Annotated in this window: 44 protein-coding genes and 4 tRNA genes (1 of these 48 running past the window's edge); 20 read left to right on the top strand and 28 right to left on the bottom strand. The window is 60.3% G+C overall.

The window, feature by feature from the left end; translation table 11 throughout:
* Positions 1-585 carry the 3' portion of a cell division protein ZapE gene (gene zapE / locus BFQ03_RS17745; protein ID WP_065943661.1) on the top strand. It extends 528 nt beyond the left edge of the window, so the window shows 585 of its 1,113 coding nt (coding positions 529-1,113); the start codon falls outside the window, past its left edge; it ends in the stop codon at positions 583-585.
* A gap of 34 nt (positions 586-619) precedes the next feature.
* Positions 620-1,924, top strand: a complete 1,305-nt coding sequence (locus tag BFQ03_RS17740) for a protein kinase (RefSeq protein ID WP_065943727.1) — start codon at positions 620-622, stop codon at positions 1,922-1,924.
* A 132-nt stretch (positions 1,925-2,056) separates the two neighbouring features.
* Here BFQ03_RS17740 and BFQ03_RS17735 read toward each other — a convergent pair whose 3' ends face one another.
* Positions 2,057-2,764: a YebC/PmpR family DNA-binding transcriptional regulator gene (locus BFQ03_RS17735; protein ID WP_032860264.1), complete on the bottom strand. Its 708-nt coding sequence runs from the start codon at positions 2,762-2,764 to the stop codon at positions 2,057-2,059.
* A 118-nt stretch (positions 2,765-2,882) separates the two neighbouring features.
* Positions 2,883-4,208, bottom strand: a complete 1,326-nt coding sequence (locus tag BFQ03_RS17730; RefSeq protein ID WP_032860265.1) for an MFS transporter — start codon at positions 4,206-4,208, stop codon at positions 2,883-2,885.
* A 266-nt stretch (positions 4,209-4,474) separates the two neighbouring features.
* Here BFQ03_RS17730 and BFQ03_RS17725 point away from each other — a divergent pair, with 266 nt between their 5' ends.
* Positions 4,475-5,350: a LysR substrate-binding domain-containing protein gene (locus BFQ03_RS17725; protein WP_032860266.1), complete on the top strand. Its 876-nt coding sequence runs from the start codon at positions 4,475-4,477 to the stop codon at positions 5,348-5,350.
* A gap of 115 nt (positions 5,351-5,465) precedes the next feature.
* Here BFQ03_RS17725 and BFQ03_RS17720 read toward each other — a convergent pair whose 3' ends face one another.
* Positions 5,466-6,326, bottom strand: a complete 861-nt coding sequence (locus tag BFQ03_RS17720; RefSeq protein WP_065943660.1) for a LysR substrate-binding domain-containing protein — start codon at positions 6,324-6,326, stop codon at positions 5,466-5,468.
* A 112-nt stretch (positions 6,327-6,438) separates the two neighbouring features.
* Between BFQ03_RS17720 and BFQ03_RS17715 the strand changes: the two genes are divergently transcribed.
* The 3 genes from BFQ03_RS17715 (at position 6,439) to BFQ03_RS17705 (ending at position 9,150) form a co-directional block, all read left to right on the top strand.
* Positions 6,439-7,563, top strand: a complete 1,125-nt coding sequence (locus BFQ03_RS17715; protein ID WP_065943659.1) for a 2-aminoethylphosphonate--pyruvate transaminase — start codon at positions 6,439-6,441, stop codon at positions 7,561-7,563.
* Positions 7,564-7,662: 99 nt separating this feature from the next.
* Positions 7,663-8,490 (top strand): phosphonoacetaldehyde hydrolase, encoded by an 828-nt coding sequence (gene phnX, locus BFQ03_RS17710; RefSeq protein ID WP_032860269.1) that lies wholly within the window; start codon positions 7,663-7,665, stop codon positions 8,488-8,490.
* A 114-nt stretch (positions 8,491-8,604) separates the two neighbouring features.
* A complete protein-coding gene (locus tag BFQ03_RS17705; protein WP_032860270.1) occupies positions 8,605-9,150 on the top strand; it encodes a cytochrome b in 546 nt (181 codons plus the stop codon).
* Here BFQ03_RS17705 and BFQ03_RS17700 read toward each other — a convergent pair.
* Together BFQ03_RS17700 and BFQ03_RS17695 are read right to left on the bottom strand one after the other, a co-directional pair.
* Positions 9,147-10,037 carry a 1-aminocyclopropane-1-carboxylate deaminase/D-cysteine desulfhydrase gene (locus tag BFQ03_RS17700; protein ID WP_065943658.1) on the bottom strand — a complete coding sequence of 297 codons (891 nt, stop codon included), beginning with the start codon at positions 10,035-10,037 and terminating at the stop codon, positions 9,147-9,149. The genes BFQ03_RS17705 and BFQ03_RS17700 overlap by 4 nt on opposite strands.
* A 57-nt stretch (positions 10,038-10,094) precedes the next feature.
* The gene (locus BFQ03_RS17695) at positions 10,095-12,134 is read right to left on the bottom strand and encodes an NADPH-dependent 2,4-dienoyl-CoA reductase (protein ID WP_065943657.1); all 2,040 of its coding nucleotides are present in this window, start codon (positions 12,132-12,134) and stop codon (positions 10,095-10,097) included.
* A 210-nt stretch (positions 12,135-12,344) separates the two neighbouring features.
* Here BFQ03_RS17695 and BFQ03_RS17690 point away from each other — a divergent pair, with 210 nt between their 5' ends.
* The 3 genes from BFQ03_RS17690 (at position 12,345) to BFQ03_RS17680 (ending at position 15,873) form a co-directional block, all read left to right on the top strand.
* Positions 12,345-13,475, top strand: a complete 1,131-nt coding sequence (locus BFQ03_RS17690) for a carbon-nitrogen hydrolase family protein (protein ID WP_065943656.1) — start codon at positions 12,345-12,347, stop codon at positions 13,473-13,475.
* A 4-nt stretch (positions 13,476-13,479) separates the two neighbouring features.
* Positions 13,480-14,520, top strand: coding sequence for an AraC family transcriptional regulator (locus BFQ03_RS17685; protein ID WP_065943655.1), 1,041 nt, complete (start codon positions 13,480-13,482; stop codon positions 14,518-14,520).
* Positions 14,521-14,820: 300 nt separating this feature from the next.
* Complete coding sequence (locus tag BFQ03_RS17680) at positions 14,821-15,873, top strand: transketolase-like TK C-terminal-containing protein (protein ID WP_065943654.1); 1,053 nt, start codon at positions 14,821-14,823, stop codon at positions 15,871-15,873.
* A gap of 18 nt (positions 15,874-15,891) precedes the next feature.
* Here the strand turns inward: BFQ03_RS17680 and BFQ03_RS17675 are convergent, their stop codons facing one another.
* A complete protein-coding gene (locus tag BFQ03_RS17675) occupies positions 15,892-16,368 on the bottom strand; it encodes a MarR family winged helix-turn-helix transcriptional regulator (protein WP_029298408.1) in 477 nt (158 codons plus the stop codon).
* A 154-nt stretch (positions 16,369-16,522) separates the two neighbouring features.
* Between BFQ03_RS17675 and aceE the strand changes: the two genes are divergently transcribed.
* Positions 16,523-19,183: a pyruvate dehydrogenase (acetyl-transferring), homodimeric type gene (aceE, locus tag BFQ03_RS17670; protein ID WP_065943653.1), complete on the top strand. Its 2,661-nt coding sequence runs from the start codon at positions 16,523-16,525 to the stop codon at positions 19,181-19,183.
* On the opposite strand, the gene BFQ03_RS17665 is transcribed toward aceE, so the two are convergent.
* Both BFQ03_RS17665 and BFQ03_RS17660 read right to left on the bottom strand, forming a co-directional pair.
* A complete protein-coding gene (locus tag BFQ03_RS17665) occupies positions 19,184-19,981 on the bottom strand; it encodes a DUF2242 domain-containing protein (RefSeq protein ID WP_032860277.1) in 798 nt (265 codons plus the stop codon).
* 44 nt (positions 19,982-20,025) lie between these two features.
* A complete protein-coding gene (locus BFQ03_RS17660; RefSeq protein WP_050593350.1) occupies positions 20,026-20,970 on the bottom strand; it encodes a LysR family transcriptional regulator in 945 nt (314 codons plus the stop codon).
* Between the two features lie 126 nt (positions 20,971-21,096).
* Between BFQ03_RS17660 and BFQ03_RS17655 the strand changes: the two genes are divergently transcribed.
* A complete protein-coding gene (locus tag BFQ03_RS17655; RefSeq protein WP_032860278.1) occupies positions 21,097-22,275 on the top strand; it encodes an MFS transporter in 1,179 nt (392 codons plus the stop codon).
* A gap of 172 nt (positions 22,276-22,447) precedes the next feature.
* On the opposite strand, the gene BFQ03_RS17650 is transcribed toward BFQ03_RS17655, so the two are convergent.
* From BFQ03_RS17650 to BFQ03_RS17600, 11 genes are all read right to left on the bottom strand, one after another.
* Entirely contained in the window at positions 22,448-24,319 is a 1,872-nt protein-coding gene (locus BFQ03_RS17650) for a SurA N-terminal domain-containing protein (RefSeq protein WP_065943652.1), read from the bottom strand.
* 229 nt (positions 24,320-24,548) lie between these two features.
* Positions 24,549-24,821 (bottom strand): HU family DNA-binding protein, encoded by a 273-nt coding sequence (locus BFQ03_RS17645; protein WP_003174819.1) that lies wholly within the window; start codon positions 24,819-24,821, stop codon positions 24,549-24,551.
* Positions 24,822-24,967: 146 nt separating this feature from the next.
* Positions 24,968-27,364, bottom strand: coding sequence for an endopeptidase La (gene lon, locus BFQ03_RS17640; RefSeq protein WP_032860280.1), 2,397 nt, complete (start codon positions 27,362-27,364; stop codon positions 24,968-24,970).
* A 160-nt stretch (positions 27,365-27,524) separates the two neighbouring features.
* Positions 27,525-28,808, bottom strand: coding sequence for an ATP-dependent Clp protease ATP-binding subunit ClpX (gene clpX, locus BFQ03_RS17635; protein ID WP_032860281.1), 1,284 nt, complete (start codon positions 28,806-28,808; stop codon positions 27,525-27,527).
* Positions 28,809-28,920: 112 nt separating this feature from the next.
* Entirely contained in the window at positions 28,921-29,556 is a 636-nt protein-coding gene (clpP, locus tag BFQ03_RS17630) for an ATP-dependent Clp endopeptidase proteolytic subunit ClpP (RefSeq protein WP_029298421.1), read from the bottom strand.
* A gap of 92 nt (positions 29,557-29,648) precedes the next feature.
* A complete protein-coding gene (tig, locus tag BFQ03_RS17625) occupies positions 29,649-30,959 on the bottom strand; it encodes a trigger factor (RefSeq protein WP_032860283.1) in 1,311 nt (436 codons plus the stop codon).
* A gap of 129 nt (positions 30,960-31,088) precedes the next feature.
* Positions 31,089-32,792 (bottom strand): group II intron reverse transcriptase/maturase, encoded by a 1,704-nt coding sequence (gene ltrA / locus BFQ03_RS17620; protein ID WP_065943651.1) that lies wholly within the window; start codon positions 32,790-32,792, stop codon positions 31,089-31,091.
* 1,424 nt (positions 32,793-34,216) lie between these two features.
* A tRNA-His gene (locus BFQ03_RS17615) sits at positions 34,217-34,292 on the bottom strand.
* A gap of 76 nt (positions 34,293-34,368) precedes the next feature.
* Positions 34,369-34,453: transfer RNA gene (locus tag BFQ03_RS17610), tRNA-Leu, on the bottom strand.
* A gap of 60 nt (positions 34,454-34,513) precedes the next feature.
* Positions 34,514-34,589 (bottom strand) — tRNA-His (locus tag BFQ03_RS17605).
* Positions 34,590-34,621: 32 nt separating this feature from the next.
* A tRNA-Arg gene (locus BFQ03_RS17600) sits at positions 34,622-34,698 on the bottom strand.
* A gap of 280 nt (positions 34,699-34,978) precedes the next feature.
* Between BFQ03_RS17600 and folD the strand changes: the two genes are divergently transcribed.
* Together folD and pbpG are read left to right on the top strand one after the other, a co-directional pair.
* Positions 34,979-35,833 (top strand): bifunctional methylenetetrahydrofolate dehydrogenase/methenyltetrahydrofolate cyclohydrolase FolD, encoded by an 855-nt coding sequence (gene folD, locus BFQ03_RS17595; RefSeq protein WP_032860284.1) that lies wholly within the window; start codon positions 34,979-34,981, stop codon positions 35,831-35,833.
* Between the two features lie 717 nt (positions 35,834-36,550).
* On the top strand, positions 36,551-37,474 hold the full coding sequence (gene pbpG, locus BFQ03_RS17590) for a D-alanyl-D-alanine endopeptidase (RefSeq protein WP_032860285.1): 924 nt from the start codon (positions 36,551-36,553) through the stop codon (positions 37,472-37,474).
* Positions 37,475-37,515: 41 nt separating this feature from the next.
* Here the strand turns inward: pbpG and BFQ03_RS17585 are convergent, their stop codons facing one another.
* Complete coding sequence (locus tag BFQ03_RS17585) at positions 37,516-38,202, bottom strand: peptidase C39 family protein (protein WP_032860314.1); 687 nt, start codon at positions 38,200-38,202, stop codon at positions 37,516-37,518.
* A gap of 212 nt (positions 38,203-38,414) precedes the next feature.
* Here BFQ03_RS17585 and BFQ03_RS30280 point away from each other — a divergent pair, with 212 nt between their 5' ends.
* Positions 38,415-38,576: a hypothetical protein gene (locus BFQ03_RS30280; RefSeq protein ID WP_167360818.1), complete on the top strand. Its 162-nt coding sequence runs from the start codon at positions 38,415-38,417 to the stop codon at positions 38,574-38,576.
* A 36-nt stretch (positions 38,577-38,612) separates the two neighbouring features.
* Here the strand turns inward: BFQ03_RS30280 and BFQ03_RS17580 are convergent, their stop codons facing one another.
* The gene (locus BFQ03_RS17580; RefSeq protein WP_065943650.1) at positions 38,613-39,893 is read right to left on the bottom strand and encodes a Zn-dependent hydrolase; all 1,281 of its coding nucleotides are present in this window, start codon (positions 39,891-39,893) and stop codon (positions 38,613-38,615) included.
* 67 nt (positions 39,894-39,960) lie between these two features.
* Positions 39,961-41,448, bottom strand: coding sequence for an NCS1 family nucleobase:cation symporter-1 (locus BFQ03_RS17575; protein ID WP_065943649.1), 1,488 nt, complete (start codon positions 41,446-41,448; stop codon positions 39,961-39,963).
* Between the two features lie 598 nt (positions 41,449-42,046).
* Here BFQ03_RS17575 and hydA point away from each other — a divergent pair.
* The 3 genes from hydA to preA all read left to right on the top strand — a co-directional run bounded on the left by hydA (position 42,047) and on the right by preA (position 46,275).
* Complete coding sequence (gene hydA / locus BFQ03_RS17570) at positions 42,047-43,486, top strand: dihydropyrimidinase (RefSeq protein WP_065943648.1); 1,440 nt, start codon at positions 42,047-42,049, stop codon at positions 43,484-43,486.
* Between the two features lie 146 nt (positions 43,487-43,632).
* A complete protein-coding gene (locus BFQ03_RS17565; RefSeq protein WP_032860289.1) occupies positions 43,633-45,000 on the top strand; it encodes an NAD(P)-dependent oxidoreductase in 1,368 nt (455 codons plus the stop codon).
* Positions 45,001-46,275 (top strand): NAD-dependent dihydropyrimidine dehydrogenase subunit PreA, encoded by a 1,275-nt coding sequence (gene preA, locus BFQ03_RS17560; protein WP_032860290.1) that lies wholly within the window; start codon positions 45,001-45,003, stop codon positions 46,273-46,275. It abuts the gene before it with no gap.
* 104 nt (positions 46,276-46,379) lie between these two features.
* Here the strand turns inward: preA and BFQ03_RS17555 are convergent, their stop codons facing one another.
* Positions 46,380-47,000: a TetR/AcrR family transcriptional regulator gene (locus BFQ03_RS17555; protein ID WP_029298440.1), complete on the bottom strand. Its 621-nt coding sequence runs from the start codon at positions 46,998-47,000 to the stop codon at positions 46,380-46,382.
* 115 nt (positions 47,001-47,115) lie between these two features.
* Here BFQ03_RS17555 and copC point away from each other — a divergent pair, with 115 nt between their 5' ends.
* The gene (copC, locus tag BFQ03_RS17550) at positions 47,116-47,481 is read left to right on the top strand and encodes a copper homeostasis periplasmic binding protein CopC (protein WP_032860291.1); all 366 of its coding nucleotides are present in this window, start codon (positions 47,116-47,118) and stop codon (positions 47,479-47,481) included.
* A 3-nt stretch (positions 47,482-47,484) separates the two neighbouring features.
* Entirely contained in the window at positions 47,485-48,333 is an 849-nt protein-coding gene (gene copD / locus BFQ03_RS17545; RefSeq protein WP_032860292.1) for a copper homeostasis membrane protein CopD, read from the top strand.
* A 111-nt stretch (positions 48,334-48,444) separates the two neighbouring features.
* Here copD and BFQ03_RS17540 read toward each other — a convergent pair whose 3' ends face one another.
* The 3 genes from BFQ03_RS17540 to BFQ03_RS17530 form a co-directional block, all read right to left on the bottom strand.
* Positions 48,445-49,596, bottom strand: coding sequence for an HlyD family secretion protein (locus tag BFQ03_RS17540; protein ID WP_032860293.1), 1,152 nt, complete (start codon positions 49,594-49,596; stop codon positions 48,445-48,447).
* Positions 49,593-51,254, bottom strand: coding sequence for an MFS transporter (locus BFQ03_RS17535; protein WP_032860294.1), 1,662 nt, complete (start codon positions 51,252-51,254; stop codon positions 49,593-49,595). Before BFQ03_RS17535 ends, BFQ03_RS17540 begins: the two co-directional genes overlap by 4 nt.
* A 140-nt stretch (positions 51,255-51,394) precedes the next feature.
* Positions 51,395-52,873, bottom strand: a complete 1,479-nt coding sequence (locus BFQ03_RS17530) for a DASS family sodium-coupled anion symporter (RefSeq protein ID WP_065943647.1) — start codon at positions 52,871-52,873, stop codon at positions 51,395-51,397.
* A 266-nt stretch (positions 52,874-53,139) separates the two neighbouring features.
* Here BFQ03_RS17530 and BFQ03_RS17525 point away from each other — a divergent pair, with 266 nt between their 5' ends.
* A complete protein-coding gene (locus tag BFQ03_RS17525; RefSeq protein ID WP_065943646.1) occupies positions 53,140-55,290 on the top strand; it encodes a TonB-dependent siderophore receptor in 2,151 nt (716 codons plus the stop codon).
* Here BFQ03_RS17525 and BFQ03_RS17520 read toward each other — a convergent pair whose 3' ends face one another.
* A complete protein-coding gene (locus tag BFQ03_RS17520; protein WP_032860298.1) occupies positions 55,291-55,728 on the bottom strand; it encodes a carboxymuconolactone decarboxylase family protein in 438 nt (145 codons plus the stop codon).
* A gap of 104 nt (positions 55,729-55,832) precedes the next feature.
* A complete protein-coding gene (locus tag BFQ03_RS17515; RefSeq protein ID WP_065943645.1) occupies positions 55,833-57,275 on the bottom strand; it encodes a mechanosensitive ion channel family protein in 1,443 nt (480 codons plus the stop codon).
* Positions 57,276-57,671 lie beyond the last annotated feature (396 nt).

The raw sequence follows: 57,671 nt of genomic DNA, 5'->3' as shown, positions 1-57,671 counted from the left end.
CAGGGCTTGCTGCCCAACCCGCTGTATCACCAGCGCTTCAAGCCGGTGATCGACTTGATCGGCGCACGCATGGACGTCATGCAAGTCAGCGCGCCCCACGACTATCGAGGCTTGGCACAGAACCATCGGCAACAGCGCTTCACCCATGGCCTGTACGTTTGGCCCGGCACCCCGGCCCAACGCAGTGAGCGGGGGCTGCCCGACACCGATGGCCCACCCCTGGCCCTGGCAGTGGGAGCACGGCAACTGCAGGTCCGCTGGCATCAGGCGCGCACCCTGGGCGCCACCTTCAACGACCTGTGTGAACAACCCACTGCCGTGATGGATTACCTGCTGCTGTGCGAGGACTTCGACCACTGGATCATCGACGGCCTGCCCCGGCTGGACGACTGCCCGATTGCCGTGCAACAACGGTTTATCAACCTGATCGACGTGCTGTACGACCAGGACAAGCACCTGACACTGCTGGGCCAACAGCCACTGGACGATGCCCTGGAGGGCCAGGCGATCGACTTGGCGCGCACCCGCAGCCGCCTGGGCCAGTTGCAACAAACCAGCTCGATCGCGCCCAAGCCGTTATCATGAGCGCCTTTGCCTTTGTCGAGTGACGCTGCTGTTCATGGATACCCTTGCCCAACTCAAGGCTGGCCAACTGGCTGGCATCAAGCGCCTGGACCTGTCCTGTGGCCTGACGCAGTTCCCCCGGGAAATCTTCGACCTGGCCGACTCCCTGGAAATCCTCAACCTCAGTGGCAATGCCCTGAGCAGCCTGCCCGACGATCTGCACCGCCTGCCCCACCTGCGCGTGCTGTTTTGCTCGGACAACGCCTTTACCGAACTGCCGGCGTGCCTGGGCCAATGCCCGCAATTGAGCATGGTTGGCTTCAAAGCCAACCAGATCGAGCATGTGCCCGCTGCCGCGCTGCCGCCGCAGCTGCGCTGGCTGATCCTTACCGACAACCACATCAGCCAGTTGCCGGACGAGCTCGGCGAGCGGCCGCGCTTGCAAAAACTCATGCTGGCCGGCAACCGCCTGGAGCAACTGCCGGCGAGCCTGGCCCAGTGCCATAACCTCGAACTGCTGCGCATCGCCTCCAACCGCCTGGCGCAATTGCCGCACTGGCTGCTGACGCTACCGCGCCTGACCTGGCTGGCCTATGCCGGCAACCCGGTGGAAATGGCGGTGGATGTGGCCAATGACGACGACACGCCGAATATTCCCTGGGCCGAACTGGCGCTGGCCGAAGTGCTGGGCGAAGGCGCCTCAGGTGTGATCCGCAAGGCGCTCTGCAAACCTTCGAACGCGCCTGTCGCCGTCAAACTCTATAAGGGCACCATCACCAGCGACGGTTCGCCGCTGCACGAAATGCAGGCCTGTATTGCCGCCGGGCTGCACCCCAACCTGATCAGGGTGCAAGGCCGCGTGGTTGGCCACCCCGATGACCAGGCCGCACTGGTGATGAACCTGATCGAACCGAGCTACCGCAACCTCGCCGGCCTGCCAAGCCTGGCGTCCTGCACCCGGGACATCTACGACCCCGCCAAACGTTTCAGCGCCGAGGTGGCATTGCGCATAGCGCGGGGCATCGCCTCGGTGGCCGCCCACCTGCACCGGCACGGCATTACCCATGGCGACCTGTATGGCCACAATATCCTGTGCAATGCCGAGGGTGATTGCCTGCTCGGGGACTTTGGCGCGGCATCGTTCCACACCACGGTAGACACCTTGCAAACCAGGGCGCTGCAACGCATTGAAGTGCGCGCGTTCGGGGTGTTGCTGGGGGAGTTGCTGGAGCGGATTGACAGCGGCTTGAGTGATCAACAGCGCCTGGCGCTGGAAGCACTGTGTGACCATTGCTGCCAGCCGCAGGTGCTGGCACGACCGGCGTTCGCAGAGATCGAGGCGCAACTGTCCTCATTCTGAAATGCCATGCAAATGTGGGAGCGGGCTTGCTCGCGATAGCGGTGTGTCAGTCGCAGAAATATTGACTGAACCACCGCTATCGCGAGCAAGCCCGCTCCCACACAAGCCCGCCATCACCGTTCTAGACTGGGTTTAGCCCGCCAGGCCGACGAACATATCCTGCACGTCGTCATGGTTGTCCAGGCCTTCCAGGAAGGCTTCGACTTCAGCCATCTGCTCGTCGCTCAAACCAGTGACCGGGTTTTTCGAGATGTAGCCCAACTTGGCCGACAACACGGTGAAACCCTGCTCCGGCAAGGCTTTCTGTACCGCGTCCAGGTCAGTGGTCTCGGTGATGAACAGGGTCGAACCCTCTTCTTCGCCTTCTTCAAAGTCCTGGGCGCCGGCTTCGATGGCGGCCATTTCCGGATCGGCATCCGGAGTATCCGGCGAGGCCTCGATCAGCCCCACATGGTTGAAGTCCCAGGCCACGGAGCCCGAAGCCCCCAATTGCCCCTTGCGGAACGCCACGCGGATTTCCGCCACGGTGCGGTTGATGTTGTCGGTCACGCATTCAACGATCAACGGCACCTGGTGCGGGGCGAACCCTTCATAGGTCACGCGATGGTACTGCACGGTTTCGCCCAGCAGGCCCGCGCCTTTCTTGATCGCACGTTCCAGGGTTTCCTTGGGCATCGAGGCTTTCTTGGCCTGCTCGACCACCAGACGCAGGTGGGCGTTGGTCGCGGTGTCTGCACCGTTGCGGGCGGCAATGGTGATCTCTTTCACCAGCTTGCCGAAGATCTTGCCCTTGGCATTGGATGCCGCTTCTTTATGTTTAACCTTCCACTGTGCGCCCATGACTCACTCTCTTGATATCCGTGGCGCCGAGACGTCTACTGGCCGGCGCTTTGGCGGCAGAGTTTATAGGGCAAAAACACTCTCTTCCACCAAAAAACCGGCCAGCGACACAGGTGGCTCAGGTGCGCAGGGGTTTGATCGCCATGGCGCGATCCGGCACAAAGTCCCCGACTTGCGCCAATACCGCAGGCCGAGCGTTCCAGTAAGGCATCAGCACCAGCGAAGAGAACAACGCGCAACCGGCAAATACGATAAACACCGTCACCGTGTCGAAGTAACCCGGCAGCAGGCCACCGAGGATCGCCCCCACCGAACCGCAGCCGTTGACGAACCCGGCCGCCGTGGCGCCGGCCTTGGCGGTGCCGAAATCGATCGCGGCGGTGCTGCTGATCATCGAGTCCGGCCCATACAGGGTCAGGCCCATGACAAACAGCAAGGCCATCACCAGCAACACACTGCCGGTGTGCAACGCGCCCATGAACAACGCCAGTGACACCGTCAGCGCCAGCAGGCTGAGGACACAGGCCGGCATGCGCCGCGCACCGAACAGCTTGTCGGACGCCAGGCCAATCATGATCGGCCCCAGCAGCCCCGCCAGCTCGAACGCGGTGGGCACAATGGCTGCGCCGACCTTGCCCACCGACGGCATCTGCTCGTAGACGATTACCGGGCCCCACAACAGGATCGCGTAACGCGCCGGTTTCAACAGGAAATACGCCAGGCCCAGGGTCAGTACCGTGCGGTTGCGCAAGATCTCGCGCAACGGTTCAAGAATGCTGATCTTCCTGGCTGCTGCCGCCTCTTCTGCACTCAAGGCGGGCTCCGGCTCCACGGCGGGCAAACCGACATCCTGCGGGGTGTTGCGCTGGAAGATGAAGAACAGCACCGCAACCACTGCCACCACCGCCGCGCTGGAAATAAACGCTGCGTGCCAGCTACCGATCAGGGTATAGGCCCACCACCCGGCAAACGGTGACGCCACCAGGCCGCCAAAGGCATAGCAGGAACTCCACAGCCCCAGCACCCGCCCACGCTGCTGCGCCGGGAAGAAACTGCCAAGGTTCTTGCACAGGCCCGACCAGCCGGTGGACTGCGCCAGCCCCTGGATCAGCATGCAACTGATAAAGATCGGCAACGTGGCAAAGGTGCCCATCACCAACGCGGCCAGCGCGGAAATCACCAGGCCACCGAGCACTACCACCCGTGGCCCGAAACGGTCGGCCAGCATGCCCCAGGTGAACTGGCCGACGGCGTACGCCGCCAGGTACAGGCCATCGAGGTTGGCCATCATCATCTTGTCCAGCGGGAAGTTCGGGTCGTCGACAATGCCGAGCTTGGCCACGGAAAACGCTTTGCGGGTGAAATAGAAGGCGGCATAGGCCAGCCAGGTGATGGCGAAAATCTGCACGCGCCAACGCTTGATGCTACCCATAGGGATATTCATGGTGGTTCTGACCTCAGGTGTGAGTGTGCCGGCAGAATCGAGAAGCAATTGCCTGTGTTTTTATTGTTTTGCACTGCAGTACCGGGTCGCAGGGCGCCAGGTACTGGTCAGATGAGTCCTGCAAGGTTGCACGCAACGACCCATGATCGCCGAAGTTGTAGGACTCAACCTACGGCGACTGAGGGCTATCAAAGCAATGGCTGACTAATAGGTAAAATCGATTTATCGTATTTCAAATATAAGCTCAGCTTGTAAGAGGTCGTGCCATGTCGGTTTCCCACGCGCAACTCAAAGCCTTCCATGCCGTTGCCGTCCACGGCAGCTTTACCCTGGCAGCCGAGCGGCTGTTCCTCACCCAGCCGGCCATTTCCGACCAGGTGCGCAAGCTCGAAGAGCGCTTCGGTGTGCTGTTGTTCCATCGTAACAAACGCTCCGTGCGCCTGACCGACCTGGGCGAGCGCCTGCTGAGTATCACCCAGCGCCTGTTTGTGATCGCCGCCGAGGCCGAGGAACTGCTGCAAGACTCCAAGGCCTTGCAGACCGGCAGCCTGACCCTGGCCGTGGATGCGCCGGTGCATGTACTGCCGCAGATCGCGCAGTTTTGCGAACGTTATCCGGGAATCACGGTAAAGATCGAGACCGGCAACACCGATGATGCGCTGTATCGCCTGTACAACTATCAGGCTGACCTGGCGCTGGTGGGGCGCGACGTTGACGATGAGCGCCTGCTCTCGATCCCGCTGCGCGATGACCCGATGCTGGCCTTTGTTGCACGCAACCACCCGTGGGCCGGGCGTGAATTCATCGACCTGGCGGACCTCGACGACACACCTCTGGTCCTGCGGGAAACCGGCTCGGTAACCCGTCAGACCCTGGAGCGGGAGATGCACCAGGCCGGGCTGCGGATTCGCCCGGCGATCCAGGTAGAAGGCCGCGAGGCCGCCCGTGAAGCGGTGGTGGTGGGGATTGGCGTGGGCGTGGTCTCGGCGTCGGAATTCGGTGCGGACTCACGGGTGTATGCCATGCCGATTCGCGATTGCACCCAGCGCATGAAGGAAACGCTGGTGTGCCTCAAAGAACAGAGCTCGCGACGGGTGGTGGCGACCTTTCTGGAGATTGTCCGCGAGAGCCTCGATACCTGAGCGAACGCAATACTCAAAGCAGCAAAGATCAAATGTGGGCGAGCAAGCCCGCTCCCACAGGGGATCTGCGCTTAATTGATGGCCCCCCCTCGCCACAGAGTCTGATCAACACCCATCAACTGGAGGCCAGTTCGAAAAACGCCTGAATCAAGCGCAACTCCCGGCGCCGCTCCATGCAGCCGAGCATATGCTGGTTCAGCAAGCCCTCGCCCTGGATTGGAATCGCGTGCACCCGCGGGTCGCGGCTGACTTCTACCGACGACACCACGCCCACCCCCAACTCGGCGGCCACCGCTTCCGTCACCGCCTCACGGCTGTCCAGTTCCAGCAGCACCCGGGGATTGACGCCAGCCTCGCCACAGGCGTCGTCGAAAGTCCGGCGCGTAATGGAACTGGGCTCACGCAGCACCATGATCACCTGGTTCAGTTGCTCCAGGCGGATACCGGCCGGGTCTGCCAGCCATAGGTGGCCGGCGGGCACCAGCGCGCAGATCCGTGACTCGCTCAACGGCTGCAAATGCAAACCCTTGCGCGGTTCAACCTCAGTCAACACCGCCACATCCGCATGCTCGGACAGCAGCGCGGCCAGGGTTTCCTGGGCATTGCCCAAACGCAGGTTGACGGTAATCCCCGGGTAGCGCGCACGCAGGCGCGCCAGCATCGGCATGACCATGTGTGGCCCATCCGCCGCCACTTCCAGGCGCCCAGTCAGCAGTTGCCGGTTGGCTTCAAGCAGCGTCTGCGCTTCATCCACCTGGCCGAAGATACTGCGGGTGATGGCCGCGAGCTTGATCCCCTCTTCCGTCAACTCGACCCGCCGCGCGGTACGCCGCAGCAGAGTGATCTGGTAGTGCTCTTCCAGCGCCTTGATATGCCCGGTCACGGCGGGCTGGCTGATAAACAGGCGCGCGGCGGCCCGGGTAAAACTGCCGTCCCGGGCCACGGCGTCAAACGCACGGAGTTGGAAAAGATTCATAGCTATCGGCCTCACTGATGGCTGGCATAACAACAAACAATTTGATTGATGACAAGCCAAACTGCAATTTATGTCCCGTAGCTTCATCCCACTGCTTTGCGAGGACATGAGAATGAGTACTGCCGCGCCGATCCTGCTCACACCTGGGCCCCTGACCACGTCCGCCCGCACCCGCCAGGCGATGATGGTTGACTGGGGTTCGTGGGATGACCGCTTCAACCAACTGACCGCCAGCCTCTGCGAGCAACTGCTGGCGATCATCAACGGTGGCGACAGCCATCACTGCGTGCCCTTGCAGGGCAGCGGCACCTTTGCCGTCGAAGCCGCGATCGGCACCCTGGTGCCACGGGATGGCAAGGTGCTGGTGCTGATCAACGGTGCCTACGGCAAGCGCCTGGCGAAGATCTGCGAAGTGCTCGGCCGCCCGTTCAGCACCTTCGAAACCGCTGAAGACCAGCCCACCACCGCCGCTGATGTGGATCGGCTGTTGCAGGCTGACAGCAGCATCACCCATGTCGCGCTGATCCACTGCGAAACCAGCACCGGTATTCTCAACCCGCTGCCGGAGATCGCCCAAGTCATCCAGCGCCACGGCAAACGCCTGATCATCGACGCCATGAGTTCCTTTGGCGCGCTGCCCATCGACGCGGCCCAAGTGCCGTTTGACGCCCTGATCGCGGCATCAGGCAAGTGCCTGGAAGGCGTGCCGGGCATGGGCTTTGTCTTTGCCAAAAAACAAGCGTTGGCCGCCGCCCAGGGCAACTGCCATTCCCTGGCCATGGATCTGTTCGACCAACACGCCTACATGGCCAAGACCGGCCAATGGCGCTTTACCCCGCCGACCCACGTGGTGGCGGCGCTGCATGAAGCACTCCTGCAATACAACGAAGAAGGCGGTTTGCCGGCCCGCCACCAGCGCTATGCAGACAACTGCCAGACGCTGTTGGACGGCATGGCCGAACTGGGCCTGCGCAGCTTCCTGCCCGCCGCGATCCAGGCGCCGATCATCGTTACGTTCCACGCGCCGAACGATCCGCGCTACCAGTTCAAGGACTTCTACGAGCGGGTCAAGGCCAAGGGGTTCATTTTGTATCCGGGCAAATTGACCCAGGTCGAAACCTTCCGCGTCGGCTGCATCGGTCACGTCAACCAGGCCGAGATGCAAGCAGCGGTGGCGGCGATTGCCCAGGCGCTGCAAGAGATGTGTGGGAGCGAGCTTGCTCGCGAAGTGGGTTAACGATAACGCGGGCAGCCTGGTTCACAGCGGCGCCCTCAGGTTTTTCGCGAGCAAGCTCGCTCCTACAAAAAACGCCACATTAGCCATAGGATTTGCACCATGAACTATCAGAACCCCAACACCCTGCAAGCCGCCATCCTTGACTGGGCCGGCACCGTGGTCGACTTCGGCTCGTTCGCCCCCACGCAGATTTTTGTCGAGGCCTTCGCCGAATTCGACGTGCAGGTGTCCATCGAAGAAGCCCGTGGCCCGATGGGCATGGGCAAGTGGGACCACATCCGCACCCTGTGTGATCAGCCGCAAGTGGCCGAGCGCTATCGCAAGGCCTTCGGCCGCACGCCGACCGACGCTGACGTGACCGCCATCTACGAGCGCTTCATGCCGCTGCAGATCGAGAAGATCGCCGAACACTCGGCGCTGATTCCCGGTGCCCTGGAGACCATCGCCGCACTGCGTGCGCAAGGGATCAAGATTGGCTCCTGCTCCGGCTACCCCAAGCAAGTGATGGACAAGGTGGTCGAACTGGCCGCCACCAACGGCTATATCGCCGACCACGTGGTGGCCACCGACGAAGTGCCCAATGGCCGCCCTTGGCCGGCCCAGGCCCTGGCCAATGTGATTGCCCTGGGTATCGATGACGTGGCCGCCTGCGTGAAGATCGACGACACCGTGCCGGGCATCCTCGAAGGCCGCCGCGCCGGGATGTGGACCGTGGCGCTGACCTGCTCGGGCAACGCCCTGGGCCTGACCTACGAGCAGTTCCGCGCCCTCGACCCTGCAACGCTGGCCAGCGAACGCAAGCGTATCGAAACGCTGTTTGCCGGCTCGCGCCCGCACTACCTGATCGACACCATCACCGACCTGCCCGGCGTGATCGCCGACATCAATCAGCGCCTGGCCCGCGGTGAAATGCCGCAAGGCATCTGATAGAGGTCAATACATCGCCCCTCACTCGGGCAAACCTTGCATAACAGGGTTAGGCTGAAGGGACTTCGTCGCCAAAGAACGGAGGTTTGCCCCTGATGAGTGAGGAAAGACGCGATGCCGTGGAAAAACAGTGAGTCCCGTTACAGTACGATGTCCATCGCCCTGCACTGGCTGATGCTGGTGCTGCTGGTCGCGGTCTACGCCACCATTGAATTTCGCGGGATTTTCCCCAAAGGCAGTGGCGGACGCACGTTAATCAAGGAACTGCACTTCATGTTCGGCCTGACCGTGTTCGTACTGGTCTGGCTGCGCCTGTTTGCCCGCAGCCTTGGCGTGGCGCCGAAGATTTTGCCGGCACCGCCGCAATGGCAAACCTTGCTGGCGACCCTGATGCACGTGGCGTTGTATGTGTTCATGATCGGCATGCCGATCTTCGGCTGGCTGATCGTCAGTGCCGAAGGGCATTCGGTGTGGTTCTACGGGCTTGAGTTGCCACCGTTGATCGGCGAGAACAAAGACCTGGCCAAGCAGATCGAAGGCTGGCACGTGCTGGGCGGCACCATCGGTTACTGGTTGATCGGCCTGCACGCAGCTGCTGGCCTGTATCACCACTACTTCATGCGCGATAACACCGTGTTGCGCATGTTGCCCAAGCGTTAGTCCGCAAAACCCCGGCGGCCTTGCAGGCCGCCGGTGTGCACAAAGATCAAGCGAATGCCGGGGGCAAAGCGCCCGGCTTCGATCTGCTGCTTGAGCGCCAGCAGTGCCTTGCCGGTGTACAGCGGTTCCAGCAGCATGCCGCTGGCCTGTTCGGTAGTGGCGATAAACTCAAGCAATGGCTGATCGACCTTGGCAAAGCCGCCACGGCTGGCATCCAGCAGTTCATACCCGCCCTGCACGATGGCCTGCACGTTCTGCGCGACGCCATGATCATCCGGCACCGCCAGTGCCCCATACACAGGATGGGCACCCGCCTCCGCCAGCACCAACCCAGCCAGTGTGGTGCCCGTGCCAGCCGCCAACCACCAGGCGTCGTAATCGGCCCAACCCAAGGTGTGCAACTGTCGTCGGGCTTGCTCGACCAACACTCCGCAGCCCAGCGCCCCAGCCAATGCGCCGCCGCCTTCAGGCACGGGATGCAGACGCGGGTAGCGCTCGCACCAAGGCAACCAAAAGTCCGGTGCATGGCGCGCGCGGTAGCCGCCGTAACCCAGCCAGTGCAGTTGCATGCCCAAAGCTTGCAGATCGAGGACCGTCGGAGTGTCTTGGGGATGCCCGCGCAACAGGCCGACAGTGGCAAAACCGAAGCGTTTGCCGGCTGCCGCCAGGGCGTGCAAGTGATTGGAGTAGGCCCCGCCCAGGCTGATGATGCCCGTGGCGCCAGCCTGTTGCGCCTGGGCCAGGTGCTCGGTGAGCTTGAACCACTTGTTGCCGCTGATCAGCGGGTCGATGCGGTCCAGGCGCAGCACGGCCACCTCGACCCCGTTCAGCCAATCCAGCTGCAAGGGTTCAAGGGGAGCCTGGGGAAGCCAATCGAAAGGACCCATCAGGGCATGTCTGCATGAAAAAAGGGGCGGTAGTCTAACACCGCCCCTTCCCGGGTCTTACAGCTCGGCGGCGAGACGCGAGCCCTGGTTGATGGCGCGCTTGGCGTCCAGCTCGGCGGCCACATCGGCACCGCCGATCAGGTGCACGTTCTGGCCTGCGGCGACCAGGCCGTCCTGCAGTTCGCGCAGCGGGTCTTGGCCGGCGCAGATGACGATGTTGTCCACCGCCAGCACCTGGGGTTCGCCCTCGGCGCCGATACGGACATGCAGGCCCTGATCGTCGATCTTCAGGTACTCGACGCTATTGAGCATCTGCACCTGCTTGTTCTTCAGGCCCGTACGGTGGATCCAGCCAGTGGTCTTGCCCAGGCCATCGCCGACCTTGGAAGCCTTGCGCTGCAACAGGAATACTTCACGGGCCGGGGCATGGGGCTGGGGCTTGATGCCGGCCACACCGCCGCGTGCTTCAAGGTGGGTGTCGATGCCCCACTCTTTCCAGAACGCTTCGCGGTCCAGGCTGGTGGACACGCCCTGATGCACGAGGAACTCCGAAACGTCAAAGCCGATACCGCCGGCACCGATCACCGCCACGCGCTGGCCGACCGGTTTGCGCTGCAGGAGCACGTCCAGGTAACTGAGCACCTTGGCGTTTTCCACGCCGGGGATTGCTGGGGTACGGGGCGCGATACCCGTGGCGAGAATGATCTCGTCGTAACCACCGGCCGCCAGTTGCGCCACATCCACACGGGTGTTGAGGCACAGTTCGACATGAGTGGTCTGCAACTTGCGCTTGAAGTAACGCAGGGTTTCGAAAAACTCTTCCTTGCCCGGCACGCGCTTGGCCACGTTGAACTGGCCGCCGATCTCGCTGGCCGAATCAAACAGCGTCACTTGATGGCCACGCTCGGCGGCGACGGTAGCGGCTGCCAGACCGGCAGGGCCGGCACCCACCACGGCGATCTTCTTGACCTGGGTGACCGGCACATAGTTGAGCTCGGTCTCGTAGCAGGCGCGCGGGTTGACCAGGCAGGTGGTCAATTTGCCACCGAAGGTGTGGTCCAGGCAGGCCTGGTTGCAGCCGATGCAGGTGTTGATTTCGTCGGCACGGCCAGCGGCGGCCTTGTTGACGAACTCCGGGTCGGCGAGGAAAGGACGGGCCATGGACACCATGTCGGCATCGCCCTCGGCGAGGATCTGCTCGGCCACTTCCGGGGTGTTGATACGGTTGGTGGTGATCAACGGGATCTGCACCGCGCCACGCAGCTTGGCCGTGACTTTGCTGAATGCTCCGCGCGGTACTTTGGTGGCGATGGTCGGAATACGCGCTTCATGCCAGCCGATGCCGGTGTTGATAATCGTCGCGCCCGCCTGCTCGATGGCCTTGGCCAGTTGCACGATTTCTTCCCAGGTGCTGCCGCCTTCCACCAGGTCGAGCATCGACAGGCGGAAGATAATGATGAAGTTCGGCCCCACGGCTTCGCGCACCCGACGCACGATTTCCACCGGCAGGCGCATGCGGTTTTCGTAGGCACCGCCCCAGCGATCGGTACGATGGTTGGTGTGGGCGGCGAGGAACTGGTTAATGAAATAACCTTCCGAGCCCATGATTTCCACACCGTCGTACTCGGCGACCTGGGCCAGTACCGAGCACGTCACAAAGTCGCTGATCTGCTTTTCGATGCCTTCCTCGTCCAGCTCCTTGGGCTTGAACGGGTTGATCGGCGCCTGGATCGCGCTTGGCGCGACTTGTTTGGGGCTGTAGGCATAACGCCCGGCATGGAGGATCTGCATGCAAATCTTGCCACCCGCCTCGTGCACCGCCTGGGTGACGATCTTGTGCTTGAGCGCCTCGGCTTCGGTGGTCAGCTTGGCGGCCCCGGAATACACCCCGCCCTCATCGTTCGGGCCAATGCCGCCGGTGACCATCAGGCCCACACCGCCACGGGCACGCTCGGCGAAATAAGCAGCCATGCGTTCGAAGCCGCCGGGCTTTTCTTCAAGGCCGGTGTGCATCGAACCCATCAAGGTGCGATTGCGCAAGGTAGTAAAACCCAGGTCCAACGGGGCCAGCAGGTGCGGGTAGGCAGCAGCGGTCATGGTACAGCTCCACAACGGATCATCACGGGACGTGGCAGGCTCGAATGGCAGGCCATCGGTTTATGACCCACAGACTAAGAGCCATACCCTTGGCGCTCAATGACTGAAACTGACAAGTTATTGATCCAAATGTGCAGCGCCCCTTGGCAAGCGTGACAACGCGCCCTACCCTAGGGGCGAACCCTGCACACGGCCTGTTGTCTGTTCTCCATGCGTAAATTACTTGCCTTGACCCTCACCATGGCCCTGGTCGCCGCCGTTTCCGCCTATCTGGTCTGGACCCAGGAGCGCCCCGTGGGGCATTACCTGTCGGACCTGCGGATCAACCTGGCCGTCAACCAGGGTATGCCCGCCGATCACGGCAACCTGCTGGGCATCCAGCCAGAACTGTTCCCCGCTGACTACCAGAGCCTGGAGCGCTTGCACCTCAAGCTCTCGGCGTACCTGCGCAACGCCCGGGACATGGGCCTGCTCAACGACAAAACCATCGTGGTCCTGCCGGAACATGTCGGCACCTGGTTGATGGTCAGTGGCGAAAAAAACGAGCTGTACCAAGCCACCAGTCTTAAAGAGGCGATGAACTGGCTATCAGCAAGCAACCCATTGCTGTTCCTGCGCGCACTGATCAGTGCCCAGGGCGACAACCGCCTGGACGACGCCTACCTGCGCATGAAGGCCCCGGCCATGGCCCGCGATTACCAGGTGCTGTTTGGCGGCCTGGCCAAGGAGTTCGGGGTGACGCTGGTGGCCGGCTCCATCGCCCTGCCCAACCCGAGCGTCAGCCAGGGCCAATTGCAGGTTGGCCATGGTGCGCTATACAACACCAGCCTGGTATTCGACCGCGATGGCCTGCCCCTGGGCCAGCCCCAACGCCAGCTCTACCCGATCTTTGATGAGCGCGGCTTTATCGCGCCGGGTGACGAAGGCGTGGTCAATGTCATCGACACCCCGGCCGGGCGCCTGGGCATCCTGATCGGCAGCGACAGCTGGTACCCGGACAACTACCGCAAGCTCAACGAACAAGGCGCGCAATTGGTCGCGGTGCCGGCGTTGGTGATTGGCCGGGATACCTGGGACAAGCCGTGGCGCGGTTTCAAGAGCGTATCCACGCCACCGGAAGTCAGCCTCAAGCCCGAAGAACTCAGCGAAGGCCAAGCCTGGCATCGCCTGAGCCTGATCAGCCAGGCGCCGATCAGCCTGGCCGGCGCGGGCATCAGCGTGTTCATGCGCGGCCAATTCTGGGACCAGGGCACCAGCGGCCAGAGCTTTCTCAGCGCCCAGGGCCAGGTCTTCGCCGATGGCAACGCGCGTGGTGCGCGCTTGCTGAACGTGTGGCTATAAGCCCATGAAACCGGCACCGATGCGCCTCGGGGATTTATCGGTGGGCATCGTGCATACCGTGGCCGATGCCATCCTCAGCCATGGCCTGGACCCGCAGCCGCTGCTGTTGCAATACGGCCTCGACCCGGCACGCCTGAGCGAACCCGGTGCGCGCCTGTCGATCCCCCGCTACATGCGCCTGGGCCACGCGGCTATCCAGTTGACCAACGATCCCGGCCTGGGCCTGCGCATGGGCCAATTCAGTCGCATGAATCAGCTCGGCCTGGCCGGTGTCACCGCCGCCCAGGCCCCCACCGTGCGCGAAGCCGCGCGCACCCTGACGCGCTTCGAGGCGCTGTACGGTGCCAATTACCGTGGCCAATCCAGCTTTCATGAGGACGCCCAAGGCGCCTGGTTGCGCTTCTATTCCATCAGCCCGTACAACGCTTATAACCGCTTCGTGGTGGATTCGATTCTCGCCGGCTGGCTGCATCAGATGGCGACCTTGTGCCAGCAGCCGGTGCTGGCCGAGCGGATCGAAATCGAATTCGCCGCGCCAGACTACAGCGCCAGCTACAACGTGCTGGGCGATTGCCCGGTGCAGTTCGGCGCAGAACTCAATCAACTGCGCCTGAGCCAGCACAGCCTGGGCTTGCGCAACCCGCAGCACTGCCCGAGCACCTGGCACTTGTTGTTGCAACTGTGTGAAAGGGAATTGGAACAACTGACGCGCACCCGCAGCCTGCGCGAGCGCATCACCCGCTTGCTGGGGCCGATGCTCAATGGCGGCCGGGAACCCGACCTGGAAGAAGTGGCCGCGCGCCTGAAGCTGCCAACCTGGACCTTACGGCGCAAACTGGCCGAGGAAGGCACACAGTTTCGCGCGATTCTCAACGACACCCGCCGCGACCTGGCCATGACCTACATTCGCGACACGGAACTGGCGTTTGGGGAAATTGCCTATTTGCTCGGTTTTGCCTCAGCGGAAGCTTTTCAACGGGCCTTCAAGCGCTGGAACAGCCAGACCCCAGGGGAATTTCGCCGCAGTCAGCGGCATTCCGCCTGACGTCTGTCCTACAGCTCGGTGGCATCGTCGGCCGGATCCAGGGGATCGAGTTCGAATGCCTGATACTCCAACAGCTCTTCTTGATAATCGTCCATCGTCGACTCCTTGTGTAATCAAAGCAGGTGGCTTAAGTGACCCACATCACCAGCCTAAAGTGCCGTCGTGACGAAAAAAAGACAGGGTCATGACGTTCCTGAGCTTGAAGATTAAACGTAGCAGCCAGGCACGGATTTAAACAGGCAAAGTAAATGCAACTGCAATCATTGCAGTTGCAATCATTGCGCAACTTCCATTAGGGTGATGCTCTGCACCGCCAATGGGACGCGACTCTTGACTGCTAGCACTGCGCAATCCGCACAAATCTGCATCGACACCTTGAACAATCAGCAGCCGCCCCGCAGCTCGCCGCTGTATACGGTGATGGCTATGGCCAACACCCTAGAGTTCAACCCCGCGACGTGCAGGCAAGCCTGGGTCATTCGCGGCCAGTCCCACTCCAGGCGCATTGCCGCCTGGCCCACCTGGTTTGCCCGTAACCGTGGGGAAAAACCGCTGTTGTACCTGCATAGCGCCACCTCATCGGCGCAGCTGTGTTCCCTCTCTCGCGGCACCGAGCAACGGGGGATTCTGTGCAACGACATCCAGACCCGTCCCGCCAGGTGGACCAGAGGCGCACACCCCTCACTCCCGCTGTGGCTGGCCAGCAATCCACATTGCACCCCCTATGATCCGGCCTCCGGCGAAGAAACCCGGGCGATAGTCCTGGCAGCCTTGCATGCGCTGTATATCGAGGGCAGGCCGGGTTTCTATTACCTGGCCCTGCATGACCAGCACGACGGGCCGGGATTGGCGCAACAAGACCGCGCGGATGCAATCAAGGGGATGTATCGGATCGGGCGCGAACCACCGGCACCTCTGCACGTGCGCCTGCTGGGTGCAGGCTACGTGTTTGCAGAAGTCGTGCATGCCGCAAGGTTGCTGGAGGAGGACTGGAACGTATCGGCGCAGCTATGGAGCTGCCCCAGCTACACCCGATTGGTGCGCGAAGCAAATGCCGCCGAGCGCTGGAACCGCCTGCATCCACTGGCAGAAAAACGCAGCAGTCACTTACGCGATTGCCTGGCGGGCAACGACAGCCCAGTGATCGCGGTCACCGGCTATCCGCAGTCCGTCGTCGACCCGCTGGCGGCCCATGTGCGTGCACGCTTTGTCGCCCTGGGTGCCGGCTCAGTCCGGCCAGCGGCACCTGACCGCTATTGGATTACCGCACTGGCTTTAAAAGCACTGGCAGAGGATGGGCTGATCGGACCACAACAGGTGGAACGGGCATTGCAGCAGTACCGCCTCAGATGAGCGGGAAGACGCCCTTGCCTATGGCGTTTCAGACCTGCGCCGTCCCCGTGTTTGCGCACTGGCCATCGCCAGCCCCGCCGTGCGCTCCAGCGCATCGGAAAAGCCCTGACGCTGCTCGGCGTTGAGTTGCGAAAGGAACAATTCATCCACGGTACTTTCGTAGATGCCCCACATCTTTTTACGCAACACCCGGCCCTCATCGGTGATCGAGGCAAACGCGGCGCGCCCATCACCCTCGCAGCGCGAGCGCACCACCAGGCCGTCCTTTTCCAAGCGGTCCACCAACCGCGTCAGGTTGTAGCGCTCGATGGCCAGTACATCGGCCAACTCATGCATGCGCCGAGTGCCATCAGGACCGCTTTCCAGGCCCCACAAGGCGTCGTACCAGGCGTATGGCGGCAAGCCGGCCTGGGTCAGGCGCCGTTCAATTTCACGGATGACCGCCCTGTGGGCCCTGACAAACCGAAACCATACATCAGGCTCTTTCGATGCCATGCAACACCATCCGGGGAATTCGAGAAGGTTGCAATGGTAGCTCATCCCGCGCTAAATTCAGTCATGTAGTTGCAATTGCAATCATTTTACAGCGTGCCCAATCACCTTCCACAAGAAGCCCGCACGTTGATAACCGCACACCCTGGAGCCTCACATGAACGCGAACAACGCAGTAAGACTCGACGACGATCCACAGGAAACGCGCGAATGGCTGGAGTCCATCGAATCGGTGCTGTCCACCGAAGGCCGCCCGCGCGCCCATTACCTGATCGATCAGTTGCTGGATTTCGACGTAGCGCGCCATGGCGACTTCCACGGACGGGTCACCACCCCTTACGTCAACACCATCGCGGTGGACCGCCAACTGCCCTACCCCGGCAACCTGGCGGTAGAACGCAGGCTCAATGCGTTTATCCGCTGGAATGCCATGGCCATGGTATTGCGCGCCGGCAAGCACTCGGGCGTGGGTGGACATATCGCCACGTATGCGTCGGCTGCAGTGTTGTACGACGTAGGCTTTGACCATTTCTTTCGTGGCCGTACCGAGACCTTCGCCGGCGACCTGGTGTACATCCAGGGTCACTCCTCGCCAGGCATTTACGGTCGCGCCTACCTTGAAGGGCGTATCAACGAAGCACAACTCGACAACTTCCGCCGCGAGGCCGGTGGTCAGGGCCTGTCCTCCTATCCCCATCCCCGGTTGATGCCGGACTTCTGGCAGTTTCCTACGGTGTCGATGGGCCTGGGGCCCATCACTGCGGCCTACCAGGCGCGGTTCATGCGCTACCTGGACCTGCGCGCCCTCAAGCCGCAGGAGGGGCGCAAGGTCTGGGCCTTCCTGGGGGATGGCGAAATGGACCAGCCGGAATCCCTCGCGGCGATCTCTCTGGCCGGGCGCGAGAAGCTGGACAACCTGATTTTCGTGGTCAATTGCAACCTTCAGCGCCTCGATGGCCCGGTACGCGGCAACGCCAAGGTGATCCAGGAGTTCGAGAGCCTGTACCGCGCTGCCGGCTGGAACGTGATCAAAGTCATCTGGGGCGGTGGCTGGGACGCCCTGCTGGACAAGGACACCAGCGGCCTGCTGCGTCAGCGCATGATGGAGTGCGTAGACGGCGACTATCAGAACTACAAGTCGCAAAACGGCGCCTATGTGCGCGAACATTTCTTCGGCAAATACCCGGAGTTGCTGGCGCTGGTGGCGGATCTTTCCGACGATGAAATCTGGAAGCTCTCACGGGGCGGCCATGACCCCGACAAGGTCTATAACGCCTATGCCGCCGCCGTTCGCCATACCGGCCAACCTACAGTGATCCTGGCGAAAACCGTCAAGGGTTTTGGCATGGGTGAAGCGGGCGAAGGCCAGAACATCAACCACCAACTGAAGAAAATGGGCGCCGAGGCGGTCAAGGCCTTCCGTGACCGGTTCGGCCTCGAAGTGGCCGACGACCAACTGGCACAAATCCCCTATCTCAAGCCGGCGCCAGACAGCGAAGAAGCGCGCTACTTTGCCGCTCGACGCCAAGCGCTCGGCGGCTACGTTCCAGCCCGGCACAGTTCGGTGCCAGCGCTGCAAGCCCCCCCGCTCGAGGCCTTTGCCACGCAACTCAAAGACACCGGCGAGCGCGCCATTTCCACCACCATGGCCTTCGTCCGCATCCTCGGCACCCTGCTCAAAGACCCTAACCTGGGCAAGCTGATCGTACCTATCGTGCCGGACGAGTCCCGCACGTTCGGCATGGAGAGCCTGTTCCGCCAGATCGGTATTCATTCTGCCGTGGGCCAACTCTATACCCCCCAGGACGCGGGCCAACTGAGCTACTACAAAGAGAGCAAGGACGGCCAGATCCTGCAGGAAGGCCTGAATGAGTCCGGTGCATTTTCTTCTTGGATCGCCGCCAGTACGTCCTACGCCAACCACGGCGTGATGATGGTGCCCTTCTACATCTTCTATTCGATGTTCGGCTTCCAGCGCATTGGCGACCTGGCCTGGGCCGCAGGCGATGCGCGGGCCCGCGGGTTCCTGCTGGGCGCCACTGCCGGGCGCACCACCCTGATGGGCGAAGGGTTGCAACACGATGACGGGCATAGCCACGTAATGGCCTCGGTGATCCCTTGCTGTGTGTCCTACGACCCGACCTTTGCCTACGAGCTTGCCGTAATCATCCGTGAGGGCATACGGCGCATGTTTGTCGAGCAGCAGGACATTTACTACTACATCACCCTGCTCAACGAAAACTACCCGCACCCGGCCATGCCCGACGACGTCGAAGACGGAATTCTCAAGGGGATGTATTGCCTGAAAGCCGGCCAGCAGCCCCAGGTGCAGCTGATGGGCAGTGGCTCGATCCTGCGCGAGGTGATCGCCGCCGCGGACTTGTTACGCAAGGACTTTGACGTGGACTCTGACGTCTGGAGTGTCACCAGCCTCACCGAACTGCGCCGCGATGGTCACGCCGTGGAGCGCTGGAACCTCCTGCATCCGCAGGAAACGCCACGTACTAGCTACGTGGAGCAATGCCTGACGGACCGCGCAGGGCCAGTGGTGATTGCCACCGACTACATGAAAATCTTCGCCGATCAGATTCGCCCATTCATGGCGGGCCGGCGCCTGGTCGCCCTGGGTACCGATGGCTTTGGCCAGTCCGATACTCGTGAAGCGCTGCGCGAATTCTTCGAGGTAGATCGCCACTTCATCGTCCTGGCCGCATTGAAGGGCCTGGCGGACGATTGCCTGATCAACCGCGCCAAGGTCAGCGAGGCAATCAGCCGCTACGGGATCGACGTCGACAAGACCGACCCCGTCAACGTGTAGTCACTGGGCCGGCAGCGGCGGGATCGCTTCCGTCGGTGCCGGCAGCAAAGGCGTGGCTGGCGCCGGTTCCGTCGGTTGCGCTGGCGTTTGCTGGGGCATGATCGGCGCTGTCTCCGGTGGCGGCGACAGCGGTTCCGAGACTGCTGGAGCAACAGGCGCAGCCGGCGCTTCATCGGGTGTCTCAACCTTCTCGATCAGCGGCGCGGGCTTGGGCTCCGGCACGCCAAGGTCAGCCTTGGGCGCCTCTTGAATGTGTTCGGCAGCCTTCACTTCCTGAGGCAGGAATACGTCCACCAAGGCAAAGTAGCGGTCATAGAACTTGGGCGAAGTGACCGTCTCGCTGGCCACCTTGACCATAGAGTCGTCGGTGGAGCCGATCGGCATCGATACCGAACCGAGTACACCCACCCCCAGGCTGGCGGAGTTATTGACCTTCTTCAGCGCATAGCGATCCTGCAGGGCGTTGGCAAACATGGTCGCATGATGCTCGCTGCTGCCATCTTCGGCACAGACCACGTTGAAACTGATCTGCAGATGGGTCTCACCGGTCTGCTGGAAACTCTTGTTGCCGCTCACCAGCTTGGGGTCGCTGCTGGTGATGATATAGCCCTGGCTGAGCAACGCCCGGCGTGCCGCTTCACAGGCCGCGACATCGCTGACCGGGTAATTGCGTGAAAACGTACCGGAGTCGTCGAAATTCTCATGTTCGTAGATAGCGGTCTTGGGCGACGAGCAGCCCGTGGCGCCTGCCAGCACCAGCGCAAGCGCAAGGCCACGCAAGTGAAATGAAGTCGACATTGATGATCCTGAGGAAAACGGTCAGGGCGGTATTGTGCAACAGATCATGTGGTCTGCGCGCGGATTCCTGTGGGTAAGACGCCAGCGGCTGACGCGACGCCAGGCGTAGGAAAAAGCCTGGCACTCATATGATCGATAAACACCCGCAGTTTGGCCGAGGCATGCCGACTTGACGGCCATAGCATCCAGAAGCTGCCGTGGTGCTCAAGGTAATCGTCCAGTACCCGTTGCAGGCGGCCCTGCTCCACGGATTCACGAACCATGAAGTCCGGCAGGCAGGCGATCCCCAGGCCCTCATGCACCACATGGTTCAACGACTCGATAGTGGTGCTGATCAACGGCGCGCGCAACACGGGCTCGGGCTCACCCGGTAGATGGCGCAATGGCCAGGCTTCCAGCTTGCCCGTGGCGCAGAATTTGTGGCGCAGGCAGGCGTGGCGATTCAGATCCGTAGGACAAACCGGTGTGCCATGTAGGGCGAAGTACTGTGCCGATCCCACCAACACCAACCGATAGTGCCCCAGCAGTCGGGCCGTCAGCCGCGAATCCTCAGGTTTACCGGTGCGCACCACGGCGTCGAATCCTTCTTCGATCACATCCACCATACGGTCGGAAAAATCCACGTCCAACTCGATATCCGGATAAGCCCGCATGAACTCGGTCAGCACCGGCATCAACAAGCCCCGGACCTGGGGCAAGCTGATACGCAATTTGCCACGGGGGATGGCCGTCGCTTCGATCAACTCCTGCTCCGCCGCGTCCACTTCAGCCAGGATCCGCCGCGATCGTTCGAGGAACAGCGCGCCCTCGGCAGTCAGGGTGATACTGCGGGTGCTGCGATGAAACAGGCGCACACCCAGGCGTTGCTCCATACGCGCAATGCTTTTGCCGACGGCCGAGGAAGACACCCCCAGCACGCGACCGGCCTGGGTAAAGCTGCGGGTTTCCGCGACCTGCACAAACACCGAAATACTGCCCAGGCTGTCCATTGTCCCTTCCTGCTGATTACGGATATAAACATCCGATAAGTTCGGAACCTTAGCCTATTTTTCCCAACGCTTCAGCCCCCTACTCTGCCCCAATGTCCTGATGCCTTGAATACGGAGCCGAGCCACATGAACGACAGCAGTACAACCCAATGCCTGTCCAGCCCCCGCGAACGCCTGCCCATGATGGGTTTGCTGGCGCTGGCCACCGCCGGTTTCATCACCATCCTCACCGAAGCGATGCCCGCCGGCCTGCTGCCCCAGATGAGCGCCGGCCTGGGGGTTAGCGAGGCGCTGGTCGGCCAACTCGTGACGCTGTATGCCCTTGGTTCGTTGCTGGCCGCCATTCCCTTGACCATCGCCACCCGTGGCTGGCGGCGCCGGCCCTTGCTGCTGATCGCCATTGGCGGCTTTGCGCTGGTCAACAGTGTCACGGCGCTTTCCAGTGTCTATTGGCTGACGCTGGTTGCGCGCTTGCTGGCCGGGGTCTTTGCGGGCTTGCTCTGGGCGCTGCTGGCGGGATATGCCAGCCGCATGGTGGCGCCACACCTGCAAGGCCGGGCGATTGCCGTGGCGATGCTTGGTGCCCCCCTGGCGCTGTCCCTCGGGGTGCCGGCCGGGACCTTTCTCGGCACGGCGGTAGGCTGGCGCTTGAGCTTTGCGATCATGACCGGGCTGACCGTGGTGCTGTTGGCGTGGGTACGCTGGCAGGTGCCCGATTTTGCCGGGCAAGGGGCGCAACAGCGTCTGGGCTTACGCCAGGTCCTGTGCTTGCCGGGGGTACGTCCGGTGCTGTGGGTGACCTTTACCTACGTGCTGGCGCATAACATTCTGTACACCTACATCGCGCCGTTCCTGGTGCCCGCCGGGATCGCCGCTGACATTGACCAGGTGCTGCTGGTGTTTGGCCTGGCTGCACTGATGGGGATCTGGATCGTCGGCCTGTTGATTGATCGGCGCCTCCACACCCTGCTGCTGGTCAGTTGTGTGATGTTTGGCGCGGCGGCGTTGGGGTTGGGGTTGTGGATGACGGATGCCGATATCGTCTATGCATCCATCGCCCTCTGGGGATTGGCCTTTGGTGGTTTGCCTGCCCTGCTGCAAACGGCATTGGCCAAGTCTGCCGGCAACTCTGCGGATGCTGCCCAATCAATGCTGGTGACGGTGTGGAACCTGGGAATTGCCGGCGGCGGGCTGGTAGGTGGTGTGCTGCTGCAAGGATGGGGCGTGATGTCCTTTCCCTGGGCGGTCGCTGGCTTGGCCATGCTGGCATTGATCGCAACCTTAAAGACCCGGAGCCCCCAGTAAGGTAGGAGCGAGCTTGCTCGCGAAAGACGTTAACGATAAAGGGGGCTTGCTGGGTATACGCGGCGCTCTCAGGTTCTTCGCGAGCACGCTCGCGCCTACAAAACCTCGGTGCGCAGGCAAAAAAAGACCCCAGCTTTCAGGCCGGGGTCTTTTTTAAGGCTATCTCACGACATCAGAACCGCTTGATGTCAGCCTTGGCTTCCAGTTCCTTACGGAACGCAGCGAAGTCTTGCTGACCGACCCGCGAAGCGAGGAAGCGACGATACTGCTCCTTCTCTTCATCGGTAGGTGCAGCCCCTTCGTTGACGCTGTTCAAGCGTACGATCATCAAGCTGCCGTCAGGCAGGGTCACGTCGGCAAAGGTCGGTTTGTCCTTCGCCGCCGGCTTGGCCATGCGGAACAGAGCCTGCAGCACGGCAGGCTCAACGCCTTCCTGGCCACGGGTGGCTGCTTCAGTGACTTTCCAGGCCTGGCCATCAACCGGCTTATCCAACGGCAACTTGCCATCACGCAGGCTGGCGATCAGTTCGTCAGCGTGAGTCTTCGCCGCAGCGCTTGCACGCTCCTTGGTCAACTGTGCACGGATGGCCGTTTCCACGCTTGCCAGTGGCAGTTGCTCAGGCTTGCGGTGCTCTTTGGCGCGCAGGACCACGATGGTTTCCGGATCCAGCTCGATGGCGGTGCTGTTGGCACCTTCATCCAGCACTTCAGGACTGAAAGCAGCCTGGATCACGGCACGGTTGGCCGCGATGCCTTCACCACCTTCACGGCCAAACGGCGCCGAGGTGTGTACGGTCAGCTTCAGGTCCGAGGCCGGCTGGGCCAGGTCGGAGGCTTCAAATGCCGCGTCTTCCAGTTGCTTGGTCGCCTCGACGAAGCGCTGCTCCACTTGCTGGGTCTTCAGCTCGCGGGTCAGTTTGTCTTTCAGGCTGGCGAACGATGGCACTTCAGGTGCTTCAACGCCCAACAGCTTGATCAGGTGCCAGCCGAAGCTGGAACGTACCGGCGCCGAAACCTGGTCCTTGTTCAAGGCGTACAGGGCGGTTTCGAAGTCGGGATCGTAGACACCAGGACCTGCAAAACCCAGGTCGCCGCCATTGTTGGCCGAACCTGGATCCTGGGAGAACTCCTTGGCCAGGGCCTCGAAGCTTTCGCCCTTGGCCAGGCGCGCCTGGACCTCTTCGATCTTGGCCTTGGCTTGCGCCTCGGTCATCTTGTCGTTGACTTCGATCAGGATGTGCGCGGCACGACGCTGTTCAGCGAGGTTGGCGGTTTCTTTCTCGTACAGGGCCTGCAGCTCATCGTCCTTGACCGTTACCTGGTCAAAGAACGAAGCCTTCTTCAGCTCCAGGTAGTCGATGACGACCTGGTCCGGGGTCATGAACTCCTTGGCGTGCTGGTCGTAGTAAGCCTTGACCTCGTCGTCGGTGAGTTTCACGGCACCCGGGTCGGCCTTGACGCTGACGGTGGCGAAATCACGGGTCTGTTTTTCCAGACGCGCGAAGTTCAGGACTTCCTGGTCGGTGACAAAACCGCTGCCGGCAATGCCTGCGCGCAGTTGGCCGATGAGCATTTCCTGGGTCAGCATCTGACGGAACTGCATACGGCTGTAACCCAGTTGACGGATCACCTGGTCGAAGCGTTCAGCGCTGAACTTGCCGTCTTCCTGGAATTCCGGCGTCTGCAGGATCACTTGGTCCAGTGCAGCTTCCGAGAAGGAGAACTTCGAATCGGCCGCGCCTTGCAGCAGCAGCTTACGATCGATCAGGCCCTTGAGGGCCGCTTCGCGCAGCATTTTTTCATCCAGCAAGGACGCGTCGAAGTCCTTGCCCAATTGTTGCATCAACTGCCGACGTTGCATGTCGACGGCCTGGCTCAGCTCGTTCTGACTGATTTCTTCACCATTGACCTTGGCCGCGTCCTGGCTGTTGGTCGTAGCCTGGAAAATGGCCTCGATACCGGTGAAGGCCATCAGTACAACGATGAGCCCGATAATGGTCTTGGCAATCCAGCCTTGTGAATTGTCCCTGATATTCTGCAGCATGCGTCCCCCAGAAACGGTTGAACTTCAAAATTAGGCAACCGTGGAGCGTGGGTAGAATCCGGATAGAAGAAAGGCGCATCCGAGGATGCGCCTTCTCGTAACTGGCGGAACGGACGGGTGTTGAACCCGCCCCCCGGCGTAGCGACCCAATGGATACTTGGGTCAGTTGCCGCTCCGCTGCCAGGCCAGACCTGCGTCCGGCCCGGATAGGCAAAGGCTTGAACGAAGCTTAGTTAACGGCTTCTTTCAGGGCTTTACCGGCTTTGAAACCTGGTTTCTTGGCAGCAGCGATTTGCAGTGCTTTGCCAGTCTGTGGGTTACGGCCAGTGCGAGCTGGACGATCGGTCACAGAGAAAGTGCCGAAGCCTACCAGTACCACGGAGTCGCCGGCCTTGAGAGCGCCAGTGACGGATTCGATTACTGCGTCCAGCGCACGGCCAGCAGCGGCTTTCGGGATATCAGCAGATGCGGCGATAGCATCAATCAGTTCCGACTTGTTCACTCTAAGTCCCCTTATATCTATTGAGTATGATTCTAAGTTTTTTGGTGAAAGCAAAAACCAGTGCTGAATGGCCTACAGACACTTAAGAGCCGCTTTATAACAAGGGCTCTAAAAATCTGTCAAGGAAGCCCCCAGGCTTAAACGTATTAATGCGTGCTAATTCTTTCCTTAGAGTCAGTCTCGCGCTTTTCGTCCTTCGCGACTATCTCGGGAGCCACATCCGGCAAGGGCTCCGGCGCGTATTGCAGCGCAATTTGCAGGACCTCGTCAATCCATTTAACCGGTTTAATCTGCAGATCCTGCTTAATGTTGTCAGGAATTTCCTTCAAATCGCGAACATTCTCTTCCGGAATGATCACGGTCTTGATACCACCGCGGTGTGCAGCAAGCAATTTCTCTTTCAAGCCACCGATGGCCAATACCTGACCACGCAGGGTAATTTCCCCGGTCATGGCCACATCAGCGCGTACCGGGATGCCGGTCAGGGCCGAGACCAGGGCCGTGCACATGCCTACGCCAGCGCTAGGGCCGTCTTTGGGTGTAGCCCCCTCAGGCATGTGGATGTGAGTGTCGTGCTTCTCGTGGAAGTCCAGGGGGATTCCCAGGCTACGGGCGCGACTGCGCACCACGGTCTGCGCGGCGGTGATGGACTCGACCATCACGTCACCCAAAGAACCGGTCTTGATCAATTGCCCTTTGCCAGGAATCACTGCGGCTTCGATAGTCAACAATTCGCCGCCTACCTGGGTCCACGCCAGGCCAGTGACCTGCCCTACCTGATCCTGCTGCTCGGCCAAACCGTAGCGGAATTTACGCACACCCAGGTAATGCTCCAACGAGTCGGCCGTAGCCTTCACGGAGAAGCGTTTTTCCAGTGCATGCTCCTTGACCGCCTTGCGGCAAATTTTCGCAATCTGGCGTTCAAGCCCCCGCACACCGGCCTCGCGAGTGTAGTAGCGCACGATATCGCGGATCGCCTCGACATCGAATTCGATCTCGCCCTTCTTCAGGCCATTGGCCGAAATCTGCTTGGGCGCAAGGTATTTGACCGCGATATTGATCTTCTCGTCTTCGGTGTAACCCGGCAGACGAATCACCTCCATCCGGTCCAGCAAGGCTGGCGGAATGTTCATGGAGTTGGAGGTGCACAGGAACATTACGTCAGACAAGTCGTAATCGACTTCCAGGTAATGATCGTTGAAATTGTGGTTCTGCTCGGGGTCGAGTACTTCCAGCAGGGCCGATGCTGGATCGCCACGCATGTCGCTGCCCATTTTGTCGATTTCATCGAGCAGGAACAGCGGGTTGCGCACCCCGACCTTTGTCATCTTTTGAATCAATCTTCCCGGCATCGAACCGATGTAAGTCCGGCGATGGCCGCGAATTTCCGCCTCGTCACGCACGCCACCGAGGGCCATACGCACGAATTTACGGTTTGTTGCACTGGCGATCGACTCAGCCAACGAGGTTTTACCCACGCCAGGAGGACCCACCAGGCACAACACCGGGCCGCGAATCTTCTTCACCCGCTTCTGCACGGCGAGGTATTCGAGGATGCGCTCCTTGACCTCTTCAAGGCCGTAGTGATCGGCATCGAGGATGTCTTCGGCACGCGCCAGGTCCAGGCGTACCTTGGTCTGGGCTTTCCACGGTACCTGCACCAGCCAGTCGATGTAGGAACGAACCACGGTGGCTTCGGCCGACATCGGCGACATTTGCTTGAGCTTGTTCAGCTCGGCGGTGGCTTTGGTCAGGGCGTCTTTCGGCAGGCCAGCGGCGTCGATGCGCTTTTTCAGCTCTTCGATTTCGTTGTGGCCTTCCTCGCTATCGCCGAGTTCCTTCTGAATGGCCTTCATCTGCTCATTCAGGTAGTACTCGCGCTGGCTGCGCTCCATCTGTTTCTTTACGCGGCCACGAATGCGCTTCTCGACCTGCAACAGGTCAATCTCGGCATCCAGCAGCGCCAGGACGTGCTCGACCCGGGTCGACAGGTCGATGATTTCGAGGATGTCCTGCTTCTGCTCGATTTTCAGCGCCATGTGCGCGGCCATGGTGTCGACCAGGCGGCTTGGCTCATCGATGCTGTTGAGGGAGGACAGGACTTCAGCCGGGACTTTCTTGCCCAGTTGCACGTATTGCTCGAACTGGGACAGCAGGCTACGCACAAAGACTTCGGATTCGCGCTCAGGTGCATCGACTTCGTCGATCAATGCCACTTCCGCACGCAGGTGGCCATCCACCTCCATGAAGCGCTCGACCGCCCCGCGCTGCTCACCTTCGACCAGCACCTTGACGGTGCCATCCGGCAGCTTGAGCAATTGCAGAACGGTTGCAATAGTACCAACGCGATACAGGGCGTCTTCGCCAGGATCGTCGTCAGCCGGGTTTCTCTGGGCCAACAGCAGGATCTGCTTGTCGCCCGTCATCGCTGCCTCAAGGGCTTCGATAGACTTCTCGCGCCCCACGAACAGCGGGATAACCATGTGCGGATACACAACCACATCACGCAATGGCAGGAGAGGCAATTCAATGGTTGTCTTCATGATTTCGCCTCTATGACAGATGAAAGTAAGCTTGAAACCAAGATGGGGGCTGCGTGTAAAAAAAACAAGCTCAATGCTGGCAGTTACACACAGTAAAAATTCTCATGAAAAACAAAGGGGCCCCTAGAGGCCCCTTGTTTGTACCGAAACTGCGCAACGCTTATGCGTCTGGCGCAGCCTTGGCAGTCGGCTCACTGTTTTCGTAGATATACAGTGGCTTGGACTTACCTTCTATAACGCTTTCGTCGATCACCACTTTACTCACCTCGGACTGCGAGGGGATTTCGTACATGGTGTCGAGCAGTACGCCTTCGAGAATCGAACGCAAACCGCGTGCGCCGGTCTTGCGCTCCAGTGCCCGCTTGGCCACCGACTTGAGCGCGTCAGAACGGAACTCAAGGTCCACGCCTTCCATTTCGAACAGCTTGGCGTATTGCTTGGTCAGGGCGTTTTTCGGCTCGGTGAGGATCTGAATCAGAGCAGCCTCATCCAGCTCGTCCAACGTGGCCAGGACCGGCAGACGACCAACGAATTCCGGGATCAGACCAAACTTGACCAAATCGTCAGGCTCGACTTCACGCAGGGACTCGCCCACCTTCTTGCCTTCTTCCTTGCTGCGCACTTCTGCACTGAAACCAATGCCACCCCGAGTGGAACGCTGCTGGATGACCTTTTCCAGACCGGAGAACGCGCCGCCACAGATAAACAGGATGTTGCGCGTATCAACCTGCAGGAATTCCTGCTGCGGGTGCTTGCGGCCGCCTTGGGGCGGTACGGAAGCGACCGTGCCTTCAATCAGCTTCAGCAGGGCTTGCTGCACGCCTTCACCGGAAACATCCCGAGTGATCGACGGGTTGTCGGACTTGCGCGAAATCTTGTCGATTTCATCGATATAGACAATACCCATCTGGGCTTTCTCTACGTCGTAGTCGCACTTCTGCAGCAGTTTCTGAATGATGTTCTCGACATCTTCACCCACGTAGCCAGCCTCGGTGAGGGTGGTGGCGTCGGCGATGGTGAACGGAACGTTCAGCAGGCGAGCGAGGGTTTCTGCAAGCAGGGTCTTACCCGAGCCTGTAGGACCGATCAGCAAGATGTTGCTCTTGCCGAGTTCGACTTCGTCGCCTTTCTTGTCACGCTGGTTCAAGCGCTTGTAGTGGTTGTACACCGCTACGGCCAGAACCTTCTTTGCACGCTCTTGACCAATCACGTACTGGTCAAGGATGCCGCTGATTTCTTTAGGCGAAGGCAATTTATGCGCGCTGCTTTCGGCCTGTGCCTCCTGCACCTCCTCACGGATGATGTCATTGCACAGGTCGACGCACTCGTCGCAGATAAAGACCGAGGGGCCGGCAATCAATTTGCGCACTTCATGCTGGCTTTTGCCACAGAAGGAGCAATAGAGCAGCTTGCCGTTGTCCTCGCCGTTGCGGGTGTCAGTCATTCGTTCGATCCAAATCCGATAGGCTTGCAACACAAGATGAAGGCTTATGCGGGCTTTTTCAAGCCCGCCAGTGGTCGGACATGCCGACCAGCCCTATTTTGAGCTGCTTATATTAAGCGGGGCGCTTGTCGATCACGGCGTCGATCAGCCCGTATTCACGCGCGGCCTCGGCACTCATGAAGTTGTCGCGGTTGGTATCGCGCTCGATTTCTTCCAGGGTGTGCCCGCTGTGCTTGGCCATCAGCGTGTTGAGACGCTCGCGGATAAACAGGATTTCCTTGGCGTGGATCTCGATGTCCGATGCCTGCCCCTGGAAACCGCCCAGTGGCTGGTGAATCATCACGCGCGAGTTGGGCAGGCAGAAACGCTTGCCTTCGGCACCGGCTGTCAGCAGGAATGCACCCATGCTGCAGGCCTGGCCAATGCACGTGGTGGATACATTCGGCTTGATGAACTGCATGGTGTCGTAGATCGACATGCCCGCCGTTACCGAACCGCCTGGGGAGTTGATGTAGAGATGGATGTCCTTGTCCGGGTTTTCCGCTTCAAGGAACAGCAGTTGCGCACAGATCAGGTTGGCCATGTAGTCCTCTACCGGACCAACCAGAAAGATCACTCGCTCCTTGAGCAGGCGCGAGTAGATGTCATAGGCGCGTTCGCCACGAGCAGATTGCTCGACAACCATCGGGACCAGGCCGCCTGCGGCCTGGATATCAGAGTTCTGCTGAATATACGAATTACGGAACATGCTCTGCAGTTACTCCCAAATAGTCATGTCTTGAATACGCATAAGCCAGCGCGAGGCTGGCTTATGGGTGTATTTTCAAACGAGTTGGACAATCAGTCGGCTTGTGCTGCTTCAGCCGGCTTGACTGCTTCTTCGTAAGAGACCGCTTTGTCGGTCACCTTAGCCTTCTGCAGAACAGTATCCACAACTTGTTCTTCCAGCACAACCGAACGGACTTCGTTCAGTTGCTGGTCATTCTTGTAGTACCAAGCCACGACCTGCTCAGGCTCCTGGTAGGCCGAAGCCATTTCCTGGATCATTTCGCGAACGCGGTCTTCGTCAGGCTTGAGGTCGAACTGCTTGACCACTTCAGCCACGATCAGGCCCAACACGACACGGCGCTTGGCTTGTTCTTCGAACAGCTCGGCCGGCAGTTGGTCAGGCTTGATGTTGCCACCAAACTGCTGAACAGCTTGTACGCGCAGGCGATCCACTTCATTGGACAGCAGGGCCTTAGGCACTTCGATCGGGTTGGCGGCCAGCAGACCGTCCATTACCTGGTTCTTGACCTTGGACTTGATGGCCTGGCGCAGCTCACGCTCCATGTTCTTGCGAACTTCGGCGCGGAAACCTTCGATACCGGTTTCCTTGATACCGAACTGGGCGAAGAACTCTTCGTTCAGCTCTGGCAGCTTAGGCTCGGAAACGCTGTTGACCGTCACGGTGAACTCGGCAGCTTTGCCAGCCAGGTCCAGGTTTTGGTAGTCAGCAGGGAAAGTCAGGTTCAGGACGCGCTCTTCGCCGGCTTTAGCGCCAACCAGGCCGTCTTCGAAACCCGGGATCATGCGGTTGGAACCCAGAACCAACTGGGTGCCCTTGGCCGAGCCGCCAGCGAATACTTCGCCGTCAACCTTGCCCACGAAATCGATGTTCAACTGGTCTTCGTTCTGGGCGGCACGATCGGCCACTTCAAAACGGGTGTTCTGCTTGCGCAGGATTTCCAGCATGTTGTCCAGGTCGGCATCAGCCACTTCGGCGCTCAGGCGCTCGATTTCGATACCTTCGAAACCAGCCACTTCGAACTCTGGGAACACTTCGAATACGGCAACGTATTCCAGGTCCTTGCCAGCTTCCAGGGACTTAGGCTCGATGGAAGGCGAACCAGCCGGGTTCAGCTTTTGCTCGACAACAGCTTCGTAGAAGGAAGCCTGGATCACGTCGCCTACGGCATCTTGACGCGCATCAGCACCAAAACGGCGCTTGATTTCGCTCATCGGCACTTTGCCTGGACGGAAACCAGCGATCTTGGCCTTCTGGGCAGTCTGCTGCAGACGCTTGTTGACCGCAGTCTCGATGCGCTCTGCCGGCACGGTGATGCTCATGCGGCGCTCGATAGCAGTAGTATTTTCAACAGAAACTTGCATGGATATTCCTCGTTGCACAGACGTTAGCCGGCCGTTTCCGACCCAAGAATGTCGGGTAGAGATGGGCCATTACTGGCCCACCTCCCCCTAAGAACCGTACGTGCGAGTTTCCCCGCATACGGCTCGGGCCTAATCAAAACCCCCGGTAAGGGGAGCCGGTTTGTTCACTGTCAATCCGCGAGCGTGTAGCCGCTGGTGACAAAGGGGGTGCAATAGTACCCGGTTATTTAGGGAGTCTCCACCGCCTTTTGTGCGGTACAGAATGTGGTGATCATGCCACCCCGTCTCCTTCGTAATCGGTAACTTACATATTGGACACAATCCTTTCTGACTCTGGAATAGGCTCAAGATTTGCTTACGGTACGCCAGCCTTTTGAGCATCTGTTCCATACGCCTTTTCTCACCCATTTCCTCCATAGAAGGATCGAAGGGGTTGTACTCCCCACTCACCTTCTTGTGTCGTTCGATCGGAGTGCTCGCTAGCGAGTACAACTCGATCGTCCGCATCTCTCCCTTGTCATTCATCGTCGCGGTAGCAAACACCCCTTTCCGCCCCTTCATGGGTTTAAAGTATTTCGCTCCGATCCACTGGAGTGTTTTCTTAGGGTGTCGCCGTTTTGCCCAACGCCATAGAGCCAGAAAGATCATGTAATCCATGCGGCTATACGCTTTCTTGGCTACCACAGGCTGGTGATAGAACGCCCAGCCACGCAGTATCGGATTAAGCTGTCGGATCAGATCCTCCTGCCTTACCGCTTTGCTGGTACTGATGACCTCCCTTACCTTGCTATAGAACGCTTTCACGTTTTTCTTGCTTGGCTTGATCAGAAGCTTCCCATCGTACTTGCGGAAATTCCAACCTAGAAAGTCAAAGCCTTCCTTTATATGGACGATACGCGTCTTCTCGAGTGACAACTGCAGCCCCCGCACTGCTAGGAACTGCTCCACCCAAGGTCTGACTTCAGTTTCCAGCACCTCTCGCGAGGTTCCAGTTATCACAAAGTCATCCGCGTAACGCACCACATTGATTTTCAGCTTCTTGGCCTTGGTCACACCCAGATGTTGCTTAAGTAGTGACTCCAGCCCATCCAGCACCAGATTCGCCAAGCTGGGCGAGACAATCCCGCCCTGTGGCGTACCGGCATCCGTTGCCTGTAGCTGGCCCTTATGAATCACGCCAGCTTTCAACCATTTTCGGAGAACCACCTTATCCGTTGGGACGTTGGTGATAAGCCAGTCATGATTGATATGGTCAAAGCAGCCTTTGATGTCCGCCTCCAAAACCCATTGGGCCGAAACCTTCTTGGATAGGCATACGAACAACTGCCCCATTGCATCCGCCGTAGATCGCTCGACCCTAAAGCCGTAGCTGTTTGGATCGCCGGTGGTTTCTGCAATGGGTGCCAGAGCAAGCAAATACAACGCCTGCATTGCCCTGTCCGTCATGGTCGGAATGCCCAGAGGACGCTCCTTTCCATTTGACTTCGGAATAAACACACGCCGTAAAGGCCGCGGCTTATATCCATGGCGCTTCAACCCATTTGCCGCCTTCCATTTGGCATCGGGTGTATCCCAGAGCACGCGGTCGACTCCCGCCGTGCGCTTACCCTGGTTTTCAGTGACTCGCCGTACGGCCAAGTATCTGGCCGAGCGAGAGCGGGTCAGCATCCGTTGCAGGGCTTTCACCCTGCGCCAGTTGCCTTCCCGACAAGCCTTCGCAATCCGTATCTGCATCGCCCGGACATTCCGCTGAACACGCCACCAATCGATGTCATGCCAGTGCTGCGGAGCGCCGGAAGGCGCAGACACGGCCAATTGGCTATGTTCTAACATGCTGCCTTCCTCTCAAGTTGCCCCAAGCGAAAGACGCACACACCCCCTGACGGGAATGGACGCTCCCGCCAGGGTTGGATTAATAGAAGATCCGTTACAGCTGGATCTCTAGGTTTATTGAGACAGGTTCACTCAGAGTTCATGCGACGAAAGACCACGCAGAAGTCTGCTCGGTTTCCCGTGGAGCAATGTTCCAGCCCCTATCCGGGCCATTACAGCCCGGCTTTCGCTTTCTCTGCGATCCCATACCCGCACAGCCAACGGATCACCTTGCGGCTCACCTGCCCGAAGGCAGCTATACGGGCTTACCACGTTCCCTGCCTGTCACACGACTGGGTTAGAGTCTGCCTATTCGCCGGCGACCTTATGTGACGACGTGTTCCGACCCTTGACCAGAACAACCGGTCGCATCACCTTTTTGGTTAATGCCTATCAGCAGATTAGGCACCGTAATGCTGACGACGTTTATTAGCAGTTCACTTGTGTTACCCATACCAGCCAGCCTAGCGCCTCAACCCGGTACTGCTCCGAGCATCTGCGCTCCGCCTCACGGCGAAGACACACCCATAAGGGGGCTACATTGTTGGAAGAGCTTCACACCCCACCGTTACCAGTGACGCATGTCTTCCTAGGCTATCGTTGGTCGCACAACGAGTCCGCTGCCACTCCAAACAGGCAATGGTTGGACAATGACAGACAGAGCTTTCGCTCATGTCTCCGGTTTGATGTGAACAGGGACTGCCGAGGCAGCATGCTCAAAGAATTGTTACCTCCTGTTTCAAAGCAGGAGGGAACCCCAGCGGGGATTCTCTCCCGCATGGGTTTAGCCCTGAATAGGGCTGATGTGTAGTGGGCACTCCAATACCGGAAGAACCGGTATTGTGGTCGAGCCTCCGAGCGCTAATCGACCTTGGGTTTGCCACCGCCGCTGCGGCAAGTCCTTGAAGGCATTGGACTTCTGGGAGGGTTTTGTTTCTTGGGATTGGGCACCCAAGCTCTCGGCTCTCTTTCGAAAACCCTTCAAGATGACTCTACACCTCGAAGTTTAGGAGACACGCCACGCGTGTCGCACCAAGGGCATGCATTCTAGTGGGTCAAACTCAAGAAGTCACCCTACTGAAAACGGGTTAAAAAACAGCAGGCATTTTACAGGTACGAATGCACGAATGCTCCTCGCCCCAGTGACAAATACAGCCAATCACGCCAGGGCTCTGTGCCAACCCTTCTATATATAGAAGAAGCTGCCAACCATCTCCCCGGCTGCCGACCTTGCACACAAGGCCGACGGGCAGAACGGCATCATCGAGAAACAAAAATACGACGAAACGCCCCACCCCTGCGACCCAAAACCTGCAGTCGCCGAATACGCAAACCGCTAAAACAAAAAAGGCGCCAGACTGTTAAATCTGGCGCCTTTCGGAATATGGGGTGGACGAAGGGGATCGAACCCTCGACAACGGGAGTCACAATCCCGTGCTCTACCAACTGAGCTACGCCCACCATATTGCGTGACAAAGAAGCCAACTGCCTTCTCTGTTGAGCACCAACCCAGCCAATGCAGGGGTGACGCTTTATTTGGTGCGGATGAAGAGACTCGAACTCTTACGCCTCGCGGCGCTGGAACCTAAATCCAGTGTGTCTACCAATTCCACCACATCCGCGGCTTGAAGCTTTTTTAAAACAAAGGCGCCAGACCGTTAAATCTGGCGCCTTTTCAAATATGGGGTGGACGAAGGGGATCGAACCCTCGACAACGGGAGTCACAATCCCGTGCTCTACCAACTGAGCTACGCCCACCATCTTGCGCTACTTGTGCCAAAGCTGCCTAATGGCGCACCCGGCAGGACTCGAACCTGCGACCATCCGCTTAGAAGGCGGATGCTCTATCCAGCTGAGCTACGGGCGCCTGATTAATCTGTACTCTTGGAGGACTACAAACTAAATGCTTCCAGCCTTACACAATAAAACGGCTATTGCGCTCGACCTTCTTAACCAGTGCTAGGCTGTGCCCGACAAGTGCGACGAATAGTATAGACGCCCCTAGGGGCCGTCAAATCTTTTTTGAAAAAAATTCATTTTATTTAAGGGGTTAGGGGAATTTGCAGACCAAGCGCCTTTGCCCTCACGTCCTGGCGTGCGAGAATGCGCGCACTTTTCCTCCCCCTCTCGATGGTTAATCACGCGTAATGACTGCACAACTTATCGACGGCAAATCAATCGCCGCCAGCCTGCGCCAGCAGATCGCCAAACGTGTCACCGAGCGTCGCCAGCTTGGCCTGCGCACGCCGGGGCTCGCGGTGATCCTGGTCGGCAGCGATCCTGCCTCCCAGGTTTATGTCTCGCACAAGCGTAAAGACTGTGAAGAGGTCGGCTTTATTTCCAAGGCCTACGACTTGCCTTCCGACACCACCCAACAGGCCCTCACCGACCTGATCGACGGTCTCAACGACGATCCGAACATCGACGGCATCCTGCTGCAATTGCCGCTGCCAGAGCACCTGGACGCCTCCCTGCTGCTGGAGCGCATCCGCCCCGACAAAGACGTGGACGGCTTCCACCCTTATAACGTCGGTCGCCTGGCCCAGCGCATTCCCCTGCTGCGCCCCTGCACACCGAAGGGCATCATGACCCTGCTGGAAAGCACCGGCGTCGACCTGTACGGCCTGGATGCAGTGGTGGTTGGCGCGTCCAACATTGTAGGTCGCCCGATGGCCATGGAGTTGCTGCTGGCCGGCTGCACTGTGACCGTCACCCACCGCTTCACCAAGGACCTGGCAGGCCACGTCGGGCGTGCCGACCTGGTCGTGGTCGCCGCGGGCAAGCCAGGCCTGGTCAAGGGCGAGTGGATCAAGGAAGGCGCCATCGTGATCGACGTGGGTATCAACCGTCAGGATGACGGCAAGCTGGTGGGCGACGTGGTGTACGAAACCGCCCTGCCCCGCGCCGGATGGATCACCCCGGTACCTGGTGGTGTTGGCCCGATGACTCGTGCATGCCTGCTGGAAAACACGCTGTACGCAGCCGAAACGTTGCACAGCTAAAAGGACCCCGCCTTGACGCAACGCTGTTAGGTCACGCCGGGCTTCCTGAAAAATCCGCTATCAGATATCTGGCAGCGGATTTTTTTATTCCTGCCCGAGAGATTTGACTTGCTCCCTGTCAACAAGAACAGCACGCCGCGGTTTCCTGAAAATGATGCCTGCGCGCTTAAAGGCCACACCTATAAGGAGCGCAACCCCCAAACTCCATAACCCTATGATGGTCAGTGCCATACATCCTCCTCAAGTATTGCCACCACGTACGACACGACGATTACAAAAAAAACTGACAATCGCCATTGTCGCACTGGCTCTCAGCGTATTGGCATCAGCGGCTCCAGCGATCAACAACGTTGTAGTACCCGTCACCATGAAGCCTGTGCCCACACACAGTAATAAATTGGTCGCCCATCGGATCGTTTTGCCGTTCATCTACGTCCCTGTTTTCAACAACGCCTCCTCAATTCAACGTTAACAAAAAGCCCATATCAAAGGCTCTGAGGTTTTTGTATCAGTCCTACACACCCAGGACCGACAGGACCGTTTTTACGGAGCCTTATCGCCAACGCGCTTGCGCTACAAACCTAACCAATCATCGGCTTACAGCCTTTATTTAAAGGCTCTCTATCAGTTTGTGATCCATACTAATAATATGTAACGTCATTTTTCATAAAACCGGCTGCATCCGGTATTTTTCTACCTTTTAGCGAGTTCATCCGCGTGAAAATTCATCTTTCTCTCATCAGCCTGTTCTTCGCATTCGCAGGCACTGTCGCCAACGCCAGTGAAACCACCCTGGCCCCACGGGACACCTCGCAACTGCACATCGCCTCAGGCAGCGCGATGCTGGTGGACTTGCAAACCAACAAAGTCATCTATTCCAGCAACCCCGACGTGGTCGTACCGATCGCCTCCGTCACCAAGCTGATGACCGGCATGGTGGTGCTGGATGCCAAGCAGAATATGGATGAGTACATCTCCATCAACATCAGCGACACCCCGGAAATGAAAGGCGTGTTCTCGCGAGTCAAGCTCAACAGCGAAATGCCGCGCAAGGAAATGCTGCTGATTACCCTGATGTCCTCGGAAAACCGTGCAGCTGCCAGCCTGGCCCACCATTATCCGGGTGGCTATGCGGCGTTTATTGCCGCAATGAACGCCAAGGCCAAGGCCCTGGGCATGACCAGCACCCGCTATGTCGAGCCCACCGGTCTGTCGATCCATAATGTGTCCACCGCCCGCGACTTGAGCAAGCTGGTGCAGGCCGCGCACAAATATCCGCTGCTCACGCAATTGAGCACCACCAAGGAAAAGACCGTGTCGTTCCGCAAGCCCAGTTACACCCTGGGTTTTTCCAACACCGATCACTTGGTCAACCGCGCCAACTGGGATATCAAGCTGACCAAGACCGGTTTCACCAACCAGGCCGGTCACTGCCTGGTGCTGGTGACGAGCATGGGCAACCGCCCAGTGTCGCTGGTGATCCTCGACGCCTTCGGCAAATTCACACACTTTGCCGATGCCAGCCGTATTCGCAAGTGGATTGAAACGGGCAAGAGCGGCTCGGTGCCAGATGTGGCCCTGCAATACAAGGCCGACAAGAACCTCAAGGGCCGCCAGACCGGGGTCGCCCAATCGCACTGATGTACGACTGACAAAAACGGCGCTCTCGAGCGCCGTTTGCGTTATGGCTGCTTTGGCCTTTCAGCCATGACCTTGAGTGCCTGTGCCGCCGCCTGTTCCTGGCCGGCCTGGGCGGTGGCGTTGGCGGCCTGCTGCCACCTCGCCGTATCCAGGTTGACCGGCAACTGGCTCGGACGCTGCACCAGCACCGCCCACTGCCCGGCGCTTTTCCAGGCGGACTCGAAGTCGCTGAACGCCACCGGGCGTCGCCGATCCCTGGCGACGCGCAACAACACCGTACTGTTTTGCTGGTTAAAGCCCACCAGTACCGCATAACGCGGCTCGGCCCAGAGTGTCGAGCCTTCGGTAATCCGCACCATCACCGGATACCCCGCCGCCACCTGCGCCAACAGCGCCGTCAGCCTGGTATCCAGCGGATACACCAACATCCCGTATTCGCGCGCCAGCACTTGCATGTTGCGCTCAAGGTCGGCTTCCCCACCGGGTAGATGCAATGGCTTATCCAGTAAGCCCGGTGTAATCACAATGCCTTGTTGCGACAGCATGCTGGCCAGGGCAGCCGGACCGCCCTGGTACGTGTCGCCACGAAACGCCGGCACGCCGTTGAGCTCTACACGTTCGGGCAGGCCCTTGATTTTTGAAGGTGTGGGATGCCCGGCACACGCGGCCAAGCCAAGGACGCAGGCAGCCACCAGCAAGGAGGCTTTGAGGTTCGACCGTAAACGCAACTTCTTCACTCTCTTGATCATCTGCGGGCTGGGGCGTTGATCATAGGACGCTCTTGGGCCCGGGTATAGCCTTGGGCAGCAGTAAAAAGCCCGGGATAGAGCAAACAAGTTGGACGCACACGACCATTGGTCAATAGCACGCAACCGGGAGGCAGCTAGACTGTCCATTGCAAAGACAGTGTGTGCCCTGCACAGGGCAAAAGGAGGCACTCATGAGCCTGACAACCACGATTTTCCTGTTGGTGCTTGGCTGGCTGGCCGTCGCCGGCGCCATGCTGTGGGGCGTGTTGCGCGTGACCCGCCGGCACCCTCATCCACAGCCCAAGGCCGAGGCACGCGCCAAGACCCACAAGCCAGTCGCGCATCACGCCTGACCGAATCCAGGAGCCGGCAAGCCGGCTCCTGCAGATCTACGCCACCTGCTTGCGGGCCACCGCAGCCGAAGCCGCCACCATCGCCCGCAGCAACACCGCGCACCCCGCCGCCAGGTCATCGGGTGCGGCGTTTTCGATTTCGTTATGGCTGATCCCGCCTTCACATGGCACGAATATCATCCCGGCCGGCCCCAACTCAGCGACGAAGATCGCGTCATGCCCAGCGCCACTGACGATATCCATATTCGACAGGCCCAGGCCATTGGCCGCCTCACGCACCGCATCGACACACCCCTTGTCGAAATACAGCGGCGGGAAGTCAGCGGTCGGCACCATCTCGAAGCTCAGGCCGTGCTTGGCGCAAGTGTCGTCGATCACCTTACGCACCTGGGCAATCATCGAATCCAGGCGTGCCGGTTCCAGGTGACGGAAGTCCAGAGTCATGCGTACTTCGCCAGGGATCACATTGCGCGAGCCGGGATAGGCTTGCAGGCACCCCACCGTGCCACAGGCATGGGGCTGATGGCCGAGTGCGGCAGCGTTGACCGCCGCCACCACTGCCGACGCACCGACCAGGGCGTCCTTGCGCAGGTGCATCGGCGTCGGACCGGCATGCGCCTCGACACCGCGCAGAGTCAGGTCGAACCATTTCTGGCCGAGCGCTCCCAGCACCACGCCGATGGTTTTGCGTTCATCTTCCAGGATCGGGCCCTGCTCGATATGGGCTTCGAAGTAAGCCCCAACCTTGTGCCCGCTGACTGGCCGGGAGCCCGCGTAGCCAATCGCGTTCAGCGCATCACCCACCGTGATGCCCTCTGCGTCGGTTTTGGCCAGCGTGTCTTCAAGGCTGAATTTTTCGGCGAACACCCCGGAGCCCATCATGCAGGGAGGGAAGCGCGAGCCTTCTTCGTTGGTCCATACCACCACTTCCAGCGGCGCTTCGGTTTCGATCTTCAGGTCATTGAGCGTGCGCAACACCTCCACGCCCGCCAGTACACCGAAGCAGCCATCGAACTTGCCGCCCGTTGGCTGGGTGTCGATATGGCTGCCGGTCATCACCGGTGGCAATGCCGGATTGCGCCCCGCGCGACGGGCAAAGATATTGCCCACGCCATCGATGGTCACCGTGCAGCCCGCCGCCTCGCACGACTGCACAAACAGATCGCGAGCCTGGCGGTCGAGGTCGGTCAGGGCCAGGCGACACACGCCGCCCTTGGGCGTGGCGCCGAGCCTGGCGAGGTCCATCAACGACTGCCACAGGCGGTCACGGTTGATGTGCTGATGGGTGGATTGCAGAACGTCGATGGCAGCGTTCATGGTGATCTCCTCAGGCAATATTTCTTATGATTGACGCGGTCCCACATTTGATTGCATTCCACATCACTTACAGGGATGTCTTGGCAGCGACAGGGTTTGTTTTACGCTTGCTGCACAGGCCGTAATACAACAACCCGCCCAGCGCCGATCCCGTGAACCAGCCGTAGCTGTAGAACCAACTGAACGCATCGCTGCCCAGTGACAGCAGGGTCAGCACCACCGGCACGCCAAAAGCGATAAATCCCGCGACATTCCACGCCGGGTACACGTCATCGCGATACAAACCCGCCAGATCCAGTCGCTGGCGGCGAATCAGGAAATAGTCCACTACCATGATCCCGGCAATCGGCCCCAACAGGCTCGAATAGCCGAGCAGCCAGTTGGAATAGACCGTTTCCAGGCTGACATCGGAAACGATCAGCCCGAGCTTTTTCAGCAGTTCATGGGCCATCAGCGCCAACCCCACCAGACCGGTGAGCACCACCGCGGTGGTGCGGTTGATCAACTTGGGCGCGATGTTCTGGAAATCATTGGTGGGCGAGACAATATTCGCCGCCGTGTTGGTCGACAGTGTGGCAATGATGATCAACGCCATCGCCACCGCTACCCACACCGGGCTCTGGATATGTCCGATCAGGGTCACCGGGTCGGAGACGCTGACGCCCACCAGTTTCACCGAGGCCGCCGTCATGATCACGCCCAGTGCGGCGAACAGGAACATGGTCAGCGGCAGGCCGAAAATCTGCCCCAGGATCTGGTCCTTCTGGCTTTTGGCATAACGGCTGAAGTCAGGAATATTCAGGGACAGGGTGGCCCAGAAACCGACCATCGCGGTCAGTCCGGCCATAAAGTAACCCGTCAGGCTCGCGCCTTCGGGGCGCTTGGGTGGGATGGCCATCAATTCGCTGATCGACACATTGGGCAACGCCCACACCAGCAAGCCGATACCCACCGCCACCAGCAGCGGTGCCGACAGGGTTTCCAGCCATTTGATCGACTCGGCGCCGCGCAGCACCACCCACAGGTTCAACACCCAGAAGATCATGAAACCGATCACCTCGCCGGTGCCGCCCAGGCTCTTCCAGCCCTCGAAGATCGAGCCGAGGAACAAGTGGATCGCCAGCCCGCCGAACATCGTCTGGATGCCGAACCAGCCACAGGCCACCAGCGCGCGGATCAGGCACGGCACATTGGAACCGAGAATGCCAAAGGATGAGCGCAGCAGCACCGGGAACGGAATGCCATATTTGGTACCGGGAAAGGCATTGAGCGTCAGGGGCACCAGCACCACGATATTGGCCAGCAGGATTGCCACCAGCGCCTCGCCTACCGACAAGCCGAAGTACGCGGTGAGCACGCCGCCCAAAGTGTAGGTCGGCACGCAGATCGACATGCCGACCCACAATGCCGTGATGTGCCACTTGTTCCAGGTTCGTTCGTGCACCTTGGTCGGTGCCATGTCGTGGTTGTAACGGGGGCTGTCGAGGACGTCGCTGCCGGCGTCGAGTTCATACAGGCCGTCGCGTTCTATGACTTGCGATCTGTTCTGTTGCATGGCCGCTCCACGGTTTTTTTAAAATTATTGTTGCTCATCCGGCGCTCAACGCTGGATGGCCGTAGTCCCGCATGAACATGACATCACGGACCCGGCCAACCGGCAGCGCACTCAATTACCGTGCCGCAAGCCATCGCCCCATCCGTACCGCTTATATAACTGGCTGATGTTTATCAGCTTTATTGTCTTAACCGAAAAGTCCCACGCCACTTGCAACGTTACTCAGGCCAAATAACGCAGAAGTTGTCCGAACAATCAGGACTCAATCTGGTGCAACACAATTATTTTTATTGCTGCCCGCCGTCAAGAGGCAACTCTCAAGCGTCTGATTTGCAATAGGAAATGTTGCTCATATTACGAACCTGTCAAGTGCGTCAAAATGGTGAGAGGGCGCTACATTTTGGTGAATTTAAGTTTTTATTCTTAGATATCAATAACTTAATACAGATATATGCTTATAAAAAATAATCTTGATCATTCGAAAAACTCGGGCTAGCTTCTATTCCTGTCACCACTGACAAGAATAAACCTTGCACAGTGTGCAGCACTACAACACTTAGAACTGGCATAAGCCGGTCAAGCCTCTGAGGAACTCGGCATGTCTCTGTTGATCCGTGGCGCCACCGTTGTTACCCATGATGAAAGTTATAAAGCCGATGTCTTGTGCGCAGACGGTCTAATCCGCGCCATTGGCACTGATCTGGATATTCCCGCCGGCACCGAGATACTCGATGGCAATGGCCAGTACCTGATGCCCGGCGGTATCGATCCCCATACCCATATGCAACTGCCCTTCATGGGCACCGTGGCCAGCGAAGACTTTTTCAGCGGCACGGCAGCGGGCCTGGCAGGCGGAACCACATCGATCATCGACTTCGTGATTCCCAACCCGCAGCAGTCGTTGATGGAAGCCTTCCACCAGTGGCGCGGCTGGGCCGAGAAGTCGGCGGCCGACTACGGGTTTCATGTGGCGATTACCTGGTGGAGCGAACAGGTCCGCGAGGAAATGGCCGAGCTGGTGACCCATCACGGCATCAACAGCTTCAAGCACTTCATGGCCTACAAGAACGCGATCATGGCCGCTGACGACACCCTGGTCGCCAGCTTCGAGCGCTGCCTGGAACTGGGCGCGGTGCCCACCGTGCACGCAGAGAACGGCGAGTTGGTGTATCACCTGCAACGCAAGCTGCTGGCCCAGGGCATCACCGGGCCCGAGGCCCATCCACTGTCCCGCCCCTCGCAAGTGGAAGGCGAAGCCGCCAGCCGCGCGATCCGCATTGCCGAAACCATCGGCACGCCGCTGTACCTGGTACACGTTTCAACCCAGGAAGCCCTCGACGAAATCACCTACGCCCGCGCCAAGGGCCAGGCGGTCTATGGCGAAGTCCTGGCCGGGCACCTGCTGCTGGACGACAGCGTCTACCAACACCCCGACTGGCAGACCGCCGCAGGCTACGTGATGAGCCCGCCCTTCCGCCCGCGCGGGCATCAAGAGGCACTCTGGCGTGGCCTGCAATCAGGCAACTTGCACACCACCGCCACCGATCACTGCTGCTTCTGCGCCGAACAAAAGGCTGCCGGGCGTGACGACTTCAGCAAGATCCCCAATGGCACCGCCGGCATCGAAGACCGCATGGCGTTGCTGTGGGACGAAGGGGTCAACACCGGGCGCCTGTCGATGCAGGAGTTTGTTGCACTGACCTCCACCAACACCGCGAAGATCTTCAACCTCTACCCACGCAAGGGCGCGATCCGGGTCGGTGCCGATGCCGACCTGGTGTTGTGGGATCCCCAGGGCACACGGACCATTTCGGCCAAGACCCACCATCAGCAGGTGGACTTCAACATCTTCGAAGGCAAGACCGTGCGCGGCGTGCCCAGCCACACCATCAGCCAGGGCAAGCTGGTGTGGGTCGACGGCGATTTGCGCGCCGAGCGCGGTGCCGGGCGCTATGTCGAGCGGCCGGCGTATCCGGCGGTGTTCGAGCAGTTGCGCAAGCGCGCGGAGCGTTCCAAGCCCGCCGCGGTGAAACGCTGACATCGCCGATCGCAGGCAAGCCAGCTCCCACACTTGATCGGGTTCACACAGTTCAAATGTGGGAGCGGGCTTGCCCGCGATGAGGCCAGTGCAAACCACAAAAAACCAATGCCCGCCAGAGGCAAAAAAACCGTGAGGCCATTACCGTGATCCAGACCCTGAACCACCTCCCCCACCCCGACGAAGACGGGGCGACCCTCGCCAGCCACTTCACCGACCTGGCACCGCCCCTCAATGCCCGGCAAGCCCACCTGGAAGCCTCGCGCTGCCTGTATTGCTACGACGCACCGTGCGTCAACGCGTGCCCCAGCGAAATAGATATCCCATCGTTCATCCGCAATATCCACACCGACAACGTGCAGGGCGCGGCGCAGAAGATTCTCTCGGCCAACATCCTCGGCGGCAGTTGTGCCAGGGTCTGCCCGACCGAGATCCTCTGCCAGCAGGCCTGTGTGCGCAACAACAGCGAAGAATGCGCCCCGGTGCTGATTGGCCTGTTGCAGCGCTACGCCATCGACAACGCGCACTTTGATCAACACCCGTTCCAGCGCGCCGCGTCGACCGGCAAGCGCATCGCCGTGGTCGGTGCCGGGCCTGCGGGCTTGTCCTGCGCCCATCGCAGCGCCTTGCATGGGCATGACGTGGTGATTTTCGAAGCCCGTGAAAAGGCCGGTGGCCTCAATGAGTACGGGATCGCCAAATACAAACTGGTGGATGACTTCGCCCAGAAGGAGCTGGATTTCCTGCTGCAAATCGGCGGGATCGAAATCCGTCACGGCCAGCGCCTGGGCGATAACCTGAGCCTGAGCGACCTGCACCAGCACTTCGACGCGGTCTTCCTCGGCCTCGGCCTGGCCGCCAGCAAGCACCTGGGCCTGCCCCACGAGGATGCGCCCGGCCTGCTCGCCGCCACCGACTACATCCGCGAACTGCGCCAGGCCGACGATCTCAGCCAACTGCCCCTGGCCGACCGCTGCATCGTGCTCGGTGCCGGCAACACCGCCATCGACATGGCCGTGCAAATGGCCCGCCTGGGCGCGCGCGATGTCAACCTGGTGTACCGCCGTGGCTTTGCCGACATGGGCGCCACCGGCCATGAACAGGACATCGCCAAGGCCAATCAGGTACGCCTGCTGACCTGGGCCCAACCCGAAGCAGTGCTACTCGATGACCAAGGCCAGGTGCGCGGCATGCGTTTTGCTCGCACACGCCTGGAAAACGGCCGCCTGCAAGCCACCGGCGACACCTTCGAACTGGCAGCAGATGCGATCTTCAAGGCCATCGGCCAAGGCTTCGACGACCACGCCCTGCACGACCCACTGGCCCAGCAGTTGCAACGCCAGGGCGAACGGATCTTTGTCGATGCACAACTGCAAACCAGCATCCCCGGGGTGTATGCCGGTGGCGACTGCGTCAGCCTCGGGCAGGACCTCACCGTCCAGGCCGTACAACACGGCAAGCTGGCTGCCGAAGCCATGCACGCTCAACTCATGCTCAATGTGGAGGCTGCGTAAATGGCCGATCTATCGATTGTGTTCGCCGGTATCAAAGCCCCCAATCCATTCTGGCTGGCCTCCGCGCCACCCACCGACAAGGCCTACAACGTGGTCCGAGCCTTTGAAGCCGGCTGGGGCGGCGTGGTCTGGAAAACCCTCGGCGAGGACCCGGCGGCGGTCAACGTCTCGTCCCGTTATTCGGCGCACTTTGGCGCCAACCGTGAAGTCTTGGGCATCAACAATATCGAGCTGATCACCGACCGTTCCCTGGAGATCAACCTGCGGGAAATCACCCAGGTGAAAAAGGACTGGCCGGACCGCGCCCTGATCGTGTCGCTGATGGTGCCGTGCGTCGAAGAATCATGGAAAAACATCCTGCCGCTGGTGGAAGCCACCGGTTGCGATGGTATCGAGCTGAACTTCGGCTGCCCCCATGGCATGCCGGAACGAGGCATGGGGGCGGCGGTGGGCCAGGTGCCGGAATATGTGGAACAGGTCACACGCTGGTGCAAGACCTATTGCTCGCTGCCGGTGATCGTCAAGCTCACGCCCAATATCACCGATATCCGCGTGGCGGCCCGGGCGGCCTATCGCGGCGGTGCCGATGCGGTGTCGCTGATCAACACCATCAACTCCATCACCAGTGTCGACCTGGAGCGCATGGTCGCCCTGCCGGTGGTCGGCACCCAGAGCACCCATGGCGGTTACTGTGGTTCAGCAGTCAAGCCAATCGCCTTGAACATGGTCGCTGAAATTGCCCGCGATCCCCAGACACAGGGCCTGCCGATCTGCGGGATTGGCGGCATCGGCAACTGGCGCGACGCGGCAGAATTCGTTGCCCTGGGTTGCGGTGCCGTGCAGGTGTGTACGGCGGCGATGCTGCATGGTTTTAGGATTGTCGAGGAAATGAAGGATGGCTTGTCGCGGTGGATGGACAGCCAGGGCTACAGCAGCTTGCAGGATTTTTCCGGGCGCGCGGTGGGCAACACCACAGACTGGAAATACCTGGACATCAACTACCAGGTCATCGCCAAGATCGACCAAGCGGCGTGCATCGGTTGCGGACGCTGCCATATTGCCTGCGAGGACACTTCGCACCAGGCAATTGCCAGTTTGAAACAGGCCGATGGCACGCATAAATATGAAGTGATCGATGATGAATGCGTGGGCTGCAACCTGTGCCAGATCACCTGCCCGGTGGCGGACTGCATCGAAATGGTGCCGATGGACACGGGCAAGCCGTTTTTGAACTGGACCCAGGATCCGCGAAATCCTTACCGGGAGGCGGTGTAAACCTTTAGACCGCTATCGCCGGTAAGCCGGCTCCTACATTTGGAATGCATTCCCCTGTAGGAGCTGGCTTGCCAGCGATGAGGCCATCAATCTCACCACACAGGTCAAGGCTCCAACCCGATCCCCCGCAAAATCACACTGGTCACCGTCTGCACCGCCCGCTCGAATTGCATATCCGACAGCGCCTGATGGTCATTGAGGATCATCACCTGATGGTCAAAATCGGCATAGTGCTGGGTCGAAGCCCAGATCATGTACAGCAGGCTCGACGGCTCCACCGCCAGGATGCGTTTGTCTTCCACCCACTGGCGGATTTTCGCTTCCTTCATCTTGGCCCAGTCATACAGGCTCGCGTCCAGCGCTTCGCCAAGGGTTGGTGCGCCGTGGATGATTTCGTTGGCCCAGACTTTCGAACCATAGGGACGGCTGCGCGAATGCTGCATCTTCGCCCGAATGTAACTGCTGAGCACCACGCGCGGATCATCGAACATCTCGAAGCACAACGCATCCTGCTTCCACACCTCCAGCAGGTCGAACAACACCGCGCTGTATAGCTCGCTCTTGGTGCTGAAGTAGTAATGCAGGTTGGAGCGTGGCAGTTGCGCCTGTTCGGCGATGTCAGCCATGGCGGTGCTGCCATAGCCTTTTTCAGCGAAAACCTTTTCTGCCGCCAGCAGAATCTTTTCGACGTTGACCCGACGAATACCGATCTTGTGATTGCCCATGGGGGCTCCCTGACCACGACATGTCCCGAAGACTACCATCCGCTCTAGATCGGGGCGACAGCCTGAGCTGAAACTTCGTACACTGCCCGTCCTGTTCATTGATTGGGATTGCACAATGTTGATCAAAAACACCCTGACAATCGCCGCCCTGCTGGCCTCTCTGCTCGGCGCCCAGGCAGCCCTGGCCCACGCCCACCTGAAAAGCGCCACGCCGGCCGCCAACAGTACCGTCGCCGCGCCCGCCGACCTGCGCCTGGTGTTCTCCGAAGGCGTCGAAGCCACGTTCACCAAGGTTTCCCTGAGCAAGGACGGCACCGAAGTCGCGGTCAAGGGCCTGGAAACCCCAGACGCCGACAAGAAAACCCTGGTTGTGACCCCAGCCGCACCGCTGGCCGCCGGCACCTATAAAGTGGAGTGGCACGCGATCTCCGTCGATACCCACAAGAGCGCAGGCAGCTACAGCTTCAAGGTCGGCCAGTAACCCATGGCAACCCTGCTGGTGCTGTGTCGTTTCCTGCACTTTATGGTGGTTTTGCTGATGTTCGGGGCCTGTGCCTTCAGGCCCTGGTTATTGGGCGCAAGCCCCAGGCCGGCCCTGGACCGGCAACTGTCCCGCATCACTAGGCTACTGGCCTGGCTGGCCCTGGGCTCTGGCGTGAGCTGGCTGCTGTTGATCAGTGCCAGCATGGCCGGCAGTGAACTGGCGACGCTGGATCTGGCGACGGTGCAGTTGGTGCTGGGCAAGACCTTCTTCGGCCAGGTCTGGAGCGTCCACCTGCTGCTCAATGGGTTGCTGGTCCTGAGCCTGTTGACACCCTGGAATCACCTGCGCCTGCCTCTCAGCGCGCTGCTACTTGCAACCCTGGCCCCAGTGGGGCACGGCGCCATGCTCAGTGGCCTCAGCGGGCAATTGCTGATCCTCAACCAGATCGTGCACCTGCTTTGCGTCGGTGCCTGGCTCGGTGGTTTGTTGCTCTTGGTGTTGATCCTGCGGCACGCGGCGCTGTACCCGCTGGAGACAATCCTTCGGCGCTTCAGCGGTGTCGGTTACGTGTTGGTGGCCGGCCTGCTGATCAGCGGGCTGATCAACATCCGCGTACTCACCGGAGAATTATGGCCGACCCCACTGTTCAGTGGGTTTGCCTTGATCCTGCTGATCAAGGTGCTGCTGGTCGCGGGGATGTTGGGGTTGGCGTTGCTGAACCGGCTGCGGATCAAGGATTGCCAGCAGCGAGTGGGCCCATTGCAGGCCAGTGTGAAGCTCGAATGGTTGCTGGGCGTGGCCGCGGTGGCGGCGGTGTCCCTGCTGGGCACCCTGCCCCCGATGCTGTAGGAGCGAGCTTGCTCGCGAAAGTCGTCAACGATAACGCGGGTTGCCTGGGTAACCGCGTTGTCGTTAAGTTTTTCGCGAGCAAGCTCGCTCCTACAAGGGGTGCGTTGAATATCAGGGCGGGCTGTTTTTCAGGCGGCCCGCCGTGTCGATACTGACCACCACCGACAACCCCGGTCGCAGGCGCTCGCTCTGTTCCTGATCCGGGTCCACCGTAATCCGCACCGGCACCCGCTGTGCGATCTTGACGAAGTTGCCGGTGGCGTTGTCCGCCTGCAACAGGCTGAACTCGGCGCCCGTGGCCGGCGAGATGCGCTGGACCGTGCCATGAAACTTGCGGTGGTTCAGGGCATCGACGGTAAACGTCACCGGTTGGCCCACCTGCACGTGATCCATCTGGGTTTCTTTCATATTGGCGATCACCCACAGTTGGTTCGGCACCAGCGCCATCAACTGCGCACCGGAGTTGACGTAGGCGCCCAGGCGCACGCCGATCTGCCCCAATTGACCATCCCGTGGCGCCAGCACGCGGGTGTTGGACAGGTCAATGCGCGCCAGCTCCACGGCCGCATCAGCGCTGGCAACAGCAGCTTCCAGTGAGCCGCGATTGACAATCACCGTCTGCAAATCCTGGCGAGCGATTTCCAGGCTGGCCTGGGCCTGGGCCACGGCTGCAATCGTCTGCGCGTTGGCCGCGCGGGTCACGTCCAACTCACGGCGCGACACCGAGCCATCGCTGATCAGTTCTTCATTGCGCCGCAAGTCGGCGGTGCTTTTGCGCGCCTGGGCCTGGCTGTCGGCCAAGGCGGCCTGGCGTAGCTTGATGGTCGCCTCGGCGCTATTACGCTGCTGCACCACGTTGGCCAGGGACGCCTGCTGCACCGCCAGTTGCGCCAGGGCCTGGTCCAGGCGCTGCTTGTAGATGCGATCATCGAGGCGCACCAGCAAATCCCCGGTCTTGACGTGCTGGAAGTCCTGCACCGGCACTTCGAATACATAACCACTCAGTTGCGGGCCGATGATCGTCACCTGGCCACGCACCAGGGCGTTTTCCGTGGTTTCTACCGCGCTGCTGAACGGTGGCAGTTGCCAGGCGTACAACACGATCAACACGCCAACGATAGCAATCGCGGCAAAGCCCAGGGACGAGATGATGCGCACACCCAACGAGCGCGGTTCGGTGACCGTGGCACCGGGTGGCGTGGTGCCTTCCGGGGTGGAAGCAATGGCGTTGGTGGTCGTGGTGGTAGCCGTAGGTTCGGTCATGAAGGAAGTGCGCCGCTAGGTTGAACGGAAGGCGCTGCACTGGCGGCAGCTTTCTGGGTGGTGCTCATCAGCCACAGGCTGCGGGTAAAGATCCACAACATGGTCAGGATCGCGATGATCGCGATCAGCATGAACACGTCGTTATAGGCCATCACATTGGCTTCGCGGGTGGCCGCCGTGGCCAGGCTGCGGATGCCCATCAGGTTGCGCAGTTCAGGGTCGGCAATCACCGAGCCATAGGCCGAGCCGCCGCTCTGCACGCGGGCGGCCACGCGCGGATCCAGCAGCGTCAGGTGTTCGACAATCATGCTGGAGTGAAACTTCTCGCGCACGATCTGGAACGTGCCGAGCAACGCTGCCCCCAGCAGCCCGCCAAGGTTCTGGCAAATACCGAACAGCACCGAAAAACTCACCAGGTTGCGCGGATTGGTCAGCACATTGCGCATGCCCAGCACCATGGTCGGCCCGAGGAAAAACGTGCCGCCAAACCCCAGCAGGAACTGACTCAAGTACATGTTCTGCGGCCGGGTCAGGTTGCTGGAAAAGCTGTCCATCACGGAGCCTGTGGCCATCAGGGCCAGGGAAATCACCAGCGGCATCAGCAAGTGGGCCGGGTTGATGGTCAAGGCGCTGATCACCAGGCCGCTGATCGCTCCCAGCAGCATCACCAGGTACAAGGTGCGCATCTGCTCGCTGCTCATGTTCAGCGCCTGCAAGAAGCCCACTGCGCCGGTGGACTGTTCGGACAGCACCATACGGATCAGGATCACCGCCAGGGCCAGGCGAATCATCACCCCGCCGCCCAGCCAACGGGTCATCAGCAACGGGTTGGCGCGGTTATGTTCGATGGCCAATCCGGCCATGATCAGCACCAGCGAACAGGCCGAGGCGACCCCGATCCACGGCGCTTCCAGCCACCAGTCGATGCGCCCCAGTGACAGCACCGCGCAGAGCAACGCCACGCCCGAGGCGAGCAGGCCGAAGGTCAGGAAGTCGAGCTTTTCAAAGGTTTTGAAACGGTCGCCCGGCGGCAACTTGAGCATGAATACGCAGCCCAGGCAGGTCAGTGCCATGCCCAATTCAAACAGATACAGGCCACGCCATTCGGCAATTTGCAGCAAGTCTTCGGAGAACAGCCGCGCCAGCGGCAAGGCCAGTTGCGCCGTGCCCAGGCCCAGCACCAGGGCCTTGAGCCGCCACTTCGCGGGGAACGCCTGCACCATGTAGTACAAGCCCAGGGAACTGAGCGCCGCACCGACCATGCCGTGGGCGGCCCGCACGGCAATCGCCGAGCTGAGGTCGTTGACGAACAAGTGGCCAAAGGTCACCAGCGCATACAGCACCAGGAACACTTCGGTAAACGCGCGCAAGCCGAACTGTTGGCGAAACTTCACCAGCAGCAGGTTCATCGAAACGTTGGTCATCACATAGGCCGCAGGCAGCCAGGCCATTTCAGCGGTGGTCGCGCCCAACGCGCCTTGCAGATACGGCAGGTTGGCGATCACCAGCGCATTACCCAGGCCGCCGGTGATCGCCACCAGTATGCCGACCAGGGCAAAGGCCCAGCGTTTGAGCGTAGGGTGATGGGGTGTCGACGGCGACCCCGGCAAGCTCGGGCGCTCGTGGGGTTGCCAGGTGTGCGGGGTGTATTTATCCATTGCCTGACCTTGATGACCGACGCACAAGGCCGGTAAAACCATGACTCAGAGCGTAGTAGACCTGAGCTAAGTTCATCTTGTCATGTCGAAAGCACAATCCTTGTGTAGGAGCCGGCAAGCCGGCTCCTACACAAGGATCATCAGATCCAGCCCAGCCAGCTCCAGTAGGTGGCTGCAAAGACCAGCATCAGCAGGTAACCGATCAAGGTCACCAGCAGGCCCACCTTGGCAAACTGGCGGGCGGTAAAGGTGCCGGTGCCCAGGCACACCATGTTCTGCGGCGCGTTGATTGGCAGGATAAAGCCATAGCTGACCACAAACCCCAGCAGCATGGTCATGCCCAACCGGCTGAAATCCCCCGGCAGGGTTTGCAGTACGGCAATCAGGATCGGCAGCAAGGCCGAGGTCAGCGCAGTGGCGCTGGCAAAGCCCAGGTGGATCACGATCAGGAACGCACCAAGGATCGCAAACACCCCCAGCGGGCCCAGTTGATCCAGGCCGGTATGCCCCACCACCTGCGCGCCCAGCCATTGCCCGGCCTGGGTGGTCAGCAGGGCCGTGCCAAGGCTGATGCCCACCCCGAACACAATCACCGTGCCCCACGGAATGCGCGACTGCACATCCTTCCAGGTCATCACCCCGATCCCCGGCATCAGCAGGAGCACCAGGCCGGCATACGTGGTGGAGGTGGTGTCGAAGCTGTGCAGGCGCCCTTCAGTGGCCCAGGCCAGCAACAGCAGGATCGAGACCGTCAGCAAACGCTTCTGCGGGCCGGTCATCGGGCCGATATCGGCCAAAGATTGCGCAACGGCTTCCTTGCCGCCCGGGATGCTATTGCTTTCCGGTGGCAGCAACTTGAGCACCAGAAACAGCAGCACCGCCGACATGATCACGGCCCACGGCGCCCCGGCGATCAGCCAGTCGATCCATGACACACGCTGGCCGAGCATTTTGTCCATAAAACCCACGGTCAACAGGTTCTGCGCGGCGGCGGTCTGGATCCCGACGTTCCAGATGCTGGTGCCCTGGGCGACGACAATCATGATCCCGGCGGCGATATTGGAGCGTTTATCCACGCCAAACGCGGCAATCACCCCCATCATGATCGGCACCACACAGGCGCTGCGCGCGGTGGCGCTGGGCACCACCAGGCTGAGCAGGATAGTCACTGCAATCGCCCCCAGCAGAATCCCGCGGGTGCTGGTACCGACCCGAGTCAGGGTCACCAGAGCGATACGCCGGTCCAGGCCGGTGTGGGTCATGGCGGCGGCAATAAACAACGCACCGGCCACCAGGGCCAGGGCCGGGTTGGCAAACCCGGTGAGCGCCATGCTGATGGCCGGGCTGGAACCGATCAGGTGCGTCGGGTCCTGCAATGACGGTGCGGTGCCCAGCAGAAAAGCCATCAGCGAAGTGATCATGATCGCACTGGCTTCATAGGACACCGCTTCGGTGATCCACACCACCACCGCAAACGCGAGGATCGCCAGCATCCGGTGGCCGGCTACCGGTAAATCAGCCGGCAGCGGCAATAGCAAGACGCCGACCATCACCAGCACGGCAATGACCAGGCCCATGGGCAATTTGAAGGAAACAGCGGGTGTTGCGGGGGCGTTCATGGGGAACTCCGTGAGCCATGACAATCAGGCGTGCAGCATGAGGCAAAGCGTCACGGCGGGTTTTGACAGGTATCAAGGCACGGCCGATAAATCAAGGAGCGAGCTTATCTGCGGGCGGCGGTCCGACGAAAATCCCACAGGCACCTCGGGTTACTTTTTAGCGCTGCGTTATCGTTAACGATGTTCTCGGCCAAGGCGAGTGCTTGTAAAGGCGCGCACTTATGCCTAGCTTATGCGCCCCCGCCCGCGCTTTAAGGCCTTGCCCCATGGTTTTGCGTTTTCGTCCCGTCGTCACCTCACGTTTCGCCCTCGGCCTGTTGCTCAGCGGCGGCATCGGCAACAGCCTGGCGGCTGAGCTGGAACTGCCGGCGCTGAAGATCCTGGGCCAGGATGAGTCCGGTTATCGCAGTGAAAGCGCATCGGTCGGCGGCTTCGAAGACGCGCCGCTGCTCGACACCCCGGCTTCGATTACCGTGATCAACGCCGCGCTGATCAAGGACCAGCAAGCCCGCCTGCTCAGCGAAGTGCTGCGCAACGACGCCTCGGTGGGTGAAAGCTACGCGCCGATCGGCTACTACGAAAATTTCGTGGTGCGGGGGTTTTCCCTGAATGCCGCCAGCAGCTACAAGATCAACGGGCGCACCATCACCGGCGAGCAGAACGTGGCCCTGGAAAACAAGCAACGGGTGGAATTGCTCAAGGGCCTGGCGGGCCTGCAAAGCGGGATCTCCGAGCCCAGCGGCGTGATCAACTACGTGACCAAGCGCCCGGAAGACGTGCGCTCGGTCACCGTGTCCACCGATGATCGCGGCAGCGGCTATATCGCCACCGATGTCGGCGGCTGGTTTGGCAGCGAGCAGCAGTTCGGCCTGCGCGCCAACGTCGCCCATGAAGACCTCAACTCCTATGTCGAACATGCCAATGGCCAGCGCGATTTCCTGTCCCTGGCGTTCGACTGGAACATCAGCCCCGACGCTGTGCTGCAACTGGATGCCGAATACCAGGACAAGCAACAGCGCTCGGTGCCCGGTTACCAGTTGCTCGGCGGCACCGAAGTGCCCCATGACGCATCACCGAAAAAACTGCTCGGCCACCAGAGTGGTTCCAAGCAGGTGGGCATCGACTCGCTGAACCTCAACGGCAAGTTCGAATACCGCTTCAGTGACCAGTGGAAAGGCAATATCAGCGCAGCGCGTAGCAAGGTGGTGATTGATGATTACAGCTCGTTTGCCTGGGGGTGCTACTACGTCGGCACGTGCAACGCGAACACTTTCAGCCCTGAGGGTGACTACGACGTCTACGACTATCGCAGCCCCGACGACACCCGGCGCAATGATGAAATTCAGGCGGCTATGACCGGCCTGTTCACAACCGCAGGCATAGGCCATGAGCTGACCTTCGGCACCAGCGCCTTTCGCCGGGTGATCGACAAGCGCAAGTCGGTCAACGAATACATCGGCAGTGGCAATATCAATGCGGACACACCGACGTTCAAGCCCACCGACGTGCCGCTCAATGACCGGCATCGCAACCTCGACAGCCGCCAATACGCACTGTTCGTCACCGACCGGATCCGCTTCAACGAACAGTGGCAAACCGTTCTCGGCGGTCGCGAAGTACGCCTGGATGAAAAAGCCTTCGATCAATATGGGGCCCAGGAGCGGCACACCCAACAATATGTGTTCCTACCCCAGGCGTCATTAATCTACAAACCAATAGAAAACATCTCGCTGTACACCAGCTACAGCAAGGGCCTTTCCCTGGGGGGAACCGCTCCCTGGTTCGCGAAAAACCCTGATGTAACTCTCGCACCGACCGTCTCGCGCCAACTCGAAGCCGGGGTCAAATACGACTGGCGCCGCATCAGCTTCGCCGCCGCCGTGTTCCAGACCCGCCAGGCTTATCAATACGCCAAGCCCGATAGCGCCGGTGACTTCACCTATGTGCAGCAAGGCCAGCAGAAAAACACCGGCCTGGAACTGTCGGCCAACGGCTGGGCCACCGAGCGCCTGCAGATCGCTACCAGCGTGGCAGCCATTCGCGCGCGGGTGAACGGCAGCGGTACGCCGCAATACGAAGATCACCAGACGATCAACGTGCCCAAGCTGCGCGCCAGCGTGTACGCCGACTATGCCCTACCGTGGGTCAACGGCCTCGCCGTTCTCGGTGGCGTGCAATACAGCGCCAGCAAGAACGCCAATCGCACCGGCAATGTGGAGGTCGGGGATTATGCGGTGGTCAATATCGGCAGCCGCTACAGCACCAAGGTCGACGGCTACGAAACAGTGTTTCGCCTGAGCGTCGACAACCTGTTCGACAAGCGCTACTGGCGCGACGCGGGCGAGTATATGGGCGATGACTACCTATTCCAGGGCGCGCCGTTGACGGCGCGCTTGAGTGCATCAGTGAATTTCTGATTACTTGGGCATCTTGCGAAAGCCCACCGCCAGGCGGTTCCAGCTGTTGATGGTGGCGATGGCCACGCTCAGGTCCACCTGCTCAGCCGGGCTGAACTCGGCATTGAGCAACGCATAATCTTCATCCGAAGCGTGGGTCTGGCTGATCAGGGTCAGGCTTTCGGCCCAGGCCAGGGCGGCACGTTCGCGCGGGGTGAAAAATGGCGTTTCGCGCCAGGCCGACACGGTGTACAGACGACGCTCAGTCTCGCCGCCCTTGCGTGCATCGGCGGTGTGCATATCCAGGCAGAACGCGCAGCCGTTGATCTGCGACACGCGCAGGCGTACCAGTTCCAGCAGGGGCAGTTCGATGGACAGTTTACCGACGGCCGCTTCCAGGGCGAGCATGGCTTTCATCGCGTCTGGGGAAGCGGTGTAGAAATCGATACGGGCAGACATGGTGTAACTCCAGGACAGTGGGGATTGGTGCCTAGCTTAATCACCCCACTGCGGCGGACAAATAGCCAATCCGGGCGAAGAACAGGTAGCCAATGCCAGACCGTTCAGACCCGGTTGCGCAGCCAATGCAAGAAGCCCTTTTTCACCGGCACGATCGGCGCGTCCTGGGTCAGGTGCTGAGCGGCGTGCAGGCGGAAATCCAGGAGGTTCTGCATGGCTTCACTGATATCGTGGCGCGCGTCCAGGCACGGCTTGAGGTATTCCTTTTCGATGCGGTAGAGGGTGCAATAGGTCTTGGCCACAAAATCCGCCGGTACGCCCTGCTCACCGAGGATCCCGGCCTCGCCGATCACTTCCCCCGGCCCCATGCGCCCGGCTTCGAACGTGTGCCCGGCCTTGGCCAGCATCACCGAAACCACCCCGGACTCGATGATGAACAGGTGATCGCTGGCCTCCCCTGCCGGCAGGATCATGTCGCCTGCACGGAAGGTTTGCGCCGTCATGTTCTGACTGAAGGTTTCCTTCTCTTCCTGGCGCAGGGTGGAGAAGATATTTGAGCTTTCCAGCAATGCCCGCGCTGGCGACGTGGTCGGCGAGGTCGGGCTTTCGGCACTCGATAGCAAACTCACGCCAGCCGCCTGCAAATGCCGGTAGGCCAGGTCGTAAAGCTGGTTGCGCACCTCGCGTTTGAGGCCCATGGCCGGCACAAAGCCGCTGATTTCATACTCCACGCCACCGCCAGTGGACGTCTTGAAAGCCACGCTCGGCGCCGGTTTGGCCAGCAATTGCCGGCAACCTTGCATGGCGCGCTCCAGGGCTTCGAGCACCGTTTGCGGGCGCGCATGCGGGCTGACTTGCAGGCTCACTGCCAGGCCGAACATGTCCGCCGGGCGCGAAAAGTTGATGATCTTGGCCTTGGCCGCCAGCGAATTGGGGATGACCGCCATGCTGCCCTGGGAGGTTTGCAGGCGCGTGGCGCGCCAGTCGATGTCGGTGACCCGGCCTTCGGTGCCGTCGATGGAAATCCAGTCATCGAGTTGATAGGGCTTGGTGGTGTTGAGCACGATCCCGGAAAACACATCGCTCAAGGTACTTTGCAGCGCCAGGCCGACGATGATCGCCACCGCGCCGGAAGTCGCCAGCACGCCCTTGACCGGCAGGTCCAGCACGTAAGCCATGGCGGCGATGATCGCGATCAGGAAAATCACCGCGCCCATCAGGTCTTGCAGCAACCGTCCGGTGTGGCCGACTCGCTGCATCATCAACGCACCGAGCAACACCGTCAGGGTGCGGGCGGCAAACAACCACCAGCCAATCTGCAAGGCGGTGGCGGCCATGTGCAAGGGGGTGTTGTCGGCATAAGGCGCGATTTGCATCGGGTTCATGCCGTCGTTGAACAGCACCGCGCTGTAGGTGGCAAAGATCACCAGGCGGGCGACCAGTTTCCAATTGCCGGAGCTGGCAGAAAACAGACGCCAGACGACGATATCGATAAGGATCAGCGCCAGGGCGCACAACATCGGGTGATCGGAGATAAAAGGCAGCATCCAGGCGACTCCAGGGCGAATGCCGTGAAGATCGCACGAAACGGGATTGACGGGTATAGGGCCTGACAAACGAAACGCAAACCCTGTGGGTCCAGATACAGGGGATCGGCGGTGTGCCCGAGTTTTGGCATCGACAGAAATCAAGTGTGGGAGCTGTCGAGCCCCGGCGAGGCTGCGATGACGGTGGATCAGGCAATACTTCTCTAGCGCCTGTGCCGCCGCCATCGCAGCCTCGCTAAAGCTCGACAGCTCCCACAGGGATGGGTGGCAGGTCCGGGATTTTGGCCGCGACATGGATCAAATGTGGGAGCTGTCGAGCCCTGGCGAGGCTGCGATGGCGGTGGATCAGGCAATACATCTCTAGCGCCTGTACCGCCGCCATCGCAGCCTCGCTAA

This window comes from Pseudomonas sp. 25 R 14, from assembly GCF_900004755.1.
GTDB classification, from domain to species: Bacteria; Pseudomonadota; Gammaproteobacteria; order Pseudomonadales; family Pseudomonadaceae; genus Aquipseudomonas; species Aquipseudomonas brenneri.
This window is presented reverse-complemented; position numbering and strand designations above follow the sequence as displayed.

Coding starts and splice junctions, on each gene's coding strand:
- BFQ03_RS17665 (WP_032860277.1), bottom strand. CDS start 19,981: ATGTCGACTTCATTTCACTTGCGTGGCCTTGCGCTTGCGCTGGTGCTG.
- BFQ03_RS17725 (WP_032860266.1), top strand. CDS start 4,475: ATGTCGGTTTCCCACGCGCAACTCAAAGCCTTCCATGCCGTTGCCGTC.
- BFQ03_RS17740 (WP_065943727.1), top strand. CDS start 620: ATGGATACCCTTGCCCAACTCAAGGCTGGCCAACTGGCTGGCATCAAG.
- BFQ03_RS17700 (WP_065943658.1), bottom strand. CDS start 10,037: ATGGGTCCTTTCGATTGGCTTCCCCAGGCTCCCCTTGAACCCTTGCAG.
- BFQ03_RS17680 (WP_065943654.1), top strand. CDS start 14,821: ATGCTCTGCACCGCCAATGGGACGCGACTCTTGACTGCTAGCACTGCG.
- BFQ03_RS17730 (WP_032860265.1), bottom strand. CDS start 4,208: ATGAATATCCCTATGGGTAGCATCAAGCGTTGGCGCGTGCAGATTTTC.
- BFQ03_RS17520 (WP_032860298.1), bottom strand. CDS start 55,728: ATGTCTGCCCGTATCGATTTCTACACCGCTTCCCCAGACGCGATGAAA.
- folD (WP_032860284.1), top strand. CDS start 34,979: ATGACTGCACAACTTATCGACGGCAAATCAATCGCCGCCAGCCTGCGC.
- clpP (WP_029298421.1), bottom strand. CDS start 29,556: ATGTTCCGTAATTCGTATATTCAGCAGAACTCTGATATCCAGGCCGCA.
- tig (WP_032860283.1), bottom strand. CDS start 30,959: ATGCAAGTTTCTGTTGAAAATACTACTGCTATCGAGCGCCGCATGAGC.
- BFQ03_RS17715 (WP_065943659.1), top strand. CDS start 6,439: ATGAGTACTGCCGCGCCGATCCTGCTCACACCTGGGCCCCTGACCACG.
- BFQ03_RS17660 (WP_050593350.1), bottom strand. CDS start 20,970: ATGGACAGCCTGGGCAGTATTTCGGTGTTTGTGCAGGTCGCGGAAACC.
- copD (WP_032860292.1), top strand. CDS start 47,485: ATGGCAACCCTGCTGGTGCTGTGTCGTTTCCTGCACTTTATGGTGGTT.
- BFQ03_RS17525 (WP_065943646.1), top strand. CDS start 53,140: ATGGTTTTGCGTTTTCGTCCCGTCGTCACCTCACGTTTCGCCCTCGGC.
- preA (WP_032860290.1), top strand. CDS start 45,001: ATGGCCGATCTATCGATTGTGTTCGCCGGTATCAAAGCCCCCAATCCA.
- BFQ03_RS17575 (WP_065943649.1), bottom strand. CDS start 41,448: ATGCAACAGAACAGATCGCAAGTCATAGAACGCGACGGCCTGTATGAA.
- aceE (WP_065943653.1), top strand. CDS start 16,523: ATGAACGCGAACAACGCAGTAAGACTCGACGACGATCCACAGGAAACG.
- BFQ03_RS17555 (WP_029298440.1), bottom strand. CDS start 47,000: ATGGGCAATCACAAGATCGGTATTCGTCGGGTCAACGTCGAAAAGATT.
- BFQ03_RS17650 (WP_065943652.1), bottom strand. CDS start 24,319: ATGCTGCAGAATATCAGGGACAATTCACAAGGCTGGATTGCCAAGACC.
- BFQ03_RS17580 (WP_065943650.1), bottom strand. CDS start 39,893: ATGAACGCTGCCATCGACGTTCTGCAATCCACCCATCAGCACATCAAC.
- BFQ03_RS17705 (WP_032860270.1), top strand. CDS start 8,605: ATGCCGTGGAAAAACAGTGAGTCCCGTTACAGTACGATGTCCATCGCC.
- BFQ03_RS17655 (WP_032860278.1), top strand. CDS start 21,097: ATGAACGACAGCAGTACAACCCAATGCCTGTCCAGCCCCCGCGAACGC.
- ltrA (WP_065943651.1), bottom strand. CDS start 32,792: ATGTTAGAACATAGCCAATTGGCCGTGTCTGCGCCTTCCGGCGCTCCG.
- BFQ03_RS17535 (WP_032860294.1), bottom strand. CDS start 51,254: ATGGATAAATACACCCCGCACACCTGGCAACCCCACGAGCGCCCGAGC.
- phnX (WP_032860269.1), top strand. CDS start 7,663: ATGAACTATCAGAACCCCAACACCCTGCAAGCCGCCATCCTTGACTGG.
- lon (WP_032860280.1), bottom strand. CDS start 27,364: ATGAAGACAACCATTGAATTGCCTCTCCTGCCATTGCGTGATGTGGTT.
- BFQ03_RS17720 (WP_065943660.1), bottom strand. CDS start 6,326: ATGAATCTTTTCCAACTCCGTGCGTTTGACGCCGTGGCCCGGGACGGC.
- hydA (WP_065943648.1), top strand. CDS start 42,047: ATGTCTCTGTTGATCCGTGGCGCCACCGTTGTTACCCATGATGAAAGT.
- BFQ03_RS30280 (WP_167360818.1), top strand. CDS start 38,415: ATGAGCCTGACAACCACGATTTTCCTGTTGGTGCTTGGCTGGCTGGCC.
- BFQ03_RS17515 (WP_065943645.1), bottom strand. CDS start 57,275: ATGCTGCCTTTTATCTCCGATCACCCGATGTTGTGCGCCCTGGCGCTG.
- BFQ03_RS17690 (WP_065943656.1), top strand. CDS start 12,345: ATGCGTAAATTACTTGCCTTGACCCTCACCATGGCCCTGGTCGCCGCC.
- clpX (WP_032860281.1), bottom strand. CDS start 28,808: ATGACTGACACCCGCAACGGCGAGGACAACGGCAAGCTGCTCTATTGC.
- BFQ03_RS17540 (WP_032860293.1), bottom strand. CDS start 49,596: ATGACCGAACCTACGGCTACCACCACGACCACCAACGCCATTGCTTCC.
- BFQ03_RS17735 (WP_032860264.1), bottom strand. CDS start 2,764: ATGGGCGCACAGTGGAAGGTTAAACATAAAGAAGCGGCATCCAATGCC.
- BFQ03_RS17685 (WP_065943655.1), top strand. CDS start 13,480: ATGAAACCGGCACCGATGCGCCTCGGGGATTTATCGGTGGGCATCGTG.
- BFQ03_RS17675 (WP_029298408.1), bottom strand. CDS start 16,368: ATGGCATCGAAAGAGCCTGATGTATGGTTTCGGTTTGTCAGGGCCCAC.
- copC (WP_032860291.1), top strand. CDS start 47,116: ATGTTGATCAAAAACACCCTGACAATCGCCGCCCTGCTGGCCTCTCTG.
- BFQ03_RS17695 (WP_065943657.1), bottom strand. CDS start 12,134: ATGACCGCTGCTGCCTACCCGCACCTGCTGGCCCCGTTGGACCTGGGT.
- BFQ03_RS17530 (WP_065943647.1), bottom strand. CDS start 52,873: ATGAACGCCCCCGCAACACCCGCTGTTTCCTTCAAATTGCCCATGGGC.